General features: G+C 42.4%; 41 protein-coding genes and 1 rRNA gene (1 of these 42 running past the window's edge). 27 read left to right on the top strand and 15 right to left on the bottom strand.

Translation table 11 applies throughout. From position 1 onward, the window contains the following. From rrf to I6E83_RS13380, 6 genes are all read left to right on the top strand, one after another. Nucleotides 1–87, top strand: a 5S ribosomal RNA gene (gene rrf, locus I6E83_RS13405); the annotation flags it as partial. Nucleotides 88–586: 499 nt separating this feature from the next. Further along, nucleotides 587–1,645 carry a TRAP transporter substrate-binding protein gene (locus I6E83_RS13400; RefSeq protein WP_197102564.1) on the top strand — a complete coding sequence of 353 codons (1,059 nt, stop codon included), beginning with the start codon at nt 587–589 and terminating at the stop codon, nt 1,643–1,645. A 17-nt stretch (nt 1,646–1,662) separates the two neighbouring features. Continuing rightward, the gene (locus tag I6E83_RS13395; RefSeq protein WP_110924131.1) at nt 1,663–2,190 is read left to right on the top strand and encodes a TRAP transporter small permease; all 528 of its coding nucleotides are present in this window, start codon (nt 1,663–1,665) and stop codon (nt 2,188–2,190) included. Beyond that, on the top strand, nt 2,187–3,476 hold the full coding sequence (locus tag I6E83_RS13390; RefSeq protein WP_110924132.1) for a TRAP transporter large permease: 1,290 nt from the start codon (nt 2,187–2,189) through the stop codon (nt 3,474–3,476). Before I6E83_RS13395 ends, I6E83_RS13390 begins: the two co-directional genes overlap by 4 nt. A 426-nt stretch (nt 3,477–3,902) precedes the next feature. Next, nucleotides 3,903–4,952, top strand: a complete 1,050-nt coding sequence (locus I6E83_RS13385) for a 5'-nucleotidase (RefSeq protein WP_197102561.1) — start codon at nt 3,903–3,905, stop codon at nt 4,950–4,952. Between the two features lie 40 nt (nt 4,953–4,992). Further along, a complete protein-coding gene (locus I6E83_RS13380; RefSeq protein ID WP_197102559.1) occupies nt 4,993–5,595 on the top strand; it encodes a rhomboid family intramembrane serine protease in 603 nt (200 codons plus the stop codon). 124 nt (nt 5,596–5,719) lie between these two features. Here I6E83_RS13380 and I6E83_RS13375 read toward each other — a convergent pair whose 3' ends face one another. From I6E83_RS13375 to I6E83_RS13365, 3 genes are all read right to left on the bottom strand, one after another. After that, complete coding sequence (locus I6E83_RS13375) at nt 5,720–6,268, bottom strand: hypothetical protein (protein WP_110924135.1); 549 nt, start codon at nt 6,266–6,268, stop codon at nt 5,720–5,722. A 154-nt stretch (nt 6,269–6,422) separates the two neighbouring features. Continuing rightward, nucleotides 6,423–8,291, bottom strand: coding sequence for a sodium:solute symporter family protein (locus tag I6E83_RS13370; protein ID WP_197102557.1), 1,869 nt, complete (start codon nt 8,289–8,291; stop codon nt 6,423–6,425). Between the two features lie 4 nt (nt 8,292–8,295). Then, the gene (locus I6E83_RS13365) at nt 8,296–8,556 is read right to left on the bottom strand and encodes a DUF4212 domain-containing protein (RefSeq protein WP_110924137.1); all 261 of its coding nucleotides are present in this window, start codon (nt 8,554–8,556) and stop codon (nt 8,296–8,298) included. An 892-nt stretch (nt 8,557–9,448) separates the two neighbouring features. Between I6E83_RS13365 and I6E83_RS13360 the strand changes: the two genes are divergently transcribed. Further along, nucleotides 9,449–10,945: an alanine/glycine:cation symporter family protein gene (locus I6E83_RS13360; protein ID WP_197102555.1), complete on the top strand. Its 1,497-nt coding sequence runs from the start codon at nt 9,449–9,451 to the stop codon at nt 10,943–10,945. 119 nt (nt 10,946–11,064) lie between these two features. On the opposite strand, the gene I6E83_RS13355 is transcribed toward I6E83_RS13360, so the two are convergent. Beyond that, nucleotides 11,065–12,702 (bottom strand): electron transfer flavoprotein-ubiquinone oxidoreductase, encoded by a 1,638-nt coding sequence (locus tag I6E83_RS13355; protein ID WP_197102578.1) that lies wholly within the window; start codon nt 12,700–12,702, stop codon nt 11,065–11,067. Between the two features lie 640 nt (nt 12,703–13,342). Between I6E83_RS13355 and I6E83_RS13350 the strand changes: the two genes are divergently transcribed. The 4 genes from I6E83_RS13350 to I6E83_RS13335 all read left to right on the top strand — a co-directional run bounded on the left by I6E83_RS13350 (nt 13,343) and on the right by I6E83_RS13335 (nt 17,040). Next, nucleotides 13,343–14,071, top strand: a complete 729-nt coding sequence (locus I6E83_RS13350) for a DUF1285 domain-containing protein (RefSeq protein WP_197102552.1) — start codon at nt 13,343–13,345, stop codon at nt 14,069–14,071. A gap of 253 nt (nt 14,072–14,324) precedes the next feature. After that, nucleotides 14,325–15,311 (top strand): glutamate racemase, encoded by a 987-nt coding sequence (murI, locus tag I6E83_RS13345; protein ID WP_197102550.1) that lies wholly within the window; start codon nt 14,325–14,327, stop codon nt 15,309–15,311. A 163-nt stretch (nt 15,312–15,474) separates the two neighbouring features. Further along, complete coding sequence (locus tag I6E83_RS13340) at nt 15,475–16,473, top strand: DUF4062 domain-containing protein (RefSeq protein ID WP_197102548.1); 999 nt, start codon at nt 15,475–15,477, stop codon at nt 16,471–16,473. A 267-nt stretch (nt 16,474–16,740) separates the two neighbouring features. Continuing rightward, complete coding sequence (locus tag I6E83_RS13335; RefSeq protein ID WP_110924141.1) at nt 16,741–17,040, top strand: hypothetical protein; 300 nt, start codon at nt 16,741–16,743, stop codon at nt 17,038–17,040. Nucleotides 17,041–17,149: 109 nt separating this feature from the next. Here the strand turns inward: I6E83_RS13335 and I6E83_RS13330 are convergent, their stop codons facing one another. The 4 genes from I6E83_RS13330 to msrA all read right to left on the bottom strand — a co-directional run bounded on the left by I6E83_RS13330 (nt 17,150) and on the right by msrA (nt 20,973). Continuing rightward, on the bottom strand, nt 17,150–18,610 hold the full coding sequence (locus I6E83_RS13330; RefSeq protein WP_197102546.1) for a lytic murein transglycosylase: 1,461 nt from the start codon (nt 18,608–18,610) through the stop codon (nt 17,150–17,152). Nucleotides 18,611–18,853: 243 nt separating this feature from the next. After that, entirely contained in the window at nt 18,854–19,567 is a 714-nt protein-coding gene (locus I6E83_RS13325) for a DUF1499 domain-containing protein (protein WP_197102544.1), read from the bottom strand. Between the two features lie 51 nt (nt 19,568–19,618). After that, on the bottom strand, nt 19,619–20,293 hold the full coding sequence (gene tmpT / locus I6E83_RS13320) for a thiopurine S-methyltransferase (protein WP_197102543.1): 675 nt from the start codon (nt 20,291–20,293) through the stop codon (nt 19,619–19,621). A 158-nt stretch (nt 20,294–20,451) separates the two neighbouring features. Further along, nucleotides 20,452–20,973 (bottom strand): peptide-methionine (S)-S-oxide reductase MsrA, encoded by a 522-nt coding sequence (gene msrA / locus I6E83_RS13315; RefSeq protein WP_197102542.1) that lies wholly within the window; start codon nt 20,971–20,973, stop codon nt 20,452–20,454. A 361-nt stretch (nt 20,974–21,334) separates the two neighbouring features. Here msrA and cmoA point away from each other — a divergent pair, with 361 nt between their 5' ends. The 5 genes from cmoA to I6E83_RS13290 all read left to right on the top strand — a co-directional run bounded on the left by cmoA (nt 21,335) and on the right by I6E83_RS13290 (nt 26,141). Continuing rightward, complete coding sequence (gene cmoA / locus I6E83_RS13310) at nt 21,335–22,120, top strand: carboxy-S-adenosyl-L-methionine synthase CmoA (protein WP_197102541.1); 786 nt, start codon at nt 21,335–21,337, stop codon at nt 22,118–22,120. A gap of 160 nt (nt 22,121–22,280) precedes the next feature. Continuing rightward, nucleotides 22,281–23,096 (top strand): P-loop NTPase fold protein, encoded by an 816-nt coding sequence (locus tag I6E83_RS13305; RefSeq protein ID WP_197102540.1) that lies wholly within the window; start codon nt 22,281–22,283, stop codon nt 23,094–23,096. Beyond that, the gene (locus I6E83_RS13300) at nt 23,041–23,649 is read left to right on the top strand and encodes a hypothetical protein (protein WP_197102539.1); all 609 of its coding nucleotides are present in this window, start codon (nt 23,041–23,043) and stop codon (nt 23,647–23,649) included. Before I6E83_RS13305 ends, I6E83_RS13300 begins: the two co-directional genes overlap by 56 nt. A gap of 183 nt (nt 23,650–23,832) precedes the next feature. Then, nucleotides 23,833–24,903 carry a tRNA 5-methoxyuridine(34)/uridine 5-oxyacetic acid(34) synthase CmoB gene (gene cmoB / locus I6E83_RS13295; protein ID WP_197102538.1) on the top strand — a complete coding sequence of 357 codons (1,071 nt, stop codon included), beginning with the start codon at nt 23,833–23,835 and terminating at the stop codon, nt 24,901–24,903. A gap of 77 nt (nt 24,904–24,980) precedes the next feature. Further along, nucleotides 24,981–26,141, top strand: a complete 1,161-nt coding sequence (locus I6E83_RS13290; RefSeq protein WP_320158394.1) for a DUF1176 domain-containing protein — start codon at nt 24,981–24,983, stop codon at nt 26,139–26,141. On the opposite strand, the gene I6E83_RS13285 is transcribed toward I6E83_RS13290, so the two are convergent. Further along, nucleotides 26,142–26,360, bottom strand: a complete 219-nt coding sequence (locus I6E83_RS13285; protein ID WP_110924151.1) for a DUF2788 domain-containing protein — start codon at nt 26,358–26,360, stop codon at nt 26,142–26,144. A 471-nt stretch (nt 26,361–26,831) separates the two neighbouring features. On the opposite strand from I6E83_RS13285, the gene argS reads away from it, so the two are divergent. The 3 genes from argS (at nt 26,832) to I6E83_RS13270 (ending at nt 31,000) form a co-directional block, all read left to right on the top strand. Beyond that, the gene (argS, locus tag I6E83_RS13280; RefSeq protein ID WP_197102537.1) at nt 26,832–28,661 is read left to right on the top strand and encodes an arginine--tRNA ligase; all 1,830 of its coding nucleotides are present in this window, start codon (nt 26,832–26,834) and stop codon (nt 28,659–28,661) included. A gap of 126 nt (nt 28,662–28,787) precedes the next feature. Beyond that, nucleotides 28,788–29,591 carry an SPOR domain-containing protein gene (locus tag I6E83_RS13275; RefSeq protein WP_110924153.1) on the top strand — a complete coding sequence of 268 codons (804 nt, stop codon included), beginning with the start codon at nt 28,788–28,790 and terminating at the stop codon, nt 29,589–29,591. Nucleotides 29,592–29,905: 314 nt separating this feature from the next. Beyond that, nucleotides 29,906–31,000 carry a PTS transporter subunit IIC gene (locus I6E83_RS13270; protein ID WP_197102536.1) on the top strand — a complete coding sequence of 365 codons (1,095 nt, stop codon included), beginning with the start codon at nt 29,906–29,908 and terminating at the stop codon, nt 30,998–31,000. Between the two features lie 215 nt (nt 31,001–31,215). Here the strand turns inward: I6E83_RS13270 and clpX are convergent, their stop codons facing one another. Beyond that, nucleotides 31,216–32,490, bottom strand: coding sequence for an ATP-dependent protease ATP-binding subunit ClpX (clpX, locus tag I6E83_RS13265; protein ID WP_194198226.1), 1,275 nt, complete (start codon nt 32,488–32,490; stop codon nt 31,216–31,218). A gap of 110 nt (nt 32,491–32,600) precedes the next feature. Beyond that, nucleotides 32,601–33,287, bottom strand: coding sequence for an ATP-dependent Clp endopeptidase proteolytic subunit ClpP (gene clpP / locus I6E83_RS13260; RefSeq protein ID WP_370463046.1), 687 nt, complete (start codon nt 33,285–33,287; stop codon nt 32,601–32,603). 789 nt (nt 33,288–34,076) lie between these two features. Here clpP and I6E83_RS13255 point away from each other — a divergent pair. From I6E83_RS13255 to I6E83_RS13225, 7 genes are all read left to right on the top strand, one after another. Next, on the top strand, nt 34,077–35,168 hold the full coding sequence (locus I6E83_RS13255; RefSeq protein ID WP_197102534.1) for an urease accessory protein UreD: 1,092 nt from the start codon (nt 34,077–34,079) through the stop codon (nt 35,166–35,168). A 140-nt stretch (nt 35,169–35,308) separates the two neighbouring features. Beyond that, nucleotides 35,309–35,611, top strand: a complete 303-nt coding sequence (gene ureA, locus I6E83_RS13250) for an urease subunit gamma (protein WP_057761815.1) — start codon at nt 35,309–35,311, stop codon at nt 35,609–35,611. Nucleotides 35,612–35,761: 150 nt separating this feature from the next. Beyond that, entirely contained in the window at nt 35,762–37,963 is a 2,202-nt protein-coding gene (ureC, locus tag I6E83_RS13245; RefSeq protein WP_197102532.1) for an urease subunit alpha, read from the top strand. Between the two features lie 107 nt (nt 37,964–38,070). Continuing rightward, nucleotides 38,071–38,697: an urease accessory protein UreE gene (ureE, locus tag I6E83_RS13240; protein WP_197102572.1), complete on the top strand. Its 627-nt coding sequence runs from the start codon at nt 38,071–38,073 to the stop codon at nt 38,695–38,697. Further along, nucleotides 38,697–39,470: an urease accessory protein UreF gene (locus tag I6E83_RS13235; RefSeq protein WP_197102530.1), complete on the top strand. Its 774-nt coding sequence runs from the start codon at nt 38,697–38,699 to the stop codon at nt 39,468–39,470. Before ureE ends, I6E83_RS13235 begins: the two co-directional genes overlap by 1 nt. Before the next feature lie 57 nt (nt 39,471–39,527). After that, nucleotides 39,528–40,217, top strand: a complete 690-nt coding sequence (gene ureG, locus I6E83_RS13230; protein ID WP_197102528.1) for an urease accessory protein UreG — start codon at nt 39,528–39,530, stop codon at nt 40,215–40,217. A gap of 71 nt (nt 40,218–40,288) precedes the next feature. Further along, complete coding sequence (locus I6E83_RS13225) at nt 40,289–41,044, top strand: HupE/UreJ family protein (protein ID WP_197102526.1); 756 nt, start codon at nt 40,289–40,291, stop codon at nt 41,042–41,044. A 259-nt stretch (nt 41,045–41,303) separates the two neighbouring features. On the opposite strand, the gene tig is transcribed toward I6E83_RS13225, so the two are convergent. Further along, the gene (tig, locus tag I6E83_RS13220; RefSeq protein ID WP_194198232.1) at nt 41,304–42,647 is read right to left on the bottom strand and encodes a trigger factor; all 1,344 of its coding nucleotides are present in this window, start codon (nt 42,645–42,647) and stop codon (nt 41,304–41,306) included. Between the two features lie 395 nt (nt 42,648–43,042). Beyond that, on the bottom strand, nt 43,043–43,705 hold the full coding sequence (gene rdgB, locus I6E83_RS13215) for an RdgB/HAM1 family non-canonical purine NTP pyrophosphatase (RefSeq protein ID WP_227680953.1): 663 nt from the start codon (nt 43,703–43,705) through the stop codon (nt 43,043–43,045). A gap of 539 nt (nt 43,706–44,244) precedes the next feature. Here rdgB and I6E83_RS13210 point away from each other — a divergent pair. Then, nucleotides 44,245–44,874: a superoxide dismutase gene (locus tag I6E83_RS13210; protein ID WP_197102524.1), complete on the top strand. Its 630-nt coding sequence runs from the start codon at nt 44,245–44,247 to the stop codon at nt 44,872–44,874. 138 nt (nt 44,875–45,012) lie between these two features. Here the strand turns inward: I6E83_RS13210 and I6E83_RS13205 are convergent, their stop codons facing one another. Continuing rightward, the gene (locus I6E83_RS13205) at nt 45,013–45,753 is read right to left on the bottom strand and encodes an SDR family oxidoreductase (protein WP_197102522.1); all 741 of its coding nucleotides are present in this window, start codon (nt 45,751–45,753) and stop codon (nt 45,013–45,015) included. A gap of 705 nt (nt 45,754–46,458) precedes the next feature. Further along, nucleotides 46,459–46,975, bottom strand: partial view of a LysR family transcriptional regulator gene (locus tag I6E83_RS13200; protein ID WP_197102520.1) — the 3' portion only. The gene runs 347 nt beyond the window's last position; the window shows 517 of its 864 coding nt (coding positions 348–864); the start codon falls outside the window, past its right edge; its stop codon occupies nt 46,459–46,461.

Raw genomic sequence — 46,975 nt, 5'->3', positions numbered from 1 at the left:
CTGATCCCTTCCCGAACTCAGAAGTGAAACATCGTTGCGCCAATGGTAGTGTGGATTCGTCCATGTGAGAGTAGGTCATCGTCAGCTCTCTATTCAAAGTTAAACCCCCAACGCTCACGCGCTGGGGGTTTTCTTTTGCCTATAGTTTGCAATAGCTACGGGTGTTGGGGCTAATCTTTAATTTAGAGACTAACCTTATTCATACCTATTCGAACCTCAATAAACATTCATTTGAGTATAGTCAAAACTGCTAAATTTTATCAAATATCTGATGAGTATCTCCATATTATTTGTACTATTTTCCCCTCCCCAATATAGTTTATTTGATTTTTATCATGGAGATACGTCCTATTTTTAGAGATTTCAGTCTAGATAGATATATGCACGGTTATTGAGTATATTGCAGGTTTTAATAATCTAAAATGATTTGACTTATATCATTTTAGCTGTTAATTTTAAATAGTGTATTTATTACAGAATTATATAAATAACGTTTTAACTTTGTGGATAACTCGTTATTTTTTTAATCTAAAGTACTAAATATAAGCTTTACTCCTACTCTTATAATTATCAAAAGGAATTGATAATGAAATTAGCTCCTCTTCTTTCAATTGCTGCCTTAGCGGCTGCCAGTCTTTTAGGCTGTTCTAACCAATCTGCTGACACAACTGATGGCTCATCAGCCACCTCTCAAGAGACTACTGTACTACGCTTCTCACATTTTTGGCCAGCCACCTCATCTATTAGCACAGAGGTCTTTGAACCTTGGGCTAAAAAAATAGAGGCAGATTCTTATGGTCGTCTAAAAATAGAGTTATATCCTTCCGCAGGTCTTGCCAAAGCGGATGTTACCTACGAATCTGCAGCAAAAGGCACGATAGATATCGGTTCACAAGCGCACGGCTATACTAACGGTCGTTTTCCATTGACTCAAATTACTGAGCTCCCTGGTTTGTCCAATTCAGCAAGTCAAATGGGCTGTATGCTACAGACTCTTTATGACGATGGTACGCTTGCTAGTGAGTACGAAGATACGCATCTATTGTTTATGTACGGTGGAGGGCCTGGTGCGCTTCATACAACAGATAAGCTGATTCGAACGCCTGCAGACATGAAGGGTATGCGTATCCGCCGTCCTTCTGCGGTGGCAGGTGACATTATCGAGAGTGCTGGCGCTTCACCAGTAGGTTTACCTGCGAACGATATGTATACCTCGTTACAGCGTGGAGTTGTCGATGGGTTGAGTTTTCCTTGGGAAGCGGTAACGGCATTTAAGATTGACGAGATTACCAAATATCATACCAATATTCCTTTTTATAGTTCGGCGCTGATGGTGACTATGAATAAGGATAAATACGACACTTTGCCTGATGATTTGAAGAAAGTTTTGGATGAAAACTCAGGAATGGCGCTTGCTAGCAAAGTTGGTGAAGTATTCGATAAGCACGATCAGATGGCCATTCAAGCTGCTAAAGACAAAGGTGATGAAATCATCGAAATCCCTGATCCACTAAATGATCCAGACTGGAAAGGACCGCTCGAAAAAGGAACGCAAAAATATCTAAGTGATGTCAAAGCTTTGGGTCTAGATGCTGATGGTGTCTACGAAAAAGCAAAAGCCGCCAGTGCAGCCTGCAAGGTTTAATTTATTGGAGGTATCACATGGCATTTTTAGTAAAAATCAGCACCTTTATTTCTAGGCTATGCCAGTTCATCGGTGGTGTTAGTCTTATTATTCTTGTTCTTGTAACTATGTTAGATGTGACAGCTCGTTATATTTTCAAGCTCACTGGTGGGGAGTTTGGCTTTACGGTCAAAGGTAGCGTAGAAATTGTGTCGTATTTCATGTTATTTGCTTTGCTTGCTGCCTTTGCCGCTTTTGTGGAACGCTCACAAATCATTGTCGATGTCTTCACTCAAAAAATGTCAAAAGCTGTTAAAGGCTACATGATGGGCACTTTTATGATGGGTTTCTTCATCATCGGTATTGTGTTCACATGGGGACTTTATGAGAGCGCTTTTGATGCGATAGAGTATGGCAAAGTCACTCAAGACCTTCGAATATCTATGATGCCCATTTACGCTATCAGTGCCTTTTTAAGCATACTACTTGCCATTCGATCATTAATCGAATCCATTAATATCTTTAAGACAGGCGAGTTTTTTGACGCTGAGGAGACAGGGGCATGAGTCCAGAAATTATTGGCGCCATTGGTTTGTTGTGCATGATTGCGATGGTCATGCTGCGCGTTCCTGTTGCGCTCGCTATGCTAGGTGTTGGTTTGGTTGGCTTCGGTGCAGTGACAGCACCGATTGGTGCCGTGCAAATGCTTAAGGATTTACCAGTTGATGTTTTAGCAAAATATGATTTTAGCGCTATTCCTTTATTCATACTTATGGGTGTCTTTGCTTCTCATTCGGGTATGGCAGGAAAGTTATTTGATGCGACTCGCACGATATTTGGTGGCGTGAGGGGTAGTCTAGGTATTGCTGGTATCGGTTCGTCCGGTATCTTTGCTTCAATCTCAGGGTCATCATTGGCGACTGCATCTACCATGACCAAGGTTGCATTGCCACAAATGGAAAAGTACGGTTATCAACCTGGTTTTGCTTGTGGCATTTTAGCAGCAGGTGGTACGTTAGGTATTATGATCCCGCCCAGCATTGCGCTACTGGTCTATGCCATCCTAACTCAGCAGTCTGTCGGTGATATGTTTATTGCTGGCTTTTTACCTGGTATGTTAGGGATGGTGATGTACTCAATCACTGTCATGGTTATGGTACGCTGGAAGCCGCATTTAGCACGTCGCGGTGAGCCTACTTCTTTGAAAGCCAAGTTGCTATCGTTGACGGGACTCATACCATTTAGCTTTATTTTCATTGTGATTATCGCTGGTATTTTCTTCGGGTTATTTACTCCGACAGAAGGAGCGGCAGTCGGTGCGTTTGTTTCTTGGGCTTATGCTTTTGTCAAAGGTATGCGTCTAGATGGTTTAAAGCAGTCGTTGATTGAGACGCTCGCATTGTCAGCAGTGGTTTTTTTTATGCTACTGGGTGCAGAAGCCTTGGGTTACTTTATATCTGTATCACGCTTGTCTTATACATTGGCAACGTGGATTGGCACGCTAGATGTCAGCCCAATGATTGTATTGATCTGCATCTTAATCATGTACTTCCTCTTAGGGTTGTTCATGGATGCTTTAGCAATGTTAGTAATCACTATTCCAGTGGTATATCCAATCATTGTGGCGTTAGGGTTTGATCCAGTGTGGTTTGGCATCATCGCTGTATTGACAGTAGAGCTTGGGCTGATTACGCCCCCGATGGGGATGAATATCTTTGTGATTAAGGCGATGGCACCGCATATTAAGCTATCTGATATGTTCCGCGGGGTCGCGCCATTCATTGTCTCTGATCTGATACGACTGGTTATTTTGGTCGCCTTCCCAGCGATATCTTTGGTGTTGCTAACGTAAGCTATATTGGTAAAAGTAAGTTTAAAAAATCACAGCTTATAGTTCATCTAAAGTTTCCACTAGTAAGGCCATATTGTTTTCATAGCAATATGGCTTTTTTATGATCAAAGAAAAGGTTGGCGTCATTATTCTATTATTAACTTATCCTCCATAAAGTCGCACTATGAGACACTTTATAAGTGGTCATTTTGATTGCTCGAAGGTAAGTCTTTTACTAGCGTAGATTATATAGTCGATTCAATTTGAAAGTAGTACAAGGCAAACGAGTGTAGATGTATAGGTGATACTTCAAGCGAGGTTAACGTTGTCATATTTCTATAGTGGAATGACTATAGATAGATAACTTTTCTTATCATTCTAAGGGCTTGTGAATGTAGTAAACTGGTTGGCACTTCTGAATAGATAGTTTGATAAGTAGAGAAAATAATGGCAATTGATTTTAGTAACACGCTTATAGTTGCGATTTCTGCAACCGCACTTTTTGATTTAACGGAATCAGAAAATTATTTATTAGAGTTATTAGAGCAGCGCCCGATAAGCGCTATCAAAGAGTTTCGTGACTACATGACCGAGCGTGAAAACGATCCTTTAGATATTGGCGCTGGATATCCACTAATCAAAGCATTGCTGAATCTCAATCATTATTGTAATAATAAAATACAAGATATAGAGACCGATGCGCCTTTGGTGGAAGTGGTCATTGTCTCAAAAAGTAGCCCAGACACTGGCATTCAGGTACTCAATGCCATTCTTGCAGATGGCATTAATATTTCACGCTCGGCATTTATTTCAGGTAGCCCTGTTGCGCCTTACATAAAAGATTTCAATGTCGATTTATTTCTGACCACCAACCGTGATGATGCGCAGCAAGTTGCCGATGCCAATATTTGTGCTTGTGCGATACTGGATGCGACCCCTGTTAATACTTATGAATTGGATACTGAGCAATTACGTATTGCCTTCGATGGCGATGCAGTGCTGTTTGATGATTCAGGAGAGTTGCTCTATAAACAAAAAGGCCTGCGCGCTTTTCATGATCGTGAAGCACAGATGCGTGACTTGCCGATTGAAAAAGGGCCTTATGCTGAGCTGTTAATCAAGCTATCGAGCCTGCAAGAGCGTCTGCCAGCTGGTCTGAAACTGTCTCCGATAAAGATTGCTTTAGTCACTGCTCGTAATGCACCTGCTGACCTGCGTGCTATCAAGACGCTGCGGGAGTGGGGCGTAAACGTTGATATGGCATTCTTCTTAGGAGGATTGGAGAAAACAGCAGTCCTGAGAACGTTTGCACCACATATCTTTTTTGATGATTCAATCAAGCATATCGATGCGGCACGTAGTTTCATTCCTACTGCTTTGGTTCCTTACCACTCGACATCATTATTACATGGTGATAGCTACTTAACGGCTGATAAAGATGCTGCATTATTATCATTTAAACCAGTAGAGCACCCACTATTTGCTATAAATCTGTAAGAAATGCTTGAAGAAATTAACCCAAAGGATAAAAAATAATATGAACTGGCGGCAATTATTTACCTTGTTCGTAGCCCGAATCAAGCAAGTTTTTGGTTTATATGCTTTTGTACTAATACCCATGTGGGGCATGTTTTTTTTGAATGAAGTGGCATTATTTGGACTGTGGAATATTTTTGGTATTGTGCCACGTGCCCTAGATGTGGGCAGCATGATAGGCGTTTTTGCGTCATGGACGATGCATGGTAATTATTCACATTTACTTGGCAACACAATAACGTTATTACAAATTTTATTTTTATTCGGGTTGTTTGAAAAAAACGCCTATCGAACCATACTTAAATTGATAGTGGCTTCTGGGTTAGTCACTTGGGTTATCGGTTCGCCATCTTCCATCCATATTGGAGCTTCGGGGTTATGCTTTGCGATGCTCGGTTACATGATAGGAGGGGCTGTATTTGCACGACGCTGGGGTTATCTATTGGCTTGTATCGTTATGGGAGCAGGGTATTGGCTCACTATCAAAGAGGGCTTGATGCCGCAAGAAGGTATCTCCTTTGCCGCGCATTTCGGTGGTTTATGTGCGGGGCTGCTGCTAGGTGCTAACTCTAAGCATACTTATGCGCCAACGTCTCGTCAATGAAAAGCAAAGTAAATAAGGCGGTAATTTAGATTTTTTATTCATCTAAAATACCGCCTCATCATCATATATCTTTTTGAAAAATGTACTGCTAATGGACTTTCTGTCTTAACTTTCTTTTAATTCGTTAGCTTTGTTTATCAGTGCAAATGCTGATAAATAATGGATCATCTGTGGCTAAATCTCGCCATGCAGTCGTTTGTTTTACATGTTCATCAATTGATAGGGTATTGCCTTTCTCAGGTATAACGTAGTCTGCACGTGCAGGAATACTGCAATCGATAACTTGAGGAACTTTCTCTATACTTCTTCGTCTTTCAAATAAATACAAATTGAATAAATGTATATCTGGATTATCTACTTGTACACTAGCGTTTCCAATATCTGCAGCGATAAACCGTAATATGTGCGGCTTAGCGTAAGACCATGGACGGAACCACTCCGTGCTTTCTGCTGTTTTGACGACTTCTACGCCTTCTGGTAGCTTTTCAACTTGTTGACCATACCAGCTGTACTCTTGGTTTATTTGAAATGCAAACATACCAATAGCAGCAAATAAGGGAATCAGCCATTTAGGAGCGCGTTTGCCTGCCAGTTTGCTGAGGTGAGTTATGATAAGTGCTATTCCAGCCATACCAAATGCGGCAGCGATGGTAGCGATAAACTCAAAAAGCATAAAATATTCCTTAATGCGTTAGATGTGTTTAATTGAACCTATTGGATAAATTAAAAATCTAGTTATTATAGCTATAGAATAAAAAAATCACCCACAAGCAATTACTGCCTGTGAGTGATATATAGTAACAGAAGATATATCCTCAGTTGTGAGCTTAGTGGTCGACTGCACCGCCAGCGCCACGTGGAGAACGTACGCTCTCAACCAACTCTTGGATATGTGCTGGTGGTGGCGCAGTAGCATAAGATACAGCGAATGCTACGATGAAGTTAAGCAATGCACCAACTGCACCAAATGATAATGGTGAGATACCAAATAACCAGTACTCTTCAGTATCAGGGAAGTTAGCAGTACCGCTGATGAAGAACCAACCTTTGAACATAAAGATATAGACAAGAACGACTATTAAACCAGTCAACATACCTGCAATAGCACCAAGATTGTTGATGCGTTTAGAGAAAATACCCATCATCAATACAGGGAACAATGAAGAGGCAGCAATACCGAAGGCCAGTGCTACGACCTGTGCGGCAAACCCTGGTGGATTCATACCTAAGTAAGTCGCTACTACAATCGCCACACCCATAGTGATACGAGCATACTTCAACTCTTGTGCATCAGTAATATTTGGGTTTAAGTTACCTTTGATTAAGTCATGACTGATGGCTGATGAAATTGCGAGCAGTAGACCTGCAGCTGTTGATAGTGCGGCTGCCAAACCACCTGCAGCGATAAGACCAATAACCCATGGTGGAAGCTGTGCAATCTCTGGATTCGCTAGAACTAAGATATCAGCGTTAACATCAAGCTCGTTACCTGCCCATCCAGCGTCAGCAAAACGACCATCAAGCTCTGCATCATGTGCAATACGAGCGGTTTCTACTGCTGCAGTTGCTGCAGCAACATCGCCACCGTCAGCTTGAGCAGTATTAAGGGCGATCTGAGCGGCACCAAGTCCACTGTCGCTATATAACTGGATACGACCATCATTATTTAGATCGTTATACTTTATAAGACCTGTCTCTTCCCAAGTTTTCATCCAATCAGGACGATCATCATTAAGAATAGGTTGGCTCTCAACACCTTGTGGATAGATAGTATCTACTAGGTTTAAGCGCGCCATAGCACCTACTGCTGGAGCAGTGAAGTACAATAGTGAGATAAATACTAACGTCCAACCAGCAGTCCAACGAGCATCAGCGACTTTAGGTACAGTGAAAAAGCGAATGATAACGTGTGGTAGACCTGCTGTACCGATCATAAGCGTCAAGGTAAACAGTACCATGTTGAGCTTGTTAGGCACGTCAGCAGTATACGAAGAAAAACCTAAGTCAGTAACGACTTGATTCAGCTTGGTCAAAATAGGGACACCTGATTCGACATGGTTTGAGAACAAACCTAAACCTGGAATTGGGTTACCTGTCAACTCAAGTGAAATAAAGACGGCAGGAATAGTATAGGCAATCATCAGAACCACATACTGGGCAACCTGCGTATAGGTAATCCCTTTCATACCACCAAGTACAGCATAAAAGAAGACAACAATAGCAGCGATAACAAGACCAGTACTGCTCTCAACTTCTAAGAAGCGTGAGAATGCAACACCAGCACCGGTCATCTGACCGATAACATAAGTGGTCGATGCAGTAATCAAACAGACCACAGCAATCATAGCAGCCGTTTTTGAGTAAAAACGATCACCAATAAAGTCCGGAACCGTGAACTTACCAAATTTACGCAAGTAAGGCGCTAAAAGCATCGCTAGTAGAACGTAACCGCCTGTCCAACCCATCAAGTAGGTAGAAGCGCCATAACCACCAGCAGCAATCAGACCTGCCATTGAGATAAATGACGCCGCACTCATCCAGTCAGCAGCGGTTGCCATACCGTTAACGACCGGATGGACACCACCGCCAGCAACATAAAATTCACTGGTTGAACCAGCACGAGCCCAAATCGCAATACCGAAGTACAGTGCGAAAGATAGACCCACAAAAATAAGATTAATTACAAATTGACTCATGGGGCTATTCCTCGTCTACGCCATATTGTTTATCTAACTTATTCATACGCCAAGCGTAAAAGAAAATTAGGATGATAAAAATACCAATAGATCCTTGCTGAGCAAACCAAAAGCCCAGATCAGTACCACCGATTTTGATACCAGCTAACAATGGACGAAACAAAATACCAAAGCCGTACGAGCATAGTACCCAAACGACAAGGCAACCTTGAATGAGACGAATATTGGCTTTCCAATATCCAGATGAATCGCTGTGGTTCTCCATAGGACAACTCCTTTTGTCTTACCTAAAATGTTATTGTCGGTCTAATTTTACTAAATCGTGATGGTTTCACATTTATCGATTACCGCGATATTATATCTATGGCAACAATTTGCTTGATAGACTGCAAATCCAAAATTATTTAATAGTGTTACTAAAAAAGTACCAACAACATGAGAAAGGTTTTGGCTATTTTTTATTACTCAAATGGTCATAAAAAATAGATACGTACTGTGCCAAACAGTGGGAAACGCAATACGTAACAGCATATTTTTACTGAAAGCTGATTGCCAAAAGTGATAAATGAATGCTTCAGTATTGCATCGGTCACTTTTATTAAAAATGTTGTATAGGAATAATAGGGCTTATCGAGGAAGAGAGAGAGGGAGTAGGACAATCCACTGTCTTTTTTGCAATCTTGTCTTCCTGACAAGGACCTGAACATTTTTAATGTTCTAAAAATTCATGTTGACCAGTAAATATTACATCAACATGAATGTCTAAAATGCATTTTGCCTGTACTAAATAGAAGTAATGGCAATAATTGAGTGTGCATTTAAGATATCTATATAGCATCTAGTATTGGTATATATCCTCTCAATAGTTAAAATCGCAGGGATGATACAACAATAGTCTAATAAATACTGCTAAATTGTTACTCAATACATTCTATAGTATATCAAGTGTAAGTAACATTTATTTAATAAATATATTATCAGAATTAATAACTAAATGTGATAATCGTTAATCACTCAATGTCTATATCATGCACATGATATTTTGGTATCGAATGTTTTGAGCAAGATGCTTTCGTGTCTTGCATTGGTCGAAATATGATACCGGTACTACTCTTAGAGAAAGTCTATAAAGTGTTAATCGTTAATGAGGAGTCCGTATGAATGACGGAATAGCAGGTTGGTTTAATAGCATCGTAAATTATGGTGTCAGCATTATTTGGGGTAACAATGATTGGTTGATTGCCAGTAACCCTTGGTATGGATTGTTAGTGTTCGTACTTATTGGCGCAGGTCTTTACTTTACCATTATTACACGCTTTATTCAGTTTCGTCATTTTGGCCATATGTGGAAGCTATTACGCGTTTCCAATCAAGGGCGTAAAGATGGCGGTATTAGCTCATTTGAAGCATTAATGACATCATTAGCAGCCCGCGTCGGCACAGGTAACTTGGCAGGGGTAGCCATTGCCATTTATCTTGGTGGTCCAGGTGCTGTGTTTTGGATGTGGATGACTGCAATCGTCGGTATGTCGACGAGCTTTATTGAGTCAACGCTCGCTCAAGCATATAAAGTACCGCACAATGACAATGTCTATCGTGGTGGACCGGCTTACTATATTGAAAAAGGTTTGGGTAAACGCTGGTTAGCTATATTTTTCTCATTATGTCTACTAGTGGCTTTTGGTTTGGCGTTCAACGGTGTACAGTCAAATACCATCGCACAAGCAACGCATGAAGCCTTCGGTATTCCAACGTGGATGACAGGCTTGATACTAGTAGTCTTAGTAGCGCCAGTGGTATTCGGTGGCTTGCGTTCGGTTGCCCGTATCGCGGGTAAAATCGTACCAGTCATGGCTATTTTATATGTGTTATTGGCCTTATATATTATCGTTACCAACTTTAGCCAGTTCCCAGCAGCGATTGCTTTGATTGTAAAATCAGCATTTGGTTTTGAGCAAGCAGCAGGTGGTGTGATCGGTTATGGTATTGCTCAGGCAATGATTAATGGTATCAAACGTGGCTTATTCTCTAACGAAGCAGGTATGGGTTCAGCGCCTAATGCGGCAGCAACTGCAAAAAGCCATCCTGACCATCCCGCAGTGCAAGGCTTCATGCAAATGCTGGGTGTATTTATGGATACTCTTATCATCTGTACAGCAACCGCGTCGATTATCATATTATCTGGTGTGGTCGATCCAAATGTTGAACAAGAAGGTATTCAGCTGACTCAGCTCGCACTATCACAGTATGTGGGTGACTTAGGTGTGGTGTTCGTTGCCATCGCTATTTTCTTCTTTTCGTTCACTTCTATCATCGCCAATTATAGCTATGGTGAGTCGAATCTTGAGTTTATATCTGGTGCCAAAAATGCCAAGGTAATGATCATGGTATTCCGCTTCATGGTATTGGGCATGGTATTCATTGGTGCCGTTGCTAGCTTACCTGCTATTTGGAATTTCGCCGATTTATCAATGGGTCTGATGGCACTGGTCAACTTGGTGGCTATTGTCATGCTATCTCCAGTGGCGCTTAGAATTTTACGTGATTATGAACGTCAAATAAAAGAGGGCAAAACAGGAGATCAAATCAAATTTAACCCTGATGATTTCGTGAAGCTAAAAGATGAAGCCAATCGTGATGCGTGGACAGATTAATTTTGATGATTAAATGAAGTCTATAAGCACAAAAAACCGCCCTTTCTATAATATAGAAAGGGCGGTTTTTTATTGAACTGCTATAACGCTATGGGAGCAATGATGGTCTCAATCATAGATTACATGTTTGGATAGTTAGGGCCACCGCCACCTTCTGGCGTTACCCAAGTGATGTTTTGCGAAGGATCTTTGATATCGCACGTTTTGCAATGTACACAGTTTTGTGCATTGATAACAAACTTAGCGCCTTCAGCATTTTTAACCACTTCATAAACACCGGCTGGGCAATATAAACGCGCAGGCTCTGCATATAAAGGCAAGTTAATTGAGACAGGAACCGTTGGATCGGTCAGTTTTAAATGCGTCGGCTGATCTTCAGCGTGGTTGGTATTAGAGATAAATACTGACGACAATTTATCAAAGACCAGCTTGCCATCAGGCTTGAGATAAGTTGGCTGATAAGCATGAGCAGCACGTTCAAGCTGATCATAGTCATGTAGATTGTCATGTAAGGTAAATGGCATTTTACTCTTTAATAGATTGTGCTCAATAAAGGTGAAAGCACCACCCATAAACAGACCCATGCGATGTATCGCAGGCGAGAAGTTACGTGACTCATAGTTGTCTTGATACAGCCATGACTCTTTGTACATGGTTGTATAAGCAACGACTTCGTCATGCTGACGATCAGCTTGCAAGGCTTCAAAGATAGCTTCGGCTGCGAGCATACCCGACTTCATCGAGGTATGAGTCCCTTTGATTTTGGCAGGGTTCAAGAAGCCAGCATCATCACCGACCAAAACACCACCTGGGAAGGTGAATTTCGGTAGTGAATTTAGACCACCTTTGGTCAATGCACGTGCGCCGTAAGAAATGCGTTTGCCGCCTTCTAATACGTTTTTGATGACAGGATGTGTCTTCAAACGCTGCATCTCATCAAATGGCGACATATATGGGTTGTGGTAAGACAAGTCAGCAACAAGACCAAAGCTGACCTGGTTGTTTTCATCAAAGTACAACCACCAGCCACCAGTAGAACCCGTTTCGGTTAGTGGCCAGCCCAGACCGTGCATCACTACGCCTTGCTCATGTTTTTCAGGCACAACGTCCCACAGCTCTTTTAAGCCAAGACCATAATGTTGAGGATCTGAATCTTTATCAAGATCAAAACGGCTGATTAGACGTTTGCCTAGGTGACCGCGGCTACCTTCAGCAAAGATAGTATATTTGGCAAGCAGCTCGTAACCAGGCTCAAAGCTTGGCTTGGCTTCGCCATTAGCAGCCACGCCCATATCACCCGTTAAGACACCGCGTACAGAGCCATCGTCATTATATAAGATGTCATCGGCAGGGAAGCCTGGGAACATCATGACTTCTAGTTCTTCCGCTTGTACAGCTAACCAACGAACCACATTACCTAAGGAGACAATATAGTTGCCGTCATTGTGCATCGGCCCTGGAATCAAAGAATCAGGCACTTTAGTAGAGCGTGTGGCCGAGTTTAGATAGTAGAAGCGATCTTCGGTCGCTGGCACGTTAAGCGGTGCGCCTTTTTCTTTCCAATCTGGAATTAGCTCGTTTAACGCACGTGGTTCGATGACCGCGCCAGATAAGGTATGAGCACCAAATTCAGAGCCTTTCTCAACCACACAAACCATAAATTCATCATTGCCAGCTGCAATAGCAAGTTGACGTAGACGAATAGCGGCAGAAAGACCAGCAGGTCCGCCGCCGACGATGATGACATCGAACTCCATTGATTCACGTTCGATTTCAGGCTCTACCGCCACAGGTTCTACGACTGGCTCTGGTGCTTTTTCGATAATAACTTCTTCAGCAAGTTGCTCTTCCACCGCGACTTCTTCAACTGCCACTTCTTGAGTCGCAACTTCTGGTGCTGCTTTGTTCAGATTTGCTGTTTCTGGCTTGTCAGTGTTCACAGTATTACCGTCGATGATTGCTTCTTGATTGTTTGGCTCTTGCATACCTACTCCTAAACTTTTAGTGGCTTATCTCAGGGCATCATTAGCTTAACAATTGAATAATAGAGTTGCGGCGCTAACGTTACTCAGACATATGGCTGCCCGATAAAAACTGTCTTTGCGGCATCAATTGATCACGCTGCTATTGAGATCAATTTATTTAAAGATATCAACACATAACGTAAAATGTGTCATTAACACAATAGCCACTTGATCGTTTTAATAAAAATAAAAAATCGTTACTCATTATAAAAGAAAAGTCCTATAAACACGATACGCATTTATGAGTATAGGTGTTAAGGTAATATCGAGTTAATGAGTGGTTTATGATGACATGGTCTCATCATACCCGAAACTAAAATTTATAGTAATAACAGATTTGCCAAACTTTGAATACTAGGTAAAGGATTATACAATGAATAATGACAATAATAGTGCTGCTAGTAATCGTAAAAATGGTGCTGAAGTCCCTAATGACGTGTCACCCGACCTAAATAACATGGATGCGCTTAGCCTGTATTTAAAGTCTACTGCAGGCTCACGCAAAGGTCGTGCAATACCACCACTAGAGAACTGGCATCCTGATAATGTGGCTGATATGGATCTGGTCATAAAGGCAAATGGTGAGTGGTGGCATGAAGGTGGTGAAATGACTAGAGAGTCATTAGTCAGCTTGTTTGCGACTATATTGTGGAAAGAAGAAAATGAGGGCATCACTGAGTACTTTTTGAAGACACCTGTGCAAAAAATTCGCATTCAGGTTGAAGATGCGCCACTCCTAATCAATGATGTCGGTATCGTCAATGAGGGCAATAAAAGTTGGTTAGAGTTTACGACCACAACAGGCGATGTGGTACGTTTAGATGATGAGCATCAAATCATATTAAAGGCGTATAATGCTAAAGGTCATAATGCAATCGATCATGCAACGTCTGAGGCAAATGCTGATAATCATCAGGGGAAAACATCCGAAACGCAAATACGTCCTTATATGCCCGTGAGGAATGGTTTGACAGCACTGATCGGTCGCAACACTTTCTATCATTTGACAGAAATTGGTGAGTTGAAAGAGCAAGATGGTGAAGTGATATTGACCTTACAAAGTGGTGGCAACTCGTATCAATTATCGATGCCAGCCGATTAACAACACTGGTAAATTACGCTACACTTAATAGATAGAATGATTTTTACCAACTAAAACACTGATAGCGGTATGATATAGTCGATTCAATTTAAAAGTAGTACAAGGCAACTGAGTGTAGATGTATATTAAATACTTCAAGCGAGGTTAACACGGTAATGCTTTTATAGTGGAATGACCATATTTAAGTCAATCTGCGATTGAATAAGTAGTATAAAGATGACGATATGTGTATAAAAATGGCAGTAACGTAATCATGGATATTGCCGCAAGTAATACCCCTAATACAATCAAAGTACGCTCAGATGACCTTAATAGTAACGGCTCTGAATGTATATCTAACGCTGCTATTATCGAAACTGGCACTAGTACTAATGTGCATGGTAGAAGTCGAAATGCGCCAATTGGACTGTTTGATTCTGGTCTCGGGGGGCTGTCTGTCTATCTACATTTAGCGAAGCAGTTATCTACTGAGCGTTATGTTTATTATGCTGATACGCTGAATGTGCCTTATGGTAATCGTGACAGTGCAGATATCGAAGCGCTAACGTTGACGGCAGTAGAGTGGTTGTATCAGCAAGGCTGTAAGCTTATCGTCATTGCGTGCAACAGTGCCTCAGCTTATGCACTTGAGACAGCACGGCGTTATTATCCACAGTTACCTATCGTTGGTTTAGTCCCTGCCTTGAAGCCAGCAGTACTCGCCAGTAAAAGTGGCCGTGTTGCAGTATTGGCGACCAAGGCGACTTTGAATGGTACGTTGCTGAATGACGTTATCAATAACGTCGCAAAACCTAATCGTACGATAGTTACTAAGTACTTTGATCCGCAATTGGTCCCTTGGGTAGAGGCTGGGATGCCAGAGGAAAGCGAAACGGCGCTAAATTTGCGCCAGCAGCTACAAGTGTTTGCAAATGATAGTATTGACCAATTGGTGCTAGGCTGTACGCACTATCCGTTTTTTAAACCATTTTTATTAGATGAGATTGCTCAGCAGCAGTTATCGATGCAGGTGGTTGACTCTGGACAAGCAATCGCTGAACGTGTCAAACAACTATTGGTCATAAACCAGCTGTCGGCGTCAATTAAGAGTAATTCAAATGGTCTAGCGGCCATTGGTGGCTCAGATATTAATCTGCGGTCACCATTGGTTTTTTATGCGACCAAATATGATGAAAAACTGGATGTTTTGATTACGCGGTTGCTTGGCAGCGAAGTCATATTACAATATTATGCTAAGTAAGGGCGACTGATACTGCTTATATAAAGCCCATAATCCTACTTATATCATTAAAATAAATTGAACCCAATTTTTATAAGACTGTGCTAGTCTGTGCAAAACAAGATATTTGTGCTCTCTTTTATATCATATTCTTTTATATCATGACCTGATTTTAGAGGTGATTGTGCCAAACCGTCGCTACCATATTCATATCATATGCGCTGATAATGACCAGTTGTTGGTCTTAGACAGCTTAGCGATATTTTTTCAGCCGTTTGCATTTTTGACCTATGATGTGTCGAGCCAATTACCGACAGCCTCTTTATATGGTCGACAATGTATCGATTCCTGCGATTATGTGGCGATGATCATTGGAGACAGCTACGGTACGGTACAAAGAACAGGCGTCAGTCAAATGCATTTGAGCTATTTGAATGCTAAAGCCAAAAGTAAACCCTTATTTGTGTTAGTCAAAAACCATCCTCAAGATGCGCTCATTAGCCGTCAACTACAAGAGTTCATTAAGTTGGTGACTAGGCAAGACAATCAACTATATTATTATGATACAGAAGCTGATATCGAAAAACTGATCGCAAAAGCTTACGACAATATCATGGTTGATCATAAGGTGACTGGCGGCTGGGTAAGGGCTAATGAGGAAACCATCAAGTTCAGTAACCAATCAGTGGCTGAAAGGTTTGCGGATATATTATCTACTAATAAAACTGTTAAGAAAGATAGTCCTGTCGATGAAGCCTTTGCGGCGGATAGTGTGAGCCAACCGATTGTATTGACAGAAGGGATAGAGGTTCGGTATAGCGCCCAAGCTTATGAGGGTGGTAATTTAACAGATGTGACCAGACTGCTGGCATTAACGTGGGAAGAGATACTGGTCTCATTAATGAAAATCCCATCGAACTTTTCTAGCTATGGCCTGCAAAACACCATGAATCGCCTCATAGCATCAAAGGCCGAACAAGACGTCAAACAAGATATGCCCAATGTTCATGCTGTCTCGCGCTGCCAAATTTCTCAAGATGATTTAAATAAATTGCAGCGTCAACTGGTTGGTGCAAACTGGATACAGCTGACCACTTACGGTACTCGAGCTTCACAAGAGCTTTGGAAATTGACCTTTTATGCAAAGAATCTGTGGAAAAACTCGGATTCTCAGTCGCAATGATAAATATACCTTTTTAGTAGCAATTATTATTAGTACTTTTCACATCTCCTCAATTTTAAAATATCCATCATGCTCGATATTGTCAGTAATACATATGATTCTACGAATACGTTTTGTAATACAAAGCATACGAGCCAATGGTTGTGAATCCGTTCAAGACTGGTGATAATAAGACTGGTTAGATGTTTATGATGAACACATCGCTTATATTAAAATTACAAACGTATAGAACGTACAATGATATTGACCCATTAAGGAGAGCATATAATGAGTAACGATAAACGTGACGAACTAAGAAATGAATTAGATGGTTTAGAAAAAACGATGCATGACTCTGAACAGTTTCATACATTAGAAGAGCAAGTAGCAGATATGAAACGCCGCGGTATCGATCCAAGCCAAGCTTATAAAGATTTGGATAGAAAAGAACAAGACGAAGATTGGGGCGATGCAACTTGGAAAGAGAATGGCAAGTGGGAATCAAAAACCCCTGCTGATTTAGATGACAAAGCGCGTGAAAACTGGGATGGTGACAACGGTAAGCCAAATCCACCACCTATCGTTTAAGTTGTTATTCTAGCTTTCAAAAAGCTATATGGTTATTTGACAAAACCAAAAAAAGCCACGCTAATTATAGCGTGGCTTTTTTATGTGCTAGAGATCAGATTATTTAATCCTACGACCCTTCATCAACACGGATGAGCTGAATAGTACCATCGGCACTAGTAACGCGACGATAACGTGTATTGCCAGTCGTTGAAGGTTGAGCAGCGGGCTGCGTCGAGTAGCTATTAGGAATCGTCGTTTGCTGCTGGATCAGCTGTCCCATACGATCAGCAGGGGCAGGGTTTAAAGGTCTGCTATTCGTAGGTTGGCCATATTGAGTTTGGTTTGGTGCTGCATTACCAACGATTGCGCGATAGAATTTCTGTCCTGCGCGGCCATCTGCTGGAAATATACCTTTACTAGATTGGTATTGCTGGATAGCAGTACGGGTATTGTCACCAATAATGCCATCGACACCGCCAATATCGTAACCAGTATTTAATAATGCTTGCTGAATGTCTTTTGCTTGTTGGCGGCTGATACCTGGGTCATCCGTTGGCCACGCTGTGGCAAAGTCGGTTTTACTACTGTCTTCGCGGGTGATGAGATCTGCTAAATGAGCAATTGCCAATGCGTAATTTTCTGATGCATTGTATGAATAAAACGTATCGAAGTTTTTACCAACTAAAAACGCAGGGCCTTCAATACCAGCAGGTAATAATAATCCCGCGCTGCTTAAATCAGATGGTAGAGAGCCGCCATTAGCAAGTGTTAGACCTTGATCACGCCAGTGACTAATAGACTTTTTGTTTTTACGGTCAGATGCTGCCCAGTAGCCATTAGGTAGTTTGACTTCATAACCCCAAGGCTCACCTGATCGGTAGCCACGCTTACTCAAAAAGTTGGCAGTGGAGGCTAGTGCGTCAGGAACATTGTTAACTAAGTCACGGCGTCCGTCACCATCAAAATCAACGGCCAGCTCTAAAAAGGTACTTGGCATAAACTGTGTCTGTCCAAAAGCACCTGCCCAAGAGCCAGTCATATCACTTGGCGCGATATCACCATTTTGGACGATTTTTAAGGCATTGGCATACTCGCCTTGGAAGTAGCTCTGGCGACGATCAAAGCATGACAGTGTCGCTAAAGATTCAAATAAAGGCTTTTTGCCCAATGTCTGACCAAAGTTAGATTCAACGCCCCACACCCCTAATACGTGCTCAGCTTTTACGCCATAACGTGATTCGATTTGGCGCAGTGTATCGCTCCATTGGCGTTTGGCACGGATACCGTCCTCTACGCGCTCTTTGTCTACTAGCGCTGATAGATAATCCCACACATCTTTTTGAAACTCAGGCTGATAGTTAAGAGACTGAATCACGCTAGGATCAGGCTGGCTAGGACGGTAGTTATTAAAGGTGAAACTGTCCACGTCGCGGAATTTGCTAGAGTTTTTTAGACCATCTAAACATTGTTGGAATTCAGCATTTGATAAATCTGGGGCATCTGGTGCGGCCGCTTGAGCAGTGCTAGCAAGACTCAGCCCAACAGCGATGCTAAGTAGCGATAAATTAGAAAGTGAAGTCAAACGCATGGAAATATCCTATAAATATCGAAACGGTCATTGAAAAGTAAAACAAAGTAGGTAAGAGCCGTATTCACCTAGAGTAACCAATCTAAACAGTAAAGAAAAGGTATCGAAGGACTAAGATTGTGAATGGTTACTATAAATTGACGGTGGCGCAAGATTAGAAGAGGGTTTTAGATAAAAATATCGAGCTGAATAGGGTGATGAAATCAGTACGGCTTCGGTCATTCGCACCCTATTCAAACCTCATCACTTTGAAAGTACACTATCCAACTCCTCAATCAACGCATGAATACGTGCCGCGTTTTTACCTAGGTCACTTTTACCAATTCGTGATTTACTGCGGATATCAACCAAGCGTTCGCTATCGTTGTCAGTCACACGAATGATGACATCATCTTTAAAGCCAAACCAAGCAGTCGTCTCTGTCGCTTCAACGATGCCTTTATCTGCATCAGTATTGACAAGCTCCCATCCTAAATTCTCAACGGCTTGTTTGGATGCTTCAACCAGTTCAGGCTTTGATTGAGAGTAGGTCAATGTCCGTAGTTCAGGATAGGCCGTGCGTTGTTGTTCAGCCGCTTCTGCACCTGCGTACTCTACTGGATTTGGCGCATCTGCACGTAGTGGCGCAATCGCGACAAACTCAGGTGGATTCACTAAATCAGTTGAAATATCATGAATTGGCGGCACGTTTTTGGCAGTAGTCATCATACCAAGTGGAAGGGCGATAGCAGTCGCAGAAAATATAACGGCTATTGCTGCGCTAGCTATGCTGACCGTTTTACGTTTAAATAACACTTGGATTGCCAAGAGTACGAGTGCCGCAATACCAACAACCAGACCAAATTTAAATCCTGCAAAGGCAGTGCCTAACTCTACAACTCCAAATCTATAAAGCGGTGCTGGTAGTGCAACCAGCAAAAATGCGATTAAACTTATCATACTGACTAAAATTTTCATGAGAACGCTCCGTTATTTTTTAATAGCTGCTTAATTGCTATGCTCAGCATTTTATTTATTATTTAACTGCCAGACATGCTCTGTCACCGTTAATTCAGGCGTCGATCCTATAGAAGTAGGTTCGCTGGCGAGTTCGCTGATTTGATAATGCTGGCCATAATACTGTTGTATTTGTTCATCATTAATTGAGAAGGGTGGCCCGTTTCTTTTACTCTGATCATAATCGAGTGTGATTAATAGTTGCGGTGCATATTCTTTATCAGCAGTATCGCTAAGCTGTAGAACGTGCTCGCTATACTTCACACGCATATCGGCTGGCAAGGCAATCAATGCAGCTTTATCATATACGGCATCGATGGTGCCAATATCTTTAGGCGTCAGCGCAAAAATATCAGCGACCCATAAAGTAATGGTTTGTCCCGACAACTGACCGCGATAATATTTGAGAGTGGGGCTAGTTTTATGCTTATGTACGGTGGGCACGATATCTTGTTCAGCGAAGAATTCCTGTACCGCTGTTTCTACTAATTCAACACCCACCACATCATAGCCTTGCGCTGCTAGCCAAACCATATCTATCGACTTGCCGCATAGAGGTGCAAAGATACAACCGCCTGCTGGCACGTTTAAATGGCTTAGGTATTTCATTAATAACGGGTTCACCGCAGACTGATTAAAGCCAATGCGTTTCTCCTGCCAGCGTGTTTGCCAAAATTCTGGATTCATGATGTTAGCCTTTATTTTGCGTTTGTTGTGATAGCGATTTAATGGATACTACTGACAACATTAAAAAGCCAAACGCTTGCAATATAGGCGTTTGGCTTTTATCAAATATGGCGCTAAGCATTTATTCTAAACACATAAATGCCAATGCAATTCGCTATTTAGCTTACCATGTACTGACTGAATTCTTTACGTAGTTTCGCAAGCTTTGGCGGGATTGCAAAGTTGCAATAGCCTTGTCCTGGGTTTCTATTAAAGAAGTCTTGATGTGCCTCTTCAGCTTTATAGAAATCAACGGCAGGATGTACTTCAGTGACCACGCTGACACCCATATCACGCAATTTATTAATGGTACGGTCGACAGTTGGTTTTTGATCTGCGTCAGTGTAAAACACGACGCTACGGTACTGGCTACCGACATCATTGCCTTGACGATCCATCGTGGTGGGATCATGAGTCGCAAAAAAAGCATCTAAGATAACTTCTAACGGTACGATAGCATCATCAAACTCGACTTTGATCACTTCAACGTGTCCTGTCGTTCCGCTACAAACATCTTCGTAATTAGCAGAGACAGCGTCGCCGCCCATATAACCTGATACGACAGATTGCACGCCTTTCACTGATAAAAATACGGATTCGGTACACCAGAAGCAGCCGCCGCCTAATATAATGGTTTGCATAATTTTTCCTATTATTATAGATATGAATTAAGTGCTGTATTTGGTTGTGATGTTTCGTTTTTCAATGTTTCTTTTCAATGTCTCACTACCCTTAGCACTACTTATTCAGCTTAGCAGGCGAGCCAAACGCGATAAGTAACAAACAGTAATGTTATAATGGATTTTTGCTATAGGACATTCACTATAAACAAGTTACAGCGTTAACCTTGCTTGAAGTATTGCCGATACATCTGCACTCGGTTGCCTTGTACCTTTGTTAAATTGAATGACCTATACGTTGCTTTGTTCTCGCTTAATAATGACGAGCAAAATCGCCAAATACTTTCTAATTTAAGTTCTATTATCCAAAACGAGTCGCACCATGAGCCAATCCAAGCCTACTATCAAACATGACACCCTATTTGACAAACCGTTTACCACACCGCTGGATAAAGCATCGCGCTTTTCATTTGATGAGCAGGTAGTGGCTTGTTTTCCCGATATGATACGTCGCAGTGTGCCCGGTTATGGTCAAGTGCTGGCGATGCTTCCTATCTTTGCCCGTCGTCATTGTAAGTATCGTCAGCAAGGTGATAAGGGTCAACGTGTCAGCCGCATTTATGATTTGGGTTGCTCACTTGGCGGGGCTACGATGGCGCTAGCAGGCGAATTTGAGGCGCAAGACTTGCAGATTAAGGCGATTGACATCTCACCGGCGATGACGACAGAGGCGACCACGTTACTGAATGAGAACTATCCTGAGCACGATATAGAAGTGATTACTGCTGATATTCGTGATGTGGAACTTGAGCCATGCGACATGGTCATTTTGAATTTAACCTTACAGTTTTTACCCGCTGCCGATAGAGTCGCAGTATTAGAGAAGATTTATGCGGCATTAAGTGAAGGCGGCATACTGGTACTGACTGAAAAAACTCATGCTTTTGATGAGCAGTACGATGCGTGGTTGGTTGAGCGTTATTACGACTTTAAACGTGCCAATGGCTATACTGAAATGGAAATCAGCGGCAAACGCAATGCATTAGAGAATGTCCTTATCACCGATACCTTAGATGAGCATCATGCAAGATTGAGCGATGTTGGCTTTAAACGTCATCTGACATGGTTTCAGTTTTTGAACTTTGTTTCTGTGGTGGCGTTTAAATAGGGTTGTTTGAATAAATAGTGGGAGCTTATCTCGCTTTTCGCTATTGCCTGAGTTTCACGTAATAATGTAAATAGACAGTTATTTTATCGGTGCGCTATGCGCGCCCTATTGCATCGTATATCTTTGCTAAGTTAGATTATAATTAATAAGGAACGATAAAATGGATATGGACATTACGGCAAAAACATTCGATGGACAAGGTGGGCGTGATGAATTTCAACGTAAAAGTATCGCTGAAAAAGCTATTAAGCTCTTAAAGTCCGATATAGATATTTCACCAATGGTTATCGACGGCAGTTGGGGTACAGGTAAAACTGAGTTTTGCCATAAACTTATCAATCTGATGAAGGAAGATGGTACACACAATATAATTTATATTGACGCTTTCAAAGCTGATCATGTTGATGAGCCTTTGATGACTGTACTCGCAGAAATTATTAAAATTTTACCTGAAGGTCCACGTAGAAAGGCTTTTATAAATAGAGTATTGCCAGCTGTACGCTACAGCCTAAAGACAGTTGCCAAAGCTGGTATTTCTCATCTTCTGAGGCAAGACTTTGCTGATATTGCAAATGGTTTTGATGAAGTAATTCAAAAAGTAGCTGACGATTCAATAGATAAAACAGCAGAATTAATACTCAAAGATCATGTGGATGCAGAAAAGAGTTTAAAAACATTACAAACCGCTCTAACTGCCATCGCATCTCAAGATCCTATTATTATATTTATAGACGAACTTGATCGCTGTAGACCAAACTTTGCAGTTGATATGCTTGAGATAATAAAGCATACGTTTGATGTATCAGATGTTAGCTTCGTACTTATTACTAATACTCATCAATTGAAAGCATCTATAAATCATTGTTATGGTCAGGCAGTTGATGCACAGCGTTATTTAGATAAGTTTATTAAGTTTCGATTTGAGTTATCACCGCATTCTCAGCGACATACTGGGGAATCCTATTTTAGCTGCTAGTGCTTATTTTCAACAGCTTATAAGAGAGAAAGGTTTCTTACATAACGACTTACTATCAGATAGTTTTTTAATAAAATTTCTTATAAAAGTTATTAGGCACCAAGGTCTTTCTCTCAGAGAGATAGAGACATTAGTTCTACATATAGAAGTTGTACAAGTACTATCCAATTCGCATCGCTTCATCCCTGACCGATATATTGGTTATTCGTTGTTGAGATTATTTGGTGTCATGTTAGTTTGCTTTAAACCTGATATTTTAAGAGAGATTAGAAAAGGTGTTGTTGATGCTGATTTGCTAGGTAATTTCTTGGGTGTAACAAAATTACCTTACCTTGAAGAGGGTGGTTCTGATATACCCGAAGTATGTGAATTTATCATGGCTTCTCTGACTACCGACTTCAATGAAAATAAGGATAACTATACTATATCAGACGATCAGCAGAAAAAATGGAATTCATACATGAGAAATGTGAGTTTCATGGAAGAAATGCCTTATAGAGGTAGAGCGATAGCTCAAATTATAGAGACAGCAAATATAATGGCGTTTGAATAATGTATAAGTTTAAACCTTAGAGTTAGTTAATAACGAAACGTAAACTTAGTCATTAAAGATGGATAACCTATGCCTCATATATTGTACGACATCTAAAGAACTTATATATCTAGACTCATCCTCGTCCTTCAACCCTTTTAATTTTATTCATTTAAATAACAATCAACACGGTAACTTGCTTTTATGCTCAACGACACTATCATCAACGCCGAACGCGAACTGTACTTAACCTTGCTAGAGCTGGCGCAACAGCAGCCGATCGCTTATGAGTGGCTTAAGCAATTACCAACATGGCTAGGTGATATAAAAGACAAAGCCAACTATGCGCACGCGCCTGCCTACCAAGCGTCAGTTGCTCGTTTGCCAAACTTAACTGTCAATAATGTCGATCTAAACAGTGATACATTGACGATTGAGGCAAGTTTAAATGAGTCTGAGCGTAAACAAGCAATGGCACTGCTCAAGCAGCTGATGCCATGGCGCAAAGGGCCGTTCCAGATCGGCGGTCAGATTGGCGATGATGAATCAGGTATTAAGATTGACACTGAGTGGCACAGTGACTGGAAGTGGCAACGGGTCGCACCGCATTTGGGTGAGTTAAAAGGTCGCCGAGTATTAGATGTGGGCGGTGGCTCTGGTTATCATGGCTGGCGTATGGCAGGGGCAGGGGCGGATACGGTCATTATCATTGATCCATCATGCTTGTTTTACCATCAGTTTATGGCGATTCGTCATTTCGTTGGTGCGGCAGATGCTCATACTCAAGCTCATGCTCATACCCATGATAGGGGCCGCTATCGTACGCATTATATTCCCGTACCGCTGGAAGCCCTACCTGCGCACAGCCAGTTGTTTGATACCGTATTTAGTATGGGCGTACTTTATCATCGCCAGTCGCCTTTTGAGCATTTACAGCAGCTCAGAGGTCAATTGGTCAAAGGCGGTGAGTTAGTGCTTGAGACGTTAGTTGTTGAAGGCGATGCCAATACCGTACTCGTACCGCACGACCGTTATGCGCAGATGAATAACGTGTATTTCTTGCCGTCAGTGGCAGCATTAATTGGTTGGTTAGAAAAAGCTGGATTCTCAGACGTACGCTGCGTCGATGTAGCGGTTACTTCGACGGAAGAGCAGCGCAAAACAGAATGGATGACCTATCATTCGCTAGCAGACTTCTTGGATCCTAATGACTCGACTAAAACCATGGAAGGGTATCCTGCCCCGATGCGCGCGACATTGATTGCCAAAAGATAGTTTTTTAGGCTAGCAGGGCTACCGTCAGTCAATATAAATAGTCGCTATAACAGAACCTAACACAAGGAAGAAGAATTGTGAAAATAGTAATGGCTTTGATGACGATTGGTTTGTTTTCGCTACCTGCTGTGGCGTCAGATGCGTATGGTGATCCCTTTGAAGGCTGGGGTTTTGTCAAAGATGACTGGCAAGTGGTTTGCGATAACACTTTGACCTGCCGAGCAGCGGGTTACGCTGAAGAAAGTACTAATAGCGATCCAGTATCGATATTAATGGTTGTAGAGCCGAAGAAAGCTTTGCCAAAAGTATATGTAGACTTTATATATTCAGATGATGAGTTTTACCAGTCATCATCTGATGACAGCTCGAATACTGGTAATGAATCTAGCCATACCGAGTTATGGCTAAATGACAAAAGTTACGGCGCTATCAATAGTAGAAGTGATGATGATTCTAGGCATATGCTAGATGAAAATCAAACCAAGCAATTGCTTCGTCACGCTCGCCTGAATACAAAAATAGAAGTAAGAGTAGGTAGTGATCGCTGGACGATTAGTGACAAAGGTATGGGAGCGGTGTTGCTTAAAATTGATGAAGTACAAGGCAGAGTGGGTACGTCAATAGCATTGGTGAGTAAGAATCATGCTAGTAAGCAAACACCAAAATCTGCTAAGCCAACACCTGTGATAAAAAAAGCATTCGCTTATTCAGAAAAAGACAATAAGACACTATCCGCATCAAAACAGGCTTACTTTCAGGCCAATATAAACAAGTGGGTAAATATTAATGACCCTCTTTTAGTAGGTTCAGAAGAGAAAATGGGAGATTGTGAACTGGTCAACCCGAAAACTGAGGCATATCAACAGATGGCTGAGTATGGTTCTAGTATGCTTGATTGGGAGTTTATCCCTATTGATGCTACTCATACTTTAGCTGTCCATAGCTGTTGGATGGGTGCTTACAACGCAGCTAGTGGATATTGGCTTATAGATAATGCAAAACCTCGTAACCCTCAGCTAATTACCACCGCAGGCAATGATTATTCTGATGGTGAGATTTGGGCAGTACATAAAGATCGAGGATTGGGTGACTGCTGGAATCGTCTAGTTTGGGTTTGGAATGGTCAAACTTTTGCCAAATCAGAAGATTCTAGCTCAGGAATGTGCCGAGGTTTTGCTGGTGGTGCGTGGGATTTACCAAGCTACGTCAGCGAAGTCATAGAAAGTGATAAGCCCTAATTAAATTAACCACTTTTTAAAGGCAACTTCCATGATAATCTTGATGATGAAGCCAACACAGCCTGCGCCAAGCGCTACGAAAATCCAAAATGTACCGGCGCGTCCAGCTTGAGATTCTTTAGAGATATCCCACATAATAAAAAACAAGAAAGCAATAAAAATTGGCAATAAAAGGTACAATCCCCAACTAGTGACAGTACTGGCGGCAATAGCAAACATGGCATGATCCTATAAGAAAATAGTAACGCTTCTTCTATATCTGAGAAGAGTTGTACAAACCATTATTATAACGTGGAAGCAGGCAGGTATAAACGGCTGCCCAGTATCGAGCAACAGTAACACTACAATCAATAGGGCTGGTATCTCAGTGGTAAACCATTAAGTAGTCACTTTGAGTATCGGCTGTTACACTGCTTTATCATGATTTATAGGCAGTAAGTACGTAAAGTACATCTGTCACCTATCTCAATTATTAGAGTTGACTGTCTTAACCGTAAGATTTTAGTACTAATTTCGGTGCAAGTGGTGCAATAAAGCGTAAAGATTGTTATATTTACAGGTTACTTATCTTTTTGTATTATTTTACCCCCTGCAATGTCGGTCGCTATTATAATAAGCAGTTATTGACTGCTTGCACTCGTCACATTTTCACATCGTTTTTGTTGTTTATTTAATTGAGTTCAAATCCCTATGTCACAAGCCCAAATTGATACACTTGCATCACTATTCAACGATGCTATTCATACCTTGCAAGCCGACGGTACACTGCCTACTGACTGGCAAAACAATAGCCAAATCACCCGTACTAAAGACCTTAGTCATGGTGATTTTGCCAGTAATATCGCGCTGACTGCTGCCAAAGCTGCCAAGGCCAACCCACGCCAGCTTGCTGAAAAAATCGTCAACGCGCTACCTGAAAACCAAGACATTCGCCAAGTAGAAATCGCAGGGCCAGGGTTTATCAATGTCTTTTTAAACGCTGAAGCCAAATTTGCGGTATTGGACGATATTTTTACCTTACAAGACCGTTTTGGTTTAAGCGATCAGTTTGAAGGGCAAAAAATCCAAGTTGAGTTCGTCTCTGCCAATCCAACATCTAGCTTGCATGTCGGTCACGGACGCGGTGCTGCATTTGGCATGAGCGTGTCTAATCTGCTAGAAGCGATTGGCTATGACGTCACGCGTGAATATTATGTCAATGACGCTGGCCGTCAAATGGATATTCTAGCGACCAGTACATATTTGCGTTATCTAGAAACCAATGGCGAGCAAGTGACGTTTCCCGTCAATGCCTATCAAGGCGACTATGTCAGTGATATTGCCAACACGCTAAAAGTACAACATGGCGATAGCTATGTGCATAGCTTTGCAGACGTTGCCAAAGATGTCGCAGAGGATGCTCAGTTTGAGATCAATGCAGATGGCGAAAAAGTTCTATTGTCAGGCGATAAAGAAGCACACATTGATGGATTGATTGCCAATAGCAAAGCATTGCTTGGTGATGGCTATGAGCTGTTTTTAAATGCTGCATTGAGCAGTATTTTGGCTGATATCAAAGATGACTTAAATGACTTTGGCGTGCGCTATGAGTGCTGGTTCAGTGAGAGATCTATCGATAGCGAGATTGAGCCAGTTCTACAGTTGCTAGATGACAAAGGTTACTTGTACGAAAAAGATGGCAATATCTGGTTTAAATCGACTGATTTCGGTGATGAAAAAGACCGTGTGGTACGCCGTGCCAATGGTCAGTCAACGTATTTTGCCTCTGATATTGCGTATCATAAAAATAAGTTCGACCGTGGTTTTGACAAAGTCATTAACGTTTGGGGCGCAGACCACCATGGTTATGTCCCACGTGTAAAAGCAGCGTTAACAGCATTGGGTATCGATGCAGAACGTTTAGACGTGGTACTCGTACAGTTTGTCGCATTATGGCGCGGTTCTGAAAAAGTACAAATGTCCTCGCGTTCAGGTCAGTTTGTCACTTTACGCGAACTGCGTGCAGAAGTTGGCAATGACGCTGCGAGATTCTATTATGTGGCACGTAAGCCTGAAGTGCATATTGACTTTGATTTAGAGCTTGCCAAATCACAAAGCAAAGATAATTTGGTGCACTATATTCAATATGCGCATGCACGCGTGTGCCGAGTATTAGAGAATTTGCAAAATAGTGGGCTTACAGTAGATGATGCGGTTGGTTTGGCGCATCAAGAATTGCTTAATGCGTCCCATGAAGATGAGTTGATTAAACTATTGGCAGGCTATCCAGCAACCCTCATGCGTGCCGCGACTGGCTATGAGCCGCATATATTGACCAATTATTTAAAAGATTTGGCCGCATTGTTCCACGGCTGGTATGACAGCAATCGTATCTTGCCGATGAGTTTGACCTCTGGTGGCACGCCAAGTGCTGACGAGCTGGACTTAATGCAAGCCCGTCTACGCTTGTCTAAAGCCGTGCGACAGGTCTTGTCCAATGGGCTTGGTTTGTTAGGATTGTCTGCACCGTCTAGCATGTAGTCGCTTGCTAATAAGTAGTAAGCTTCTAACATGCAGCAACTTTATAATATGTAGTATTATGAGTATAGACGATTGATAACAATAATGTGATTATGATAGATAGATTCAGTAGGGAGAACCAGATCCATGCTAGCCAAAAAACCTAAAGGTGCGACTGAAAAGCGCAAAACAAGTAGCGTATCAGGCTTGTTATGGATGTTTGTCGGAGCAGTACTGACACTGATGATTGGTGTATTTATATACCTCTCACCATTATTTAATTTCAGTCCTGCTGATAGCAGTGCCGACAATGACCCTGATCGTCAGGTACAGCCGCGAGTCGAGACTGATACCGATAATGGCGATTATGAGTTTTATGATATTTTACCCAATCAAGAGATGGCGACCATCCCTGATGAAGATTTTGGTGAAATAAACAATGATCGCATCGGTGGTATCGAAGCCTTTGAGCCTGATATCGTGGTCACTCAGCCGAATGGTGCTTCAGCGACCAGCAGTGAAGACACTGGCAATGTTGGTATTACTGAAAACACCGTGATCGAACCTAGCCGTGGCAATGCTGCTAGTGATGATATCGTGATCGTTGAAGAAGATGCGACCTATGATGGCACAGCACCGACCAATAGCACCAGTAGTGCAACCAATCGAGCAAGTGGTGCAGGTACTGCCAGTGTTCAAGCTGCCAAGCCTGCTGCGACTTACATTTTGCAGATAAACAGCTTTGGTGATGCAGATGAAGCGGATCGTCGCCGTGCACAGGTACTGATGGCTGGTGTAGATGCTAGAGTCGCCAAGAATACAACGGGCAATGGTGAGCCCATCTATCAAGTGATCTCACGGCCGATGAGTAATCGTCAAGCAGTAACGACTGCTCAGCAGCGCTTACAGAATAATGGTATTGACTCCATCATCGTTGAACAGCGCCGTTAGATTTAGTTGCTGTATTAGGGCGTGTCCTCAATTCAATCGATAGTCATCTAAATGGGTTAAAAATGGCTAAATCTTGCCAAACAGCGTCAAATAGCTGACTAATATCTCGATATTATCTGCGCTATTTTCCTTGTTTGACTGCGATTTATCTCGTTTTTATCACCATTTTTAAAATGAGGACACGCCCTAGTTTTAATGGTTTATTTATAAAAAAAGCGTCGTAATGACGCTTTTTTTGTCTCTTATTTTTAGTAACGCTATTTTACTTTGTGGTTTTATTATATCTTATCATTACTTCCTCAACGAGTATGGCTATGACTGTATCTGACTCAACACCTGCATCTACTGGCGCCATCAAATATTTTTTTCAGAAGTATTTTATCGATGCTTTTACTGGTATGGCTCTAGGTCTCTTTGTCACATTGATAGCGGGTCTTATCATTTCACAAATTGGTGGCTGGTTAGATTTGCCTGCATTAGTTGCCGTCGGTAAGCTAGCATCAATATTGATGGGGGCGGGTATCGGCGTAGGCATTGCCTACTACCTAAAAGCACCAACGCTTGTCATGCTAAGTTGCTTGGTAGCAGGTATGCTAGGCGCACATTCTGAAGCTTTGATGGCAGGTACGCTTTTTACCCCGCAAGCAGGCGGGCCTGCGACATTTGTGGCATTGCCTGGTAATCCGATAGGAGCATATTTGACCTCTGTATTTGCTTATCGTGCTGGTACTTGGGTCGCTGGCAAGACTAAGTTGGATATTTTGTTAATTCCTTTATTGGTCTGTGCCGTCGCATTAGCCGTTTGTGCGCTACTGAATCCACCTATCGTTGCTGCTGTCGCGGCTATTGGTCAAGGTATTCAAGCAGCCACTGAGTTGCAGCCTCTATTAATGGGTGTTGTCATCGCAGTCGTGGTCGGTATCTTGCTGACCATGCCCACTTCAAGTGCAGCTATTTGTATTGCTATTGGGCTGGGCGGTGTGGCTGGCGGTGCGGCAGTAGTTGGCTGTGCAGCACATATGATTGGCTTTGCGGTTGCCAGTTTCAAAGACAACGGTGTAAGTGGTGTGATATCTCAGGGGTTGGGCACTAGTATGTTGCAAATCCCCAATGTGCTAAAAAAGCCATTGATTCTACTGCCAGCCGTTATCGCCAGTGCTATCGTTGGCCCTATCGCAACCGTCGGGTTCGGGCTTGCCTGTACTGCTACAGGGGCAGGTATGGGCACTGCTGGTTTAGTCGGCGTGTTTGGCGTCATTGAAGCATCACAAGAAATCATGAGTACGGGTCAGCTGTGGACAGCGATTGTTTTATTGATGTTTGTATTGCCTGCGGTGATTGCCGGCATGGTTGCTTACATGATGCGCTGTATGGGTTGGTTGTTAGATGGCGATATGAAACTGCCGTAATGGTATTTTTAGAAGTTAAGATTAGCCACGTTAAAACCGTTTAGAAATGTGATTAGAGCCGCTACTGATTAAGTTTGATAAATGCGACCCTCATTTCGAAGTATATTGCGTTGTAGTAAACATAAAAAAAGCGTCTAGCAGAATTTGCCAGACGCTTTTTTGTATTAATAGCTAATTAAGTATAACTAGCGATATTAACTGAACGATACCATACATTAAGATATTTCAGGCGTTTTACCTTCATTGATGACATCTGCATCAACCATGACGGTCTTAGCGTTTTCCATAGAAGGCAGCTCATACATGGTTTCAAGCAATGCATTCTCTACGATAGAACGCAGACCACGGGCACCCGTTTTACGCTCCATGGCTTTTTTGGCGATGGCATCAAGTGCTTCTTGCGTAAAGTTAATCTCAGCACCTTCCATATCGAACAAGTACTTGTACTGTTTTACCAGTGCGTTCTTAGGTTCAGTCAGGATTTGTACCAATGCTTCCTCATCCAGCTCTTGTAAGGCAGCAAGTACAGGCAGACGACCAATCAGCTCAGGGATAAGACCAAACTTGATCAAATCTTCTGGCTCAACTTGCTGTAGCAAATCTGAGCTGCGACGGCTATCGTCTTTTGAGCTGACATCGGCGTTGAAACCAATCCCGCCTTTTTCAGTACGTTGCTGAATAACAGCATCAAGACCAGCAAATGCACCACCAACGATGATAAGGATGTTGCTGGTGTCGACTTGAATCAGCTCTTGTTGTGGATGCTTGCGACCACCATGCGGCGGAATAGCAGCCACGGTGCCTTCGATAAGCTTTAGCAATGCTTGCTGTACGCCTTCGCCTGACACATCACGAGTAATCGATGGATTGTCGCCTTTTTTGCTGATTTTGTCGATCTCATCGATATAGATGATACCTTGCTCAGCTTTGGCCACATCATAGTCAGATGCTTGTAGCAGCTTTTGCACGATGTTTTCAACGTCTTCGCCGACATAACCTGCTTCAGTCAACGTCGTGGCATCAGCCATCGCAAATGGCACATCTAGCAGGCGCGCTAACGTTTGCGCCAGTAATGTCTTACCTGAGCCTGTTGGGCCTATAAGCAAGATGTTACTTTTCGCCAGTTCAACCATCGCATCATCAGCGCCGATCTTAGATTTTTTGCTGTCATTGGCCAATGTTTGGCTAACTTTTAGGCGTTTATAATGGTTATAAACGGCAACGGCCAATGCTTTTTTGGCAGCGTCTTGACCGATGACATATTCATCAAGTTTGGCACGCAGCTCTTTTGGCGTTGGTAGCTTTTTATTGACCCAAGAGGTATCGATTTCGCTGTCATCATCGCCGTCTTCGGCACTGTCAGCGATTAGATCGGTACATAGCTCAATGCATTCATTACAGATATTGGCATCATCAGCGGCAATCAGCTGCTGCACATCGCTTTTGGCTTTGCCACAAAACGAGCACTGCGGGGTATTGTCTTCTGCCATAAAAGGCGCTCCTAAAATTTTAAAACTTACAAATATTTTGATTGTTTGCATCAATGCCAAAATGCATCGCGCTCAGGCAGTTGATGCTTATCAAGGCTGTTATATGCTAATTATAAAGAAGTAGGGCGGCGCTCTAATACTTCGTCAACCAAACCGTATTCTTTTGCTTCGTCTGCATCCAACCAATAATCACGCTCAACATCTTTTTCGATTTTCTCTACTGGTTGACCAGTACGCTCAGCCAATATCTTGTTCAAACGTGCACGAGTTTTCAAGATTTCACGAGCATTAATTTCGATATCAGTGGCTTGACCTTGCGCGCCACCTGAAGGCTGATGAATCATGACGCGAGCATTGGCAAGTGAATAACGCTTACCTTTTTGGCCAGCTGCCAACAAGAATGAACCCATGCTGTAAGCACCGCCCATACAGATGGTTGATACTTCAGGCTTGATGAAATTCATCGTGTCAAAGATAGCCAAACCAGCACTCACTGAACCGCCTGGTGAGTTGATATATAGATGGATATCTTTGTCAGGGTTTTCAGCTTCTAAGAATAGTAACTGTGCGACGATGAGATTGGCCATATTGTCTTCGACTTGACCAGTCAAAAAGATAACGCGCTCACGTAATAGACGTGAAAAAATATCAAACGAGCGTTCACCGCGTGATGATTGTTCAACCACCATAGGCACTAATGCAGCTTGAGGTGCACTTTGGGTATATTGCATGTCATTGTGCGCACTCATCAGCATATCAAAATGCGGGTTGGCAGTGATGCGATCATAATCTGTCATAAAGATGTCCTGTTTATAAGTACATAAAATAAAGGGATTGGAATTAGCGAACGGTTAAGATTTTATGGGTGCTTATCATGATAAATACTACCGCTTGTTGTTAACACTAACTAGATGCAATGCTACGATCTAGATGTCGCTAAAAATAATTGAGCTAATGGTAACTTTTTTATCGTGGCAATAGTAACTTTTTAATGTGAAAAATAATAAATGACTCCCTATTAATAAGGTGTTTGTATACATTTATCAAGGGGCTTGCCTATAAACCCTCCATAAAGATAGCAGACAGGCTACCTCTGTATGGAGTACAGGTGACTCATTATTTATGAATATGGTGCTACATTAAAAAGAAATATGATGATAAAAAATGGTGCATTTGTGATAGCAAATTGTACAATTTTGGTGCAAATTAGCGCATGCTAAGAAAATAAAAATAGTTGATATCTATTTGATGCGTCGTGAAAACGAGGTGGCCGATATGACTAAAAAGTTCAGTGATAAAAAATCAAGCAATATCATTAATTTGCATAGTATGGATAGCTTACTCTGATAGCCAGTGTCAGTAAGTTGGCATAATGATTGTATATATGGAGTGACGTCGTTGCTGGATGTAGCCAGCTGCATAAGCTTTTGGCATTTTGACTGTTGGCATCGTTGCTTTCTCTTTTATAGTGGAATGACTATACCACCGGGTTTTGTACGATCGGCTTAATGCTCGACCTCTTAGCATCACAATCGTGTGTTATATTTGATATTCAACACGCCCTAATTAGTAGATGAGTATATAAAATGAGCTGGGCCTCTTCTTTAGCGTTAGATTTTGACACTGTAAAACGTACGAATACTATCAAAGGTATAGCCACAGCTGAGTCAAAAACTCGGCTTTATCATCGTAAGCATACTGGCGCTTTGATGGTACAGCGCCCTTTATACCCTGAGCCGCGTGTGCAGCAGGGTATTTGTCATATATTGATGCTATATCCTCCAGCGGGTATCGCAGGTGGTGATACGCTGACCATAAACCTGCGTTTAGATAACGATAGTCATGCTGTCATTACGACACCAGGGGCGGGTAAATGGTATGGCAAAGACAGTGTCAGCCAAAAAAGCAAAACCTCGTATCGACAGTCGCCTATGCAGAGCGCTTATGATAAAACAATGTCAGTGGATCAGGATCGTGTGCATAGTGATGATAATGACCAAATCAGAATCGTACCAAACGACATGGCTGAATACGCTAGCCAAAAGGTATACGCCACATTAGACACAAATGCTCGCCTAGAATGGCTGCCGCAAGAGAGTATTATTTATAACGAAGCCAACATGCATGCGACGAGTCGTTTTGATTTAACGGACTCATCTAGCTTACTGACATGGGAGATTAGTGTCTTTGGGCGGCAGGCCTATGATGAGCAGTTTTTGCAAGGGTATTACCATACAGGGCTGAATATCTACCGAGAAGGTAAAGTCATCGTGGCCGAACGTGTGGCGCAATCGGCACAAAGCCGATGGTTTACGTCACATTTAGGGCTGGCAGGTCAGCATATCTATGGGTCGTTTTGGGCTGTGCCGAACTTAAATGACGTATACAAAAATCCAATGGCCCTGACATCAAAAATAGAAAAATCAACCGCGACTGCGCAAGCGACGACCAAGCAAGCATTAACCCGTTATTTGGACAGTACGATAATGACTTTGCGGCAAGCAATCGCCGAAGCGGATCTACCTGTCTATTGCACCCATAATTATCAAGCGATTAATATCCGCTATATTGGCTCAGATGTGCGAGGCTGTTTTGAGGCGTTTTATCAGCTGAGAGAAGTCTTACGTGAGCACTGGTGGCAACTTGAGCCATGTCGTCCACGGATTTGGGACACGTGATTTTTGATTAGATACTACTTAATTTGTTATGACATTAATCTGCTAAAAAAAGACACAATCGCTATTTTGACTAAGGCACTAAACGTTTGAAGTACGCTACTCTGCGACACAGAACATTATAAATACAATAAGGAAGCTCCATGCATTTGACCCCGACAGAAAAAGACAAGCTCATGCTATTCACGGCTGGCATGGTGGCTGAACGCCGCAAAAACCGAGGTGTAAAACTGAACTATCCCGAAGCCATCGCTTATATCAGCATGCTACTGATGGAAGGTGCAAGAGATGGCAAAAGAGTGGCCGAATTAATGAGTGAAGGCGCTACCTATTTGTCAGCTGATGATGTGATGGAAGGTGTGGCGGAGATGGTAGATGAAGTGCAAATCGAGGCGACGTTCCCTGATGGCACCAAGCTGGTTACGGTACATAATCCCATCGTGTAGCACGGCATATAGTCATTCCTCTATAAAATTATTACTGCGTTACCCTCGCTTGAAGTATTAGATATACATCTACGCTCGGTTGCCTTGTACTACTTTTAAATTGAATCGACTATCTTATTAAACTGATAATTATAAAATAAGGCGACTCTTATGCAAGCAGGCGAATACCATATCCAAGATGGCGATATCATCTTAAACCAAGGACGGCAGGTACAACGCATCAGTGTCGCCAATACGGGCGATCGACCTATTCAAATCGGCTCACATTATCACTTCTATGAGGTTAATGATGCCTTGAGTTTTGAGAGAGAAAAGACTCGTGGTTATCGCCTAAATATCATCCCCGGTACAGCAGTACGATTTGAGCCGGGGCAGTCACGTGAAGTGGAACTGGTCGCTTATGCTGGCAAGCAGGAAGTATATGGCTTTGCAGGGCGTGTGATGGGTGGCACTAGCTCAGACGCAGCATCAGATACAGCATCAGATAAGTCAGATGCTGAAAACCCGCCAGTTACCTCGCAGAAAAGGGTCAGTCGGCATATTTATGCTGAGCATTTTGGTCCGACAACAGGTGACAAGGTTCGCCTAGCCGACACCGAATTATGGTTACAGGTTGAGGCTGATTTAACGAGCCAATTGAGTACCGATAACGATCAAGTAGCGGTACTAGAGGGTGGTGCACGTGCTAGCAAACCTATTGAGATAAAAGGCGAAGAAGTTAAATTTGGTGGCGGTAAAGTCATCCGTGATGGTATGGGGCAAGGGCAGTTATTGGGTGCTGACGTTGCCGATACGGTCATTACCAATGCGTTGGTCATGGATTATACGGGCATCTACAAAGCAGATATCGGCATTAAGGATGGTCGAATTAGCGGCATTGGCAAAGCGGGCAACCCTGATATCCAGCCTGCCATCGATATTGCGATTGGCGGTGCAACTGAGATTATAGCTGGCGAAGGCAAAATCCTGACAGCAGGCGGTGTCGATAGCCATATTCATTTTATTGCACCACAGCAGTGTGAGACAGCACTTATGTCAGGCGTGACCACAATGCTTGGCGGTGGTACAGGACCCGCACAAGGTACGCTCGCCACTACTTGTACACCAGGGGCGTATCATATTGCTTCAATGCTAAAGTCTACCGATAGTATTCCCATGAATATCGGATTACTGGGCAAAGGAAATGTGAGTGTACCAGCTCCCATTGCTGAACAAATCGAAGCGGGTGCTGTAGGGCTAAAGCTACATGAAGATTGGGGCACAACCCCGCAAGCCATTGATAACTGTTTGAGTGTTGCTGAAGAGTATGATGTGCAAGTGGCGATCCATACCGATACCTTAAACGAAAGTGGTTATCTCGAAAGTACGCTAGCAGCTTTTAAGAATCGCTGTATCCATACTTTTCATACTGAAGGCGCGGGCGGTGGCCATGCTCCTGATATTCTTAAAGCCATTGGCGAGTCACATGTTTTGCCGTCATCTACCAATCCAACGCGCCCATATACCGTTAATACTATTGATGAGCATCTTGATATGCTCATGGTTTGTCATCATTTGAGCCCTGCTATCGCTGAAGATGTCGCTTTTGCTGAAAGTCGTATTCGCCAAGAGACCATCGCTGCAGAAGATATCTTGCATGATTTGGGCGCGATTTCGATGATGAGTAGTGACTCGCAAGCCATGGGGCGGGTAGGTGAAGTGGTTATTCGTACGTGGCAGACTGCGCATAAAATGAAAGTGCAACGCGGACATCTTGCACCTGATGCAACAGCGACCATAGAAGATGAACAGCAGTTCATCACGCTGACCGACTACGATCAAAGCGCAGATAATGATAATTTTCGTATCAAACGTTATATCGCAAAATATACGATCAATCCTGCGATTACTCATGGTATCAGCGATATGGTTGGCTCTATCGAAGTGGGAAAATGGGCCGATATGGTGTTATGGTCGCCCAAATTTTTTGGGGTAAAGCCTGAATGCATCATCAAAGGTGGACTCATCGCTGCTGTGCCGATGGGCGATATTAATGCCTCTATTCCCACCCCGCAGCCCGTACATTATCGTCCTATGTTTGCTACTTATCCAAAATCGGTTGCCCAAACCAGCATTACTTTTATGTCGCAAGCGGCTATTGACAAGCAAGTGGATAAGCAGCTCGGATTGACCAAAGTTATCGAGCCAGTACATGGTATTCGTAATATCCGTAAAAGTGACATGCGCTTCAATAGTTACTGCCCTGATATGGACATCAATCCTGAGACTTATGAAGTACGTGCCGATGGCGAGATGCTAACCTGTGAGCCTGTCGATGTATTACCTATGGCGCAGCGTTACTTTTTATTCTAAGCACTTTTTATGCTAAAAACTTTGTTATTCCAAGTGTTTTATTATTCTAAATATTGTGAGTTTTACGCCTTAAAAGTTTGAGCAACAACAGCCAGAGTATAATAATGATGAAGATATTTAATACCCGTTTAAAAGCCCCAAATGACGCTCAAAAAACACAATTAGAAAAACAGCATCAGACTGACGACTACCTACTTTTAGATTTTGATACTCGCCAGCATTCTCGATTTAAAGCCACTACGGTTGCAGGTGAGAGCGTTGGTGTTGACTTGCCTCGAACAGGTACTCTTAAAGGTAATGACGTGCTAATTAATGAGGCAGGTGAGTTGATTCAAGTCATTGCCAAGCCTCAGGTCGTCACTAAAGTTACCGCTGGTGATGTTTTTACGTTGATGAAAGGCGCATATCATTTAGGCAATCGGCACGTGCCACTGATGTTTGACCTTAGTGTTGACCACGGTGATGCAGGCTACGCGTTATATTTTGAAAACGACCATGTGCTTGCGCAAATGTTAGAGCGTCTTGGATTGCGGGTTGAAGATGCTTCGGTACCGTTTGAACCTGAAACAGGGGCATATCAGTCGGGGCAAGGGCATTCACATAGCCATTCTCACTCACATGCGCATGCGGATTCAAGTAGTGACTCGCATAGCCATTCACACAGTCATAAGCATGGTCACGCTCACAACCATAACCATAACCATCATGATGAGTCTGTAGGGCAGCCAAAGTGATGGTTGATACCAGTGCACAGTCTACTCAGCCGGACCAACTTGGACAGCTGCTGATGCTGGCATCGAGCAACTTACCCATTGGTAGCTATACGTATTCGCAAGGTGTTGAGTCAGCGATTGAGTCAGGCGTGGTCTCTGATGAAGCCAGCACGCTTGTATTCATGCAGGACTATCTAGCGCTTGCTGTTATCGGCTACGAGCTGCCTATATTAGGGCTAATAATGCTCGCACTTGGTCAAGGTAATGACACGCTAGCTGCAAATCTAGCACACGATTATCATGCTGGCTTAGAGAGTAAAGAATTTGTGCTTGAGTCTCAGCAACTGGCTCAAGCAATGGTATCTTGGCTCAATGAAGTACTTAGCCTCGGTATACCTGCTGAGATACCTGAAGACGGATACTTACCACTTTTTGCTCATATTGCACAGCACTGGCAGCTACCATTGGCACAGTCAATGACCACGTATGGCTTCGCCCAACTAGAAAACATGGTATTGGCTGCGGTCAAGACAGTACCGTTAGGACAGATGGCAGGTCAGCGTATCCTGTGGCAATTACAGAGTGAGTTGGCGGCGCAGATGGATGCCGTTAGCACTAACATACAGCATGCTTTTGATACATTAATGGTATCGTCAGATTCGCTTGAAGAGCAAGACTGTCAGCAACTATGCCAAGACTTCTATGAAATACTCAATATATCGAATAACTTGCCCAATTTGGCTATCCTCTCAAGCATGCATGAGGAGCAATACAGTCGGTTGTTTCGCTCATAACTATACCTTTATTTCTATTTATACTTATTAATATACAAACTGTTTTAGGAATTTAATATGTCTCTAACTCCTCTCAAACCACAAAACTCTAAATCTATATCAAACTTACAGACTGATAACGACCACCAAAATCAGCCATCTGGATTATCGTGCCTACGCCTTGGTATTGGTGGGCCTGTTGGTAGTGGTAAGACTGCATTGACGTTGCGTTTGTGCCAAAACATGCGCGACACGGTTAACATGGCAGTCGTGACCAATGATATCTATACCAAAGAAGATTCAGAGTTTTTGACTCGTAATGATGCCATGCCTGCTGAGCGTATTCGTGGCGTAGAAACAGGTGGCTGTCCGCATACGGCAATCCGCGAAGATGCGTCGATTAATCTGACTGCTATTGCCGAGCTGCAAGCGACCTTTGAAGATTTAGAGATGATTATCATCGAGTCAGGTGGTGATAATTTGGCGGCGACATTTAGCCCAGAGCTGTCTGATTTGACCCTATACGTTATTGATGTTTCAGCAGGCGATAAGATACCTCGTAAAGGTGGGCCGGGAATTACCAAGTCTGACTTATTGATTATTAATAAGACTGATCTTGCGCCTATGGTAGGTGCCTCACTAGAAGTCATGGCAAGAGATGCCAAAAAAATGCGCGGTGACAAACCTTTTATCTTTAGCAACATGAAAACGGGTGATGGGCTAAATGAGATTATCGCCTTTATCAAAGAGCAGGGCATGCTTGCTTAGTTAATAGAAGCTCGCGAACTATGACCTACAAGCTATGAACAACCAAATTATCAATATTAAGGAGCACTCCCATGACAGCCTCTACCAATCGAATAACAACAATAAAAACGCATTTTTCACAGGCTCTATCCGCTCGTAACATAGTGGCTGGCTCAACGGTGATGATGACCTCATTGATGCTACCGTCATTGGCTCAGGCACATGCAGGACATATTCATACAACGACTGCACACACGTCATCGCTGTTAGGCACGTTGCAAGCAGGGCTGATGCATCCGCTGACTGGCTTTGATCATTTGTTTTTAGCAGTCGGTATGGGTATGTTGTTTTATGGATTACAAAAGCAGCGCTTGGGTATGATGTCATTGGCAGGAGGACTATCACTAGGAGCGGTATTAGCGACTGTCGGTGCGTTGGTAGGTGGGGCTGCGTTTGGTTCGGCCGCTGGCATGGTCGAGATGGCGATACTATTGTCAGTTGCAGTATTAGCATTTGTGTTAATGGGACAATGGCGCGGAAAAGCTGCATCATTGAATACATCAGTAGCGAGCACGCCAAATACAAATTACGTACCATTACTGAGCATGACTTTTGGCGGCTTGGCAGTATTTCACGGTATGGCACATGCGATGGAATTGCCAGCACAGATCGGCGTATCAGGTCAGTTAGGTTTTTATGCTGGTATGATGGTGTCTATGTTAGGACTCTATGCGGTTGGTATGGTGATTAATCAGCAGTTGCAACAGCGTCTCGGCGGTCACTTTTGGTTCCAACGTGGGTTGGTTATGCTAGGTTTAGGGGTAGTGTTCATTCCTGTTTTAACCTAAATATAGTCAATCCTCTATAAAAGAGCTACAGCGTTAACCTCGCTTGAGGTATCACATATACATCTGCACTCGGTTGCCTTGTATCTCTTTTAAATTGAATCAACTATAGAGTATCAGTTTCTATTACATGATTTAGCTATTCACTGAGTTCATTATATTTACCCATAAAAATACGGCCCCAATCGATGATCGGGGCCGTATTTTTATGAGCCAAAAACGTGAGCGCTATCTAATTAAAACAGATAGCGCTCAGTCTAGACTACATGGCTTGCTGCTGTTGTTGCTGAGCAGCTAGCAAGTCTTGGTAGCTAACTTCTTTGTCAGTTACTTTACCTTGCTCGATTAGATAGTCAACCACTTGGTCTTCTAGTACAACAGACTCAATGTTAGCGCGCTGTTGCTTATCAGTGGTGTAGTACTCGATCACTTCTGCTGGATCTTCGTAGTTTTCAGCCGCTTCTTTGATGAACGTCTCAACGCGTGCTTGATCTACTTCTAAGCCTTTGGTATCGATAACACGGGCAACGATGATGCCAAGACGGGCAGCACGTAGCGCTTGCTCTTCAAATAGCTCATTTGGTAGCATGTCTTTATCGAAGCTATCAGCATTGGCACCGAACTGCTGAGAAAAACGTTGCATCATCATGTTGCGTTGACGCTCGATTTCTTGCTCTAGCATAGCGTTTGGTACGTCAAACTCATTCTTTTCTAGCAATGCATCAAAAGTCGCTTGCTTAACTTGGCTACGCGCAGCGTTTTTGATTTCGCGTTCCATGTTTTTACGTACGTCGTCTTTTAATTTTTCAACGCCGCCTTCTTTTACGCCGAATAGCTCAAGAAACGCATCGTCGATTTCAGGTAGCTTAGATTTTTCAACCAGTTTTACGTTGATTTTGAACTGAGCTTCTTTACCCGCTAAGTTTTCAGCTTGGTAATCTTCTGGGAAAGTCACTTCGATGATTTTTTCTTCGCCAGCTTTCATGCCTTTGATACCCGCTTCAAAGCCAGGAATCATTTGGTTGCTACCGATAACTAGTTTGAAGTCTTCAGCAGAGCCGCCTTCGAATTTTTCGCCGTCGATAGAACCTTCAAAGTCAAAAGTCACTTGGTTGTCTTTCGCAGCCATGCCTTTTTTCTCAACGAATTCTTCACGTTGCTTTTGTAGGTTTTCGATCATGGTGTCAACGTCAGCTTCATCAACCTTGGCAGTATGACGCTCAACTTCGATTTCATCGATACCTTGCACGTCTACTTCTGGGAAGATTTCAACAGTCGCTTGATAAACCAAGAAGTCATCTTCAAGTTTTACGTCGTCGATGTTAGGCATGCCAACAGCGCGGATGTCTTCAGATTTGATCGCTTCAAAAACGGTATCACGGATCACATCGTTGATAACTTCTTGTTGAATGCCAGCACCGTACTGAGAGCGGATGTGTGACATAGGGACGTTACCTTTACGGAAACCGTCAATCTTGGCAGTTTTCGCAACTTGGCGAATACGGCCTTCGACTTTGTTTTGAATTTTTTCGACAGGTACTTTAACTGTCAATTGGGTTTCTTTGTTAGATAGCTTGTTGGTTGTGACTTGTAAATCTGTAGCCATGTTAATTACACCTTTAGGATTAGATAGTACTTAAAATTAAGCAGTACTTAGGATTAAATGGTAATAGACAAACCGAGCCTCAAAATACGGGCGTGTACAACGGATTGCCGTTGGAATAAATAGGGGATAATGATAACCCGCAACGTCCATATCAGTGTCAGTAGCAATCGCTGCCAGCACAAAATATAAAACAGCTGAGGTTGTAAATGCTATCAAATATCAATAATAAACCGTTAATGCACCGCATAATAACGCTTTTTGGTGAATTATACAGACATATAACGGTTTTCGACAAAATTTTTAAAAGTAGAATAGTATAATCTATCTGATTATTAAAGTAAAAATTATCTGTTTGGTGTCATGTTTCCTTATGTTGCTTGCCTTTATAGGAACACTTATAAAGGCAGCTGCGCCAATAGCTGCTGAATAGCCTGACCGCGATGACTGATGCTGTTTTTATCAGCAGCGCTCAAGCTAGCTGCACTGGCTTGCAAGTCAGGTAACCAAAACAATGGGTCATAACCAAAACCACCATCGCCATGCGCTGTCTCTGAAATCTCGCCATGCCACAATCCTTGAGCGATAATCGGCAATGGATCGTCAGCATGACGTACCATCGCCAGTACGCAAACAAATAACCCTTTAATAGGCTCGCTCGCGTGCTCAGTACGAATAGGCTGCAAGTCAGCGATGAGCTTGGTATTATTTTTACTATCGTTACCATGCTCACCAGCATAGCGAGCAGAATAGATGCCCGGTGCGTTACCGAGTGCAGGCACACACAGTCCCGAGTCATCAGCGATAGCAGGCAGTCCGCTGATACGACTGGCATGACGGGCTTTGATAATGGCATTTTCGACGAAGCTTAGCCCATCTTCTATCGCATCTTCGATATCGAGCTGACCTTGCGGGATGATGGTCACCTCTAGATTTGCCTCAGCGAATAACCGTTTGAACTCAGCCAACTTGCCTTTATTATTACTGGCGAGCACCCATTGGGTACTTGGTGCTGATTGTGTCGCGTGTAGGGGAGTGTCGATGGTGCTTGTGTTGGTCATAGTGTCTTTCCATTAAGTGGTTATGTGTAGTCTGTTTAATCTAGCTTTTATTTTTAGTGTCTTTTACTATGGCTATAAATCTAGCTAACCGTCATATTTGCAGTAGTCATTGATGTCTGTGAGGTAGCTTGGGCTATCGGCTAATACATAGCCAATGGCTATACTGATTGTACGGTCTATAACATTTGGTAACTGATACTTTTGGTCATTGTTGCTATAATACTCGTCAAGCTACAGCGAGTTATATCCTGTAACTTTTGAATATTTAATTAATAAATGCTTATGAAGTCAAACACTTGGCTTTTAAGCAAAGAATAATAGCAAGCAGTAACCGCTAGGTTCATTTTGGATTCATAATAATACGTGATATTGTATTGAGCAGTACCGTGTATCAAGCAATAATATTCGTTTCAAACAATAAACTCAGCCAATTTAGTCCGCTATTTTATAGTGTTTTTTGCGGTGTAAAAATAGCGTAAAATTCAGTTTCTATAATCAGTTTTATAAACTAACGGCTAAACAGCAAGGATAAAATAACTATGTCAAACATTACATTGCCAGAACTACCATATGCAAAAGACGCACTAGAGCCACATATCAGTGCCGAGACGCTAGAGTTTCATCACGACAAGCATCATAATGCATACGTGACCAAGCTTAACGAGTTGCTACCAGGTTCTGGTCTAGAAGACAAAACTTTGCCAGAAATCATCCTAGCAACTGCTAACGATGACAGCAAACAAGGTATGTTCAATCAAGCAGCCCAAGTATGGAACCACACGTTCTACTGGAACTGCATGACGCCAGCGAATGGTGGCGGCGAACCTACTGGCGATCTAAAAGCGAAAATCGAAGAAGATTTCGGTAGCTATGACAAGTTCCGTGAAGAGTTCAAAAACGCAGCATTGACTCAGTTCGGTTCAGGTTGGGCATGGTTAGTCGCTGATAAAGTCGGTGGCAAACTGTCTATCGCTAAAACTGCTAACGCTGATACCCCACTTGCACATGACCAAATCGCTGTATTGACTTGTGATGTGTGGGAACATGCGTACTATGTTGATTACCGTAACCGTCGTCCTGACTATGTAGACACGTTCCTAGACAAGCTAGTGAACTGGGACTACGCAAACGCAAAATATAAAGGTCAAGATGCTGGCGTTGAAGAGTAATCTTTAACCACTAAGTATTTGATTGATAAAAAAGGACACCGCGAGGTGTCCTTTTTTTATGTGATAGTTTTTCTATATAGCTTTCTATTTTGATATCTGATTAACATATATCTTTGATAGAGCAGCGCTATTACGTTATTACGCGATACCGCCGTTAGCACCGATATTTTGCCCTGTGACCCAAGCGGCTTCTTCACTCACCAAAAATGCCACCACACGGGCGATATCGACTGGCTCACCGATACGGTTGAACGGTGACATGCTAGCGAGGCTTTCTACCGTGTCATCTGCTTTACCTTCATGGAACAGCTCGGTATCGGTAGGGCCGGGTGACACTGCATTAACTGTAATTCCTCGCGTGCCAACTTCTTTAGAGAAGATTCTGGTCAGCTGATCTACCGCACCTTTGGTCGCGCAATAGGTGCCATAAGTGGGCAGCATCATGCGAGTAGTCGTGCTTGAGAGATTGACGATACGACCACCATCATTAAGTTTAGTTGCTGCCTCACGCAATGTATTAAACGTGCCTTTTACATTGATAGAGAATATACGGTCAAAGTCTTCATCGGTCGTCTCTGCGATAGGCTTGCAAATAATCACGCCTGCGCTATTTACCAAGATATCTGGCTTACCAAACGCATCGATGGTTGCATCAAACATCGCTTCGACTTGCTTGGCATTACTGACATCGGCTTGCACGGCGATAGCTTCACCGCCTGCCGATTTAATTTGGTTGACGATATCATTGGCTGCTGCGTCATCATTTGCGTAATTGATAACGGTTTTAGCCCCTGCTGATGCTAGCAATATGGCTATCTGTGCACCGATACCTTTTGATGAACCGGTTACAATCGCGACTTTATTATTTAGTGTTGTCATTATTATTCTCTCTATTATGGTGGGTAAATATCAGAGTGCTTATATTGCATTTTGACTGATGATTTTTAATTAACGATACAGACATTACCAGTGTGCAAAGACAATAAGTAGAGCGGTTACGTATATTTATTTTAGGATAAGCTTATCCATTGTGTCTACGCAGATGCAAAGCATAAAGGTTAAGAGGTGGGCGTTGAAAAGTATTCTTTAGCTATTGAGGGTTTGGATGAGACAAGGACACGGTGAGGTGTCCTTTTTTTTATAATTATTTAAAAAACGCGTTTGATACGCTATACGAAGAAGGCTATCTACTAGGTGAAAACACACCAAAAATGATGTCGATAGGTCTGCATTGCCGCTTAATTGGCCGCCCCGGGCGAATCAAAGTACTAGCACGGTTTTTAAAATACACCAGCTCACACGAGCAGGTTTGGTTTGCTTCATGCAAGCAGATTGTCGAGCACTGGCTTAAAACATACTCGTATAAAAAATAGATTAGCCAGAAATCTGGATAAGAAAGCTATCTCAAGCAGCTATTTTTAGCTAAAGAATAACAGAGTTAAATAAATTTTTATTTCAACACTTTAGTAAATATATTAACCAAAGTTCAAGTTGGTTAGTATTCTAAAAATTATACGAATAAATAAGAGTTATGTGGCTTAATTTAGTACACGCCTTACTTTAAATAACCGATTAATAATATTTCTAAGCATATTCATTAGTTAAGGCGAGCTTAATTAAAAATTCTTTTACCCTGTCAATCCTTGGGTTATCAGGGTTTACTGCCTTAATGAAGTGCTTCCTTGCTAAGTTGCCACCTTTATCAGATAACTGAATTAACTTATTTGACTTTAAATCATTTTTTATCAAGCTCTTAGGGCAGAGAGCAATACCACTATTATTGATTGCGGCTGTACGCATTAAATTAAAATCACCAAAAATAGAGCTTTTATCTAAATGTGCTAAATCGCGAGACTGCTCTGTATAAATGTTAAACCAATTATTCCATGCTTGTGAATCACAGTCGTGAAGGTATTCATATTTATTCGCTTTTTCAATATTAAATTCGCCAATTAATTTTTTATACCCCTCACCACAAACAGGAATTGTTTCACCATAAAATAATAGCTCTTCGTCTTCTTCAAGTTCTCTATCGCAAAAGTCTAATACTAAATCAACAAAGGTTTCTTCATAGCCAACATAGTTAATATTGAAATTAATC

The organism is Psychrobacter sp. SZ93C1 (assembly GCF_015864635.1).
Lineage (GTDB): Bacteria > Pseudomonadota > Gammaproteobacteria > Pseudomonadales > Moraxellaceae > Psychrobacter > Psychrobacter fozii.
This window is presented reverse-complemented; position numbering and strand designations above follow the sequence as displayed.

What these genes read in the sequence shown, in the direction of transcription:
- I6E83_RS13380 (WP_197102559.1), top strand. Translation starts at nt 4,993, where the DNA reads ATGAACTGGCGGCAATTATTTACCTTGTTCGTAGCCCGAATCAAGCAA.
- argS (WP_197102537.1), top strand. Translation starts at nt 26,832, where the DNA reads ATGTCACAAGCCCAAATTGATACACTTGCATCACTATTCAACGATGCT.
- I6E83_RS13375 (WP_110924135.1), bottom strand. Translation starts at nt 6,268, where the DNA reads ATGCTTTTTGAGTTTATCGCTACCATCGCTGCCGCATTTGGTATGGCT.
- tig (WP_194198232.1), bottom strand. Translation starts at nt 42,647, where the DNA reads ATGGCTACAGATTTACAAGTCACAACCAACAAGCTATCTAACAAAGAA.
- clpP (WP_370463046.1), bottom strand. Translation starts at nt 33,287, where the DNA reads ATGACAGATTATGATCGCATCACTGCCAACCCGCATTTTGATATGCTG.
- ureG (WP_197102528.1), top strand. Translation starts at nt 39,528, where the DNA reads ATGTCTCTAACTCCTCTCAAACCACAAAACTCTAAATCTATATCAAAC.
- ureA (WP_057761815.1), top strand. Translation starts at nt 35,309, where the DNA reads ATGCATTTGACCCCGACAGAAAAAGACAAGCTCATGCTATTCACGGCT.
- I6E83_RS13360 (WP_197102555.1), top strand. Translation starts at nt 9,449, where the DNA reads ATGAATGACGGAATAGCAGGTTGGTTTAATAGCATCGTAAATTATGGT.
- I6E83_RS13390 (WP_110924132.1), top strand. Translation starts at nt 2,187, where the DNA reads ATGAGTCCAGAAATTATTGGCGCCATTGGTTTGTTGTGCATGATTGCG.
- cmoB (WP_197102538.1), top strand. Translation starts at nt 23,833, where the DNA reads ATGCTCAACGACACTATCATCAACGCCGAACGCGAACTGTACTTAACC.
- I6E83_RS13275 (WP_110924153.1), top strand. Translation starts at nt 28,788, where the DNA reads ATGCTAGCCAAAAAACCTAAAGGTGCGACTGAAAAGCGCAAAACAAGT.
- I6E83_RS13330 (WP_197102546.1), bottom strand. Translation starts at nt 18,610, where the DNA reads ATGCGTTTGACTTCACTTTCTAATTTATCGCTACTTAGCATCGCTGTT.
- I6E83_RS13385 (WP_197102561.1), top strand. Translation starts at nt 3,903, where the DNA reads ATGGCAATTGATTTTAGTAACACGCTTATAGTTGCGATTTCTGCAACC.
- I6E83_RS13285 (WP_110924151.1), bottom strand. Translation starts at nt 26,360, where the DNA reads ATGTTTGCTATTGCCGCCAGTACTGTCACTAGTTGGGGATTGTACCTT.
- I6E83_RS13210 (WP_197102524.1), top strand. Translation starts at nt 44,245, where the DNA reads ATGTCAAACATTACATTGCCAGAACTACCATATGCAAAAGACGCACTA.
- murI (WP_197102550.1), top strand. Translation starts at nt 14,325, where the DNA reads ATGGATATTGCCGCAAGTAATACCCCTAATACAATCAAAGTACGCTCA.
- cmoA (WP_197102541.1), top strand. Translation starts at nt 21,335, where the DNA reads ATGAGCCAATCCAAGCCTACTATCAAACATGACACCCTATTTGACAAA.
- tmpT (WP_197102543.1), bottom strand. Translation starts at nt 20,293, where the DNA reads ATGAATCCAGAATTTTGGCAAACACGCTGGCAGGAGAAACGCATTGGC.
- I6E83_RS13395 (WP_110924131.1), top strand. Translation starts at nt 1,663, where the DNA reads ATGGCATTTTTAGTAAAAATCAGCACCTTTATTTCTAGGCTATGCCAG.
- I6E83_RS13325 (WP_197102544.1), bottom strand. Translation starts at nt 19,567, where the DNA reads ATGAAAATTTTAGTCAGTATGATAAGTTTAATCGCATTTTTGCTGGTT.
- I6E83_RS13225 (WP_197102526.1), top strand. Translation starts at nt 40,289, where the DNA reads ATGACAGCCTCTACCAATCGAATAACAACAATAAAAACGCATTTTTCA.
- rdgB (WP_227680953.1), bottom strand. Translation starts at nt 43,705, where the DNA reads ATGACCAACACAAGCACCATCGACACTCCCCTACACGCGACACAATCA.
- ureE (WP_197102572.1), top strand. Translation starts at nt 38,071, where the DNA reads ATGAAGATATTTAATACCCGTTTAAAAGCCCCAAATGACGCTCAAAAA.
- I6E83_RS13400 (WP_197102564.1), top strand. Translation starts at nt 587, where the DNA reads ATGAAATTAGCTCCTCTTCTTTCAATTGCTGCCTTAGCGGCTGCCAGT.
- I6E83_RS13205 (WP_197102522.1), bottom strand. Translation starts at nt 45,753, where the DNA reads ATGACAACACTAAATAATAAAGTCGCGATTGTAACCGGTTCATCAAAA.
- I6E83_RS13365 (WP_110924137.1), bottom strand. Translation starts at nt 8,556, where the DNA reads ATGGAGAACCACAGCGATTCATCTGGATATTGGAAAGCCAATATTCGT.
- I6E83_RS13350 (WP_197102552.1), top strand. Translation starts at nt 13,343, where the DNA reads ATGAATAATGACAATAATAGTGCTGCTAGTAATCGTAAAAATGGTGCT.
- clpX (WP_194198226.1), bottom strand. Translation starts at nt 32,490, where the DNA reads ATGGCAGAAGACAATACCCCGCAGTGCTCGTTTTGTGGCAAAGCCAAA.
- I6E83_RS13235 (WP_197102530.1), top strand. Translation starts at nt 38,697, where the DNA reads ATGGTTGATACCAGTGCACAGTCTACTCAGCCGGACCAACTTGGACAG.
- msrA (WP_197102542.1), bottom strand. Translation starts at nt 20,973, where the DNA reads ATGCAAACCATTATATTAGGCGGCGGCTGCTTCTGGTGTACCGAATCC.
- I6E83_RS13335 (WP_110924141.1), top strand. Translation starts at nt 16,741, where the DNA reads ATGAGTAACGATAAACGTGACGAACTAAGAAATGAATTAGATGGTTTA.
- I6E83_RS13370 (WP_197102557.1), bottom strand. Translation starts at nt 8,291, where the DNA reads ATGAGTCAATTTGTAATTAATCTTATTTTTGTGGGTCTATCTTTCGCA.
- I6E83_RS13255 (WP_197102534.1), top strand. Translation starts at nt 34,077, where the DNA reads ATGAGCTGGGCCTCTTCTTTAGCGTTAGATTTTGACACTGTAAAACGT.
- I6E83_RS13305 (WP_197102540.1), top strand. Translation starts at nt 22,281, where the DNA reads ATGGATATGGACATTACGGCAAAAACATTCGATGGACAAGGTGGGCGT.
- I6E83_RS13355 (WP_197102578.1), bottom strand. Translation starts at nt 12,702, where the DNA reads ATGGAGTTCGATGTCATCATCGTCGGCGGCGGACCTGCTGGTCTTTCT.
- I6E83_RS13270 (WP_197102536.1), top strand. Translation starts at nt 29,906, where the DNA reads ATGACTGTATCTGACTCAACACCTGCATCTACTGGCGCCATCAAATAT.
- ureC (WP_197102532.1), top strand. Translation starts at nt 35,762, where the DNA reads ATGCAAGCAGGCGAATACCATATCCAAGATGGCGATATCATCTTAAAC.